The sequence below is a fragment of the Bradyrhizobium sp. 76 genome (genome assembly GCF_023073025.1).
Classification (GTDB): Bacteria; Pseudomonadota; Alphaproteobacteria; order Rhizobiales; family Xanthobacteraceae; genus Bradyrhizobium.
In genome coordinates this window covers 1-43,332 of record NZ_JADPIS010000080.1, presented here as the reverse complement: position 1 = coordinate 43,332, position 43,332 = coordinate 1, and the positions used below count along the sequence as shown (strand labels likewise).

44 protein-coding genes, 6 pseudogenes and 1 other annotated feature are annotated in these 43,332 nt (G+C 58.5%); of the genes and pseudogenes, 33 read left to right on the top strand and 17 right to left on the bottom strand.

Annotated features, from left to right (window positions below; genetic code table 11):
* Window positions 1–465 precede the first annotated feature (465 nt).
* Window positions 466–1,584, bottom strand: a complete 1,119-nt coding sequence (locus tag IVB48_RS16360) for an IS110 family transposase (RefSeq protein WP_247400872.1) — start codon at window positions 1,582–1,584, stop codon at window positions 466–468.
* A 103-nt stretch (window positions 1,585–1,687) separates the two neighbouring features.
* Here IVB48_RS16360 and IVB48_RS16355 point away from each other — a divergent pair.
* Window positions 1,688–2,317 (top strand): annotated as a pseudogene (locus IVB48_RS16355) (DDE-type integrase/transposase/recombinase); the annotation flags it as partial.
* A 264-nt stretch (window positions 2,318–2,581) separates the two neighbouring features.
* Here the strand turns inward: IVB48_RS16355 and IVB48_RS16350 are convergent.
* The 3 genes and pseudogenes from IVB48_RS16350 to IVB48_RS16340 form a co-directional block, all read right to left on the bottom strand.
* Window positions 2,582–3,610 (bottom strand): ATP-grasp domain-containing protein, encoded by a 1,029-nt coding sequence (locus IVB48_RS16350; RefSeq protein ID WP_247400869.1) that lies wholly within the window; start codon window positions 3,608–3,610, stop codon window positions 2,582–2,584.
* A 596-nt stretch (window positions 3,611–4,206) separates the two neighbouring features.
* Window positions 4,207–4,967 (bottom strand): annotated as a pseudogene (locus tag IVB48_RS16345) (IS5 family transposase).
* 64 nt (window positions 4,968–5,031) lie between these two features.
* Window positions 5,032–5,997, bottom strand: a pseudogene (locus tag IVB48_RS16340) (IS1182 family transposase); the annotation flags it as partial.
* A gap of 361 nt (window positions 5,998–6,358) precedes the next feature.
* Between IVB48_RS16340 and IVB48_RS16335 the strand changes: the two are divergent.
* The 3 genes and pseudogenes from IVB48_RS16335 to IVB48_RS16325 form a co-directional block, all read left to right on the top strand.
* The gene (locus tag IVB48_RS16335) at window positions 6,359–7,222 is read left to right on the top strand and encodes a hypothetical protein (RefSeq protein WP_247400867.1); all 864 of its coding nucleotides are present in this window, start codon (window positions 6,359–6,361) and stop codon (window positions 7,220–7,222) included.
* Window positions 7,223–8,122: 900 nt separating this feature from the next.
* Window positions 8,123–8,866: a LuxR family transcriptional regulator gene (locus IVB48_RS16330; protein WP_247298780.1), complete on the top strand. Its 744-nt coding sequence runs from the start codon at window positions 8,123–8,125 to the stop codon at window positions 8,864–8,866.
* A 21-nt stretch (window positions 8,867–8,887) separates the two neighbouring features.
* Window positions 8,888–9,508: pseudogene (locus IVB48_RS16325) on the top strand (nitrogen fixation protein FixA); the annotation flags it as partial.
* A 386-nt stretch (window positions 9,509–9,894) separates the two neighbouring features.
* Here the strand turns inward: IVB48_RS16325 and IVB48_RS16320 are convergent.
* Window positions 9,895–10,578, bottom strand: coding sequence for an HAD family hydrolase (locus tag IVB48_RS16320; RefSeq protein ID WP_247400865.1), 684 nt, complete (start codon window positions 10,576–10,578; stop codon window positions 9,895–9,897).
* A 126-nt stretch (window positions 10,579–10,704) separates the two neighbouring features.
* Window positions 10,705–11,106, bottom strand: coding sequence for a hypothetical protein (locus IVB48_RS16315; protein WP_247400863.1), 402 nt, complete (start codon window positions 11,104–11,106; stop codon window positions 10,705–10,707).
* Between the two features lie 1,614 nt (window positions 11,107–12,720).
* Between IVB48_RS16315 and IVB48_RS16310 the strand changes: the two genes are divergently transcribed.
* From IVB48_RS16310 to IVB48_RS16285, 7 genes and pseudogenes are all read left to right on the top strand, one after another.
* Entirely contained in the window at window positions 12,721–13,194 is a 474-nt protein-coding gene (locus tag IVB48_RS16310; protein WP_247400862.1) for a GTP cyclohydrolase I, read from the top strand.
* 444 nt (window positions 13,195–13,638) lie between these two features.
* Window positions 13,639–14,087 (top strand): annotated as a pseudogene (gene queF, locus IVB48_RS16305) (preQ(1) synthase); the annotation flags it as partial.
* Between the two features lie 86 nt (window positions 14,088–14,173).
* Complete coding sequence (locus tag IVB48_RS16300) at window positions 14,174–15,364, top strand: arylamine N-acetyltransferase (RefSeq protein WP_247400859.1); 1,191 nt, start codon at window positions 14,174–14,176, stop codon at window positions 15,362–15,364.
* Between the two features lie 750 nt (window positions 15,365–16,114).
* Window positions 16,115–16,324, top strand: coding sequence for an ArdC family protein (locus IVB48_RS16295; protein WP_247400857.1), 210 nt, complete (start codon window positions 16,115–16,117; stop codon window positions 16,322–16,324).
* On the top strand, window positions 16,257–16,550 hold the full coding sequence (locus tag IVB48_RS41390; protein WP_346658998.1) for a zincin-like metallopeptidase domain-containing protein: 294 nt from the start codon (window positions 16,257–16,259) through the stop codon (window positions 16,548–16,550). The genes IVB48_RS16295 and IVB48_RS41390 overlap by 68 nt, the downstream gene beginning before the upstream one ends.
* A 125-nt stretch (window positions 16,551–16,675) precedes the next feature.
* Window positions 16,676–16,858 carry a zincin-like metallopeptidase domain-containing protein gene (locus tag IVB48_RS41020; RefSeq protein ID WP_018455432.1) on the top strand — a complete coding sequence of 61 codons (183 nt, stop codon included), beginning with the start codon at window positions 16,676–16,678 and terminating at the stop codon, window positions 16,856–16,858.
* A gap of 184 nt (window positions 16,859–17,042) precedes the next feature.
* Entirely contained in the window at window positions 17,043–17,492 is a 450-nt protein-coding gene (locus tag IVB48_RS16285) for a DUF2937 family protein (RefSeq protein ID WP_247400854.1), read from the top strand.
* 74 nt (window positions 17,493–17,566) lie between these two features.
* Here IVB48_RS16285 and IVB48_RS16280 read toward each other — a convergent pair whose 3' ends face one another.
* The 3 genes from IVB48_RS16280 to IVB48_RS16270 all read right to left on the bottom strand — a co-directional run bounded on the left by IVB48_RS16280 (window position 17,567) and on the right by IVB48_RS16270 (window position 20,372).
* Window positions 17,567–18,607, bottom strand: coding sequence for a hypothetical protein (locus IVB48_RS16280; protein WP_247400852.1), 1,041 nt, complete (start codon window positions 18,605–18,607; stop codon window positions 17,567–17,569).
* A gap of 96 nt (window positions 18,608–18,703) precedes the next feature.
* A complete protein-coding gene (locus tag IVB48_RS16275; RefSeq protein ID WP_247400848.1) occupies window positions 18,704–19,408 on the bottom strand; it encodes a serine protease in 705 nt (234 codons plus the stop codon).
* Between the two features lie 397 nt (window positions 19,409–19,805).
* The gene (locus tag IVB48_RS16270) at window positions 19,806–20,372 is read right to left on the bottom strand and encodes a hypothetical protein (RefSeq protein WP_157642939.1); all 567 of its coding nucleotides are present in this window, start codon (window positions 20,370–20,372) and stop codon (window positions 19,806–19,808) included.
* A gap of 175 nt (window positions 20,373–20,547) precedes the next feature.
* On the opposite strand from IVB48_RS16270, the gene IVB48_RS16265 reads away from it, so the two are divergent.
* The 5 genes from IVB48_RS16265 to IVB48_RS41010 all read left to right on the top strand — a co-directional run bounded on the left by IVB48_RS16265 (window position 20,548) and on the right by IVB48_RS41010 (window position 24,762).
* Window positions 20,548–21,744 (top strand): Fic/DOC family N-terminal domain-containing protein, encoded by a 1,197-nt coding sequence (locus IVB48_RS16265; protein WP_247400846.1) that lies wholly within the window; start codon window positions 20,548–20,550, stop codon window positions 21,742–21,744.
* A gap of 163 nt (window positions 21,745–21,907) precedes the next feature.
* Window positions 21,908–22,492: a DUF6035 family protein gene (locus IVB48_RS16260; protein WP_247400844.1), complete on the top strand. Its 585-nt coding sequence runs from the start codon at window positions 21,908–21,910 to the stop codon at window positions 22,490–22,492.
* 123 nt (window positions 22,493–22,615) lie between these two features.
* Window positions 22,616–23,161 carry a hypothetical protein gene (locus tag IVB48_RS16255; protein ID WP_247400842.1) on the top strand — a complete coding sequence of 182 codons (546 nt, stop codon included), beginning with the start codon at window positions 22,616–22,618 and terminating at the stop codon, window positions 23,159–23,161.
* A 127-nt stretch (window positions 23,162–23,288) separates the two neighbouring features.
* Window positions 23,289–24,356 (top strand): RES family NAD+ phosphorylase, encoded by a 1,068-nt coding sequence (locus IVB48_RS41385; RefSeq protein ID WP_346658997.1) that lies wholly within the window; start codon window positions 23,289–23,291, stop codon window positions 24,354–24,356.
* On the top strand, window positions 24,346–24,762 hold the full coding sequence (locus IVB48_RS41010; RefSeq protein WP_346658996.1) for a hypothetical protein: 417 nt from the start codon (window positions 24,346–24,348) through the stop codon (window positions 24,760–24,762). Before IVB48_RS41385 ends, IVB48_RS41010 begins: the two co-directional genes overlap by 11 nt.
* A 180-nt stretch (window positions 24,763–24,942) precedes the next feature.
* Here IVB48_RS41010 and IVB48_RS16245 read toward each other — a convergent pair whose 3' ends face one another.
* On the bottom strand, window positions 24,943–25,323 hold the full coding sequence (locus tag IVB48_RS16245) for a hypothetical protein (protein ID WP_247400840.1): 381 nt from the start codon (window positions 25,321–25,323) through the stop codon (window positions 24,943–24,945).
* Between the two features lie 296 nt (window positions 25,324–25,619).
* Here IVB48_RS16245 and IVB48_RS16240 point away from each other — a divergent pair, with 296 nt between their 5' ends.
* The 4 genes from IVB48_RS16240 to IVB48_RS16225 all read left to right on the top strand — a co-directional run bounded on the left by IVB48_RS16240 (window position 25,620) and on the right by IVB48_RS16225 (window position 27,902).
* The gene (locus tag IVB48_RS16240) at window positions 25,620–25,883 is read left to right on the top strand and encodes a hypothetical protein (protein ID WP_247400838.1); all 264 of its coding nucleotides are present in this window, start codon (window positions 25,620–25,622) and stop codon (window positions 25,881–25,883) included.
* A 421-nt stretch (window positions 25,884–26,304) separates the two neighbouring features.
* Entirely contained in the window at window positions 26,305–26,658 is a 354-nt protein-coding gene (locus IVB48_RS16235) for a DUF6074 family protein (RefSeq protein WP_247400835.1), read from the top strand.
* Window positions 26,659–26,801: 143 nt separating this feature from the next.
* The gene (locus IVB48_RS16230) at window positions 26,802–27,299 is read left to right on the top strand and encodes a hypothetical protein (protein ID WP_247400832.1); all 498 of its coding nucleotides are present in this window, start codon (window positions 26,802–26,804) and stop codon (window positions 27,297–27,299) included.
* A 165-nt stretch (window positions 27,300–27,464) separates the two neighbouring features.
* Window positions 27,465–27,902 carry a hypothetical protein gene (locus tag IVB48_RS16225; RefSeq protein WP_247400829.1) on the top strand — a complete coding sequence of 146 codons (438 nt, stop codon included), beginning with the start codon at window positions 27,465–27,467 and terminating at the stop codon, window positions 27,900–27,902.
* A 562-nt stretch (window positions 27,903–28,464) separates the two neighbouring features.
* Here IVB48_RS16225 and IVB48_RS16220 read toward each other — a convergent pair.
* Window positions 28,465–28,719, bottom strand: a complete 255-nt coding sequence (locus IVB48_RS16220) for a hypothetical protein (protein ID WP_247400825.1) — start codon at window positions 28,717–28,719, stop codon at window positions 28,465–28,467.
* A gap of 53 nt (window positions 28,720–28,772) precedes the next feature.
* Window positions 28,773–29,441, bottom strand: a complete 669-nt coding sequence (locus tag IVB48_RS16215; protein WP_247400824.1) for a hypothetical protein — start codon at window positions 29,439–29,441, stop codon at window positions 28,773–28,775.
* Between the two features lie 573 nt (window positions 29,442–30,014).
* On the opposite strand from IVB48_RS16215, the gene IVB48_RS16210 reads away from it, so the two are divergent.
* Both IVB48_RS16210 and IVB48_RS16205 read left to right on the top strand, forming a co-directional pair.
* Window positions 30,015–30,236: a hypothetical protein gene (locus tag IVB48_RS16210; RefSeq protein WP_247339994.1), complete on the top strand. Its 222-nt coding sequence runs from the start codon at window positions 30,015–30,017 to the stop codon at window positions 30,234–30,236.
* Between the two features lie 19 nt (window positions 30,237–30,255).
* Entirely contained in the window at window positions 30,256–30,678 is a 423-nt protein-coding gene (locus tag IVB48_RS16205; protein ID WP_247400822.1) for a hypothetical protein, read from the top strand.
* An 816-nt stretch (window positions 30,679–31,494) separates the two neighbouring features.
* On the opposite strand, the gene IVB48_RS16200 is transcribed toward IVB48_RS16205, so the two are convergent.
* The 3 genes from IVB48_RS16200 to IVB48_RS16190 form a co-directional block, all read right to left on the bottom strand.
* Window positions 31,495–31,704 (bottom strand): hypothetical protein, encoded by a 210-nt coding sequence (locus IVB48_RS16200; RefSeq protein ID WP_247400820.1) that lies wholly within the window; start codon window positions 31,702–31,704, stop codon window positions 31,495–31,497.
* Between the two features lie 352 nt (window positions 31,705–32,056).
* Window positions 32,057–32,278 carry a hypothetical protein gene (locus tag IVB48_RS16195; protein ID WP_247400818.1) on the bottom strand — a complete coding sequence of 74 codons (222 nt, stop codon included), beginning with the start codon at window positions 32,276–32,278 and terminating at the stop codon, window positions 32,057–32,059.
* Between the two features lie 3 nt (window positions 32,279–32,281).
* On the bottom strand, window positions 32,282–32,515 hold the full coding sequence (locus IVB48_RS16190; RefSeq protein WP_247285875.1) for a hypothetical protein: 234 nt from the start codon (window positions 32,513–32,515) through the stop codon (window positions 32,282–32,284).
* A 1,147-nt stretch (window positions 32,516–33,662) separates the two neighbouring features.
* Between IVB48_RS16190 and IVB48_RS16185 the strand changes: the two genes are divergently transcribed.
* Window positions 33,663–33,926 (top strand): DUF2285 domain-containing protein, encoded by a 264-nt coding sequence (locus IVB48_RS16185; RefSeq protein WP_247400876.1) that lies wholly within the window; start codon window positions 33,663–33,665, stop codon window positions 33,924–33,926.
* A gap of 519 nt (window positions 33,927–34,445) precedes the next feature.
* Complete coding sequence (locus IVB48_RS16180) at window positions 34,446–34,628, top strand: hypothetical protein (RefSeq protein ID WP_247400816.1); 183 nt, start codon at window positions 34,446–34,448, stop codon at window positions 34,626–34,628.
* On the opposite strand, the gene IVB48_RS16175 is transcribed toward IVB48_RS16180, so the two are convergent.
* Entirely contained in the window at window positions 34,625–35,353 is a 729-nt protein-coding gene (locus IVB48_RS16175) for a hypothetical protein (protein WP_247400814.1), read from the bottom strand. The two genes, IVB48_RS16180 and IVB48_RS16175, sit on opposite strands and share 4 nt — an antisense overlap.
* A 294-nt stretch (window positions 35,354–35,647) precedes the next feature.
* Between IVB48_RS16175 and IVB48_RS41180 the strand changes: the two genes are divergently transcribed.
* The 5 genes from IVB48_RS41180 (at window position 35,648) to IVB48_RS41375 (ending at window position 37,414) form a co-directional block, all read left to right on the top strand.
* A complete protein-coding gene (locus IVB48_RS41180; protein ID WP_346659000.1) occupies window positions 35,648–35,917 on the top strand; it encodes an MFS transporter in 270 nt (89 codons plus the stop codon).
* Window positions 35,918–36,053: 136 nt separating this feature from the next.
* Window positions 36,054–36,335 (top strand): hypothetical protein, encoded by a 282-nt coding sequence (locus IVB48_RS16165; RefSeq protein ID WP_247400812.1) that lies wholly within the window; start codon window positions 36,054–36,056, stop codon window positions 36,333–36,335.
* 219 nt (window positions 36,336–36,554) lie between these two features.
* Complete coding sequence (locus tag IVB48_RS16160) at window positions 36,555–36,707, top strand: rubredoxin (RefSeq protein WP_247340050.1); 153 nt, start codon at window positions 36,555–36,557, stop codon at window positions 36,705–36,707.
* Window positions 36,708–36,887: 180 nt separating this feature from the next.
* Window positions 36,888–37,202, top strand: coding sequence for an FMN-binding negative transcriptional regulator (locus IVB48_RS41380; protein ID WP_346658999.1), 315 nt, complete (start codon window positions 36,888–36,890; stop codon window positions 37,200–37,202).
* Complete coding sequence (locus IVB48_RS41375; protein ID WP_346658995.1) at window positions 37,199–37,414, top strand: hypothetical protein; 216 nt, start codon at window positions 37,199–37,201, stop codon at window positions 37,412–37,414. The genes IVB48_RS41380 and IVB48_RS41375 overlap by 4 nt, the downstream gene beginning before the upstream one ends.
* Window positions 37,415–37,496: 82 nt before the next feature.
* On the opposite strand, the gene IVB48_RS16150 is transcribed toward IVB48_RS41375, so the two are convergent.
* Window positions 37,497–38,102 carry a transglycosylase domain-containing protein gene (locus tag IVB48_RS16150; RefSeq protein ID WP_247400808.1) on the bottom strand — a complete coding sequence of 202 codons (606 nt, stop codon included), beginning with the start codon at window positions 38,100–38,102 and terminating at the stop codon, window positions 37,497–37,499.
* 955 nt (window positions 38,103–39,057) lie between these two features.
* On the opposite strand from IVB48_RS16150, the pseudogene IVB48_RS16145 reads away from it, so the two are divergent.
* The 4 genes and pseudogenes from IVB48_RS16145 to IVB48_RS16130 form a co-directional block, all read left to right on the top strand.
* A pseudogene (locus tag IVB48_RS16145) lies at window positions 39,058–39,466 on the top strand (transposase); the annotation flags it as partial.
* Window positions 39,339–39,454, top strand: a sequence feature (AL1L pseudoknot). It overlaps the preceding pseudogene by 116 nt.
* Before the next feature lie 363 nt (window positions 39,467–39,829).
* Window positions 39,830–41,176 carry a cystathionine beta-lyase gene (metC, locus tag IVB48_RS16140; protein WP_346658994.1) on the top strand — a complete coding sequence of 449 codons (1,347 nt, stop codon included), beginning with the start codon at window positions 39,830–39,832 and terminating at the stop codon, window positions 41,174–41,176.
* 777 nt (window positions 41,177–41,953) lie between these two features.
* Window positions 41,954–42,703, top strand: coding sequence for a LuxR family transcriptional regulator (locus IVB48_RS16135; protein ID WP_247400805.1), 750 nt, complete (start codon window positions 41,954–41,956; stop codon window positions 42,701–42,703).
* A gap of 402 nt (window positions 42,704–43,105) precedes the next feature.
* A partial coding sequence (locus tag IVB48_RS16130) for a transposase (RefSeq protein WP_247400803.1) occupies window positions 43,106–43,332 on the top strand: 227 nt, incomplete at its 3' end.

Below are 43,332 nucleotides of genomic sequence, written 5' to 3'. Positions count from 1 at the left end.
AACACCGTTGCCGGCCTGGGCTTGTTCCGTGTCCTCATTGCTTCCTCCTTTCAAAAGCCAACTCAGTCTGACTGAGAGGACGGGGCGGGTCATCCCATTCTGATGTCCCCAGTCAAGCACACAACGCACGGTTTCCCATCTCCACGTGGACTCATCGTGAAGTTCTTGCGCCGATGGATCGTGCAGAGGAGAAGGCGGGACCCAAAGACGTCGGTGAACAGGCTCTGATGCGCGGGTTGGATACCGCATTTCCGTTTTTTCGTCTGGGGCTGTCCCTGGTCTAGCATCGGGCGTCGATCGGATGATCGGCCACATAATGGGTTTCGGGATTTCCCCTGCCGTGGTCCCACCTTCACCTCTGCACGATTGATGTCTGCGACTACCCTGATCCTGATTGCAACAAAGAGGGCTGTGGGCCGGTCGAGCGCACCTCACGACTCGAGCGGTCCACAGCCGCCAACGACGTTACGCCTGTCGAGGTGGCATGAGCTCGCGATTGATTGCCCAAATGAAGGCGGATAGCTCTCGGGCAATCGCCGTGACGATCACGGTTCGCCGCTTGCCCTTCCGCTCGAGTGAGCGGAAGCGTCCGCACAATCTGGTTTGCGCTTTCCACGCAATCTCTCGCGCGCGTCTCGGTGCGGCCTCCACCTTTGGCTGCTTGTCTCGGCTTACGCGCGGCGGATATCGATAGCTCCAGGCCGCCTCCACAAGAATACGTCGCGCCCGCCCATTACCGGCTTTGGTGATGCCGCCTCGCTTGACCTTGTCGCCAGTTGAGTTTTCCGTGGGCACCAGACCCAGATAGCTCATCAGCTCGCGCGGATTTTGAAAGCGGGAGAGATCACCGATCTCGACCAGCACCCCCACAGCCGCAATGAGATCAATCCCCCGCATCGCCTGCAGGGCCGCGACAACCTCGGCGAGCGACCACTCGGGTACTACCTCGCGGATGGCATCTTCCAAACGCTCCATCCGCTCACTTTCCTGGCGTATCCCCTCAAGTAGCTCTTCGAATGTGATGCGCTGCTCGCGATGCTCGAGCTTCTGCGACATCAGCCATCTCATGTGGGCGGGCCCCCACGTTGTCTTGCCCGGATAGATGCGTCCCAGCCGCAGCATCAATGACGAGATCTGTTGACGCTTGCCCTGGAGGTCCTTCTTCACTGCCTGACGGGCCCGCGAGAGATCGCGCATAGCCTCATGGCGCTCGTCCGGCACCCACACTGCGGTGAGCTCGCCCGCGCGCAACAGCTTGGCGAGGCTTACCGCATCGCGCCGGTTCGTCTTCACTCGATCGCCGGCCTTCTTCGGAACGAGCGAGGGGGCCACCACCAGGCAGTCATGGCCGAGGCTCTTGAGCAGTCTGTAGAGGCCATATCCTGTCGGCCCTGCTTCGTAGCAAAACGTCAGATGACAGCATTTCGCTGCAAGCTTTGCCACCAGCTTTCGGATCGCTGCCTCCGTGGCAGAAAACTCCCCGAGATATCGTACCTTGCCGCCACGGCCGCCATCGGCAATGGCGATTGCATTGCGCGATTTTGACGTATCGATCCCGACAAAGACCTCGGTATGATGACCCACGACTCGCCCTCCTTGTTTGAGGCTCTGCCCGGTCCATCCAGGCAACCCTCGTCGCAACATCGAGGGTGAGTCGCCTCATTTTGTGGAGGGGACATACAGTCTAATGGTGACGCCCGCGGGGAAAAGGAAAGCTGTCGCTCATCTGGTGGATGCCCACGGGATGAGCGAACGGCGGGCCTGTAAAACCATAGGCTGCTGCCGCATGACCATGACGATATCGGACGACCCCGGCTGACGATGTCAGTCTTCGCCAGCGCATGAGGGCGATTGCCCAGGGACGCCGCCGCTTCGGCTACCGCTGGCTGCATGTTCTGCTCAAGCGGGAGGGGTATCTGATCAACCAAAAGAAGCTCTTCCGGTTCTATCGGGAAGAGAAGCTGACGGTGCGCCGCCGTGGTGGGCGCAAGCCGGCGATCGGGACCAGGGCGCCGATGCTGGTTCCGATGACGCCGAACGACAGGTGGTCGCTCGACTTCGTTTCGGATCAGCTGACCGACGGTCGCCGCTTCCGCATCCTGACCGTCGTCGATGATTGTACCCGCGAGTGCCTGGCGCTGGTGCCCGATACCTTGCTCTTCGGCGCCGCGTGGTGCGGGAACTGGACCGACTGATGATCGAGCGTGGCAAGCCGAAGATGGTGGTCAGTGACAACGGCAGCGAACTCACCCGCAACGCCATTCTCGCATGGGCCGACCAGAGCCGTGTCGCATGGCACTACATCGCGCCGGGCAAAACGCCTTCACCGACTTGGCGACCTCAGAGGACGCTCACGCAGCCTGAGCGCAGTCAGCCATTCGCCAAAATGGCTTAACCAGGGGCTTCACCGGATGCGTACGGTCAGCCGCCCTTGTACGGGGATGGTCGCTTCGATTGCAGACGCCATTATTGTCCTCTCAACGTGTGACAGCCTCCGCTTTCCGCAACGATACGGTTTCTCGTCGACAGCGGATCGGTGCGACCTAAGACCTCAGGTTTACCGAATACGAACTTAACGGTTTCACCGTTGCAGCCCTCCGCGATTGGAGGCGTGTTCGGACCTGGGAATGCCGATTCCGAAATGCCGCGTGTGGGCGATATCGAGGATACGATTGACCAATCGCGAAAAAGTGTAGCCGGCGGCCGTCGCAGCCCGAAGGTAAGAGTGCGCATGATAGAGCGACGGGCTGAAGTTGATCTCGAGGACAAAGGGTTGGCCGGAGCGGTCGATCCGAAAGTCGACGCGGGCGTAGTCTCGGCCACGGCAAGCACGGAAGGTCGCAATCGAAAGATTCCGCAGCATCGTCGCAAGCTCACTCCCGATTTGCGCCGGGCAAACCTTGTGCGGCTCCGCGACCGCTCTATGGTACTTGTCTTCGAAAGTCATAAGACGTGTTTTGCGATTACCAAAGTCGTGCTCCACCGGAGGTAGCGCCTCCAGCTCTTCGTTTCCCAATAGAGCCACGCAGATCTCCCGCCCTTCGATGTATTCTTCCACGAGTGCATTCTCCGCATAGTGCGTGACGATCATTTCTACGGCTTGCCTCAACTGAGAAGGTTCTTGTACGAACTGCAATCCCAGGCTACTGGATTCGCAACATGGCTTCACTATCAGTGGGAATCGGAGGTCCCCGGTGCTCTCGGTGCCGCGACGCATGACCCGAAAATTCGGCGTGGGCACACCATCATCGCGGATGAGCTTCTTTGTGATTACTTTATCGAGCTCCAGCGCAGCCCCGAGCGGACCCGGTCCGGTGTATGGAACGCCGGCCGCCTCAAGCATGGCCGGAACCTCGCTGGCACGCCACTCGCCCTTAGTTCCGTACGCCTTGTTGAAGACCATTCCGGGCAGGCGGCCTTGCGCGTCGGGTGGCATGAATCGCTCGAGTGTAGCAAGCAATCCTTTATCGCCTTCGCACAGCAACGTCTCGTGACCGTTCTCTTGCAGTGCCTCCTCCACGTTTTTGATCATCGTGCGATGATGCCCCCGATAAGGCTGGCCGGATGCATTGATCTCGATCGGCTCGTTCCACACGACTGCTACTCGCATGAGCTACTCCTGGTGCATTGTTAACTTCACTGGCTCAGATTTGGTTGATCGAGGCCTCGGTCCAAGGGTGCGAGACCGCTATGGTCGCAAGATCCTTCGTTGTGCCAATAGAGGAGGCGGTAGCGAGGCGCGAAACGCATGTGTTTCGCGGCGCGCTTGCGAGTACCTGCGCTCCCACAATGGGAGCCTGCGAGAGCGCGCCTGCAACGCCTGTCACATTAATCTGGATCGTTCGAGCGTGCTTCATGTCAACACGTCGTCCGGAGAGTGGGAGAACGCTATGGTCATCACGGTGCCTTTTACCGTCTTCTAGCAATCGGCGTGCCAGACGCGAGCGAAGGGCTTGCTTGAAGAGGTGCAAAGACATTGCAGGCCGGGTCGGCGGAATAACTGCGTCTCAGAGTGTTGCGTTCACGACAGGGGGAGATAAATCGAACACCGCGCACCAAAACAATCCGAACGCGAACGGTGCCCCTCACGGGCAAACACGAAAATCTCATATTGCCGTCTTGCGATCTCATTATGCGCGCGTTCGGCAGGGGCATCAGCTAGTGTCCCGAGCTTCGGCGCACTCCAAATTGAGCTAGGGTTCAGACTCAATTGATCCAATAAGCGACGAGAGCGGCGAGGTGGACGGCGGCCAAGAAGTTTCTGGCAAGTTTGTCGTAGCGAGTAGCAACACGCCTGAAATCCTTGAGCCGGCAGAAACAGCGCTCGATAACATTGCGCCCTTTATAGAGGCGCTTGCTGAAGCTGTGGAGGGTTACCCGGTTGGATTTGTTTGGAATGACGGGTTTCGCGCCGCGATTGACGATTTCGGCGCGAAAGCCGTCGCCATCGTAGCCTTTGTCCCCAATGAGGGAAGACATGGGCGGCGCGAGCTTCAAAAGGGCCGGCCCTGCGGCAATGTCTGCGGCTTGTCCCGGAGTGAGATGAAATGCGCAAGGTTTGCAATCAGGGTCGCTCAGCGCGTGGATTTTCGTGGTCCGCCCACCGCGCGAGCGGCCGATCGCCTGTTCACACTCCCCCCTTTTCCGCCGCTCGCCGAGCGATGCGCTTTGATCGAGGTGGAGTCGATCGACAAAGCCACTCGGTCCTTGCCGCAGCGGGCGAGCGCTTCAAAGATCGCCTGCCAATGTCCGCGCTTAGCCCAGCGATTGAACCGATTGTAGATCGTCGTGTAAGGGCCATAGTCGGACGGGCAATCGCGCCAGCGTGCGCCGCACTGGAGCATGTGAATGATACCGCTGATAATGCGTCGATCGTCTTCGCGCGCCGGGCCGGTCTGGTTCGTTGGCAGATGCGGCTCTATCTGAGCCCACTGCTTGTCGTTGAGCCAGAACAGTCCTTTGCGCATCGAAGTCCCCCGTGCCGAATCAACTTGGCACGAGGGAATCAGAACTCGCTAATTAGGTACAGACCCTAGGCAACGTCACCGTGATGCCAGATTGCTCGCACGCCAGGATTTCTTCGCGCTTGAAGTAGCCGCGATCGGCGACAACATCGAGCGTGTCGGCCTCAAGAATGGCTTTGGCCTGCTGTGCTGTGTTTGCAAGTTGTGACCGGTCTGAGCCACTTGTTGTCACCTCGTGCGCGACGATCAGATGGTTTTCTGTATCGACCGCCGTCTGCACGTTGTAGCCGACGATGCCGGAACCACGGCCGCTCGTGGCCATCGAACGGCTGTCAGGATCCGTGAACGATATCTGCTGATCGGGCGACGCCAGAACCTGTTTTTCAATGGCTGCGAGTTTCGCCATTTCAACGGCCAGATTTTCGAGCCGTTCTTTGATCCGCGTCTTTTTTAATTCCAGCGTTTCCGACGACTCCTGCCGGTCGGCGATATCGAGCTGAGCGAGATAGCGCGCAACACTCTCTTCCAATTGCGTGCGCCGCCGCTCGACTTTGCCGCGCGTGAAGTTCTTATCGCGATTATTGACTGCTTTGAATTTGCTGCCGTCGATGGCGACGCTGGCTGCCGCGAGCAACCCAATCTTGCGGCACACCTCGACGAAGCGCGCGCAGACTTTTCTGATGCCGAGACCATTGTCCTTGCGGAAATCGGCAATCGTTTTGTGATCGGGCGCAAGCCGGGCGAGCAGCCACATCACTTCGACGTTGCGGCCAGCTTCACGCTCGAGCCGGCGGCTCGAATGCACACGGTTGAGATAACCATAAATGTAGAGCTTCAAGAGCGCGGCCGGATGATACGACGGCCTACCTGTGCCGGCAGGCTCAACGCCACCGAACCCAAGTTCAGCCAGATCGAGGGCCGCAACGAAGGCGTCGATCACGCGAACCGGATTGTCATCTAAAACCCAGTCATCCAGGCATTCCGGCAACAAAGTCGATTGCCCGCGATCAGCCCCTTGAACGAAGCGACTCATGCCCAGCCCCCGCCGATTCAGTGCGGGAATCATAGCAGACAAGGCGTTTTCACACAGCCAGGGTCAAAAGGGGCGGTCAAAGGCGTTGGGAGGTCAAGTCCGGTTTACCCGTCATAGCTGATGGGCCCAGCTTGGCTCATGCTCCTTCACATCCGAGCGAAGCTCCTGCGGCCGGCCACCAAATCGGCCAGAATTCCTTCAGTCGGCTCTCTGCTTTGACGCACGCCGGGAGGCCGCCGCGACCCCCAGTTCGCCCGCCGCGCAAGCAAAGGGAGCGGTTTGCAAAGAAAGCGATGGGATGCCGCAGCCTACACTACACGCGAACTATAAAACGTTGACCGTCCCCCATGAGCTTCTGTTGATGATCGCGAGTGTCAAACCGTTTGATGAGTTGCGTCTCGAAATTGCCCACCAAAACGAGGGGGAGACAGCATACTTGGTGTGGAGCAAGTGTGCTTTGCGAGCGCCGTCTGCCAGGCTGCTCGCAGAGAAGGACAGTCGGATGATTGCGCCGATTCGACGGAACTGGAATCCAAAAGACATTTTCGATGAGTTGACGCCGGCGATGTTCACGGCCGGACCTTCGACTGTGCGCGCACGTCGGGACAAGTTGTGGCCAGAGTTGTATACTGAATACGATGCAAGGCACTTAAAACAAGAAGTGTTCAACCGGAATCTGATCGCCACCAACGAAGCTGAGGCGTTTATTAGTGCCTGGGCCACGGATGAAGAGCGTCACACCGATAGTTTCATCCGGATCATGGAGCTTGTCGCTGGTGAATCCGAAAAAGATCTTCGAGACAGATTGGAGGCTCGATCGCATAGTTTTTCTGCAATCAATGAATACTTGAAGGACGAATTCTCTCTGATCGTTATGATCGCATTTGATGAGATGTGTACTTGCCGCGCCTATGCTGCGGATAGAGAGTTCTATGCCGGACTTGGCAGCAGCTTCCTTCGTTGCCTGAGAGAGGTGGTTGCCGACGAGGCAGTTCACTCGATGAACGCTGTTAATGTTCTCCGTGCCCGTTACTGCGAGCGCATTCCCGAAATCGGCGAGATTCTCGACAGCCTAATCCGCAGCGTGGGCGATGATCCGGACTATACAGGCACCTTCGTACTGGATTACTTCGGCGAGAATTACACGAAGCAGATGTTTGTCAACTGCCGCGCCGCTGTCCTGAGAAACGTCGGTAAGCCGCTAACAGCCGCAGTGACAGATTGAAGCGTCGCCGCGCAACTAGACAGACGAGCGCTCATCTCCCGTCAGTGCCTCAGAAGTGCATGTGTTGGTCGGCCAGAGCGGATTCGGCTCACAGAGGATTCAGACAGCCTGCATGCGCTGTCCTTGAACGTTTTCGCTCGTTTTCAGTTTATTGGCAAGCGACACGCAATAATGAGCGATTCAGCGGTGCCTTGCACAAAGGGCACCGGTCACACGTCAAGAGAAAAAGCCAATCAGGCAATCGTCACGAACAATTAAGCCAAATGACGCTGTCGGCTTTCCTCCTGTTGTCGCGAATTCTTCAACGCACGCGCTCGAGGCAGCTATCCCAATTCTCTCAAGTCATTGTCGTTAAACCCGATTTTTTGGAGCGGTGCAACTGGTACGACCCTTGCTGTTCTCATCCCTAGGTTCTCTCCCTTCCGGAGATGCGTATGCAAAGTGCCCTCTGCACCAAGCAGAATTTCCGACTGCCGGCATATCGGGGTATCCCCCCGACGAACATCGTCTTGCACCACGAGGGCCGGTCGCGCTCAACCCTTAAGAATTGTTCGCGTCGGAGGCGTGCGACTAAGCCACCCAGACGTCGCGAATTGTTCATGCAAGAAGCCAAACTTGCGCGGCGAGTCTGTTGGGCTGCTCATCGACCCGGCTCTCGTCGGTGCCGGCGCGGTGAAGATCAGTTGGGGGCTGACGATGCAGATCCGTAGATCGTGCACGACCTTGGCCCACTTCTTTTCATGCTCGCCGGCAAGCCGAACATCCGCGGTGACACAGGGCTCGTTGAGCTCGGGACCACGGAGCGGCTCGGCGACGGATTGGAACTTGCCTCCGCTTAAAACAAGCTCAATCGAGCGGCGCAATATCGACCTCTTGGGTCAGCCCGCTGAGGCGCCCAAAATGGATCTTTTCAGCTTCACCGAATGCGCGACGCGAACGCAATCCCTCCGATCGCTTTTCGAGCTTCTTGTGAGCTGTGCCAGCGACGAAGGCTTCAGCGAAGTCTCTTACGGAGCGCTCAATTTCGCGGAGCCACTTCGCCTACCGGAGTATCCGCCGCCCGCCGTGGCCGTTAAGTGGCCGCCCGAGTGGTGTGAACGATATTTTAAGCGAAAGTACCACAAAATCGATCCGGTGGTCCGGCGGACACCGACGCTTTCGCGGCCGTTTCTGTGGGATCAACTCGCCGAGCAATATCAACTACAGCCCGACGAAAGGCGCGTACTTGATGAGGCCAGAGAGGCCGGTCTCAAGCACGGCATGAGTGTACCATTGTTTGGGCCATTGGGTCGATTATCGGTCGTATCGTTTGCATCTCGGTTCGACGATGCCGATCCTCAACATTCCAAAGGCCATCTGAACGCACTAGCCTGGCACTTTCACACCGCTTGTGTGGAGATCACACGTCCGGCGGAAGATAACTGCAATATGAGAGTTGCGCTATCACAGCGGGAATTAGATTGTCTAGGGTGGGTGGCAGAGGGCAAATCGTCATGGGAAATCGGGAGGATATTACAAATCAGCGAGAATACGGTGAACTTTCATCTTAAGAACGCGATGCGAAAGCTGGGCGCGACCAGCCGAATCCAAGCCGTCATTGTGGCGATCCGCCTCAATCTTATTTTTGATGTCCATGCTGCGTGAGCATCTTGATGGACGACGATTGTACCCAAGGCGCTGACATTCGGCGCCGATCGAGCCGTTCTGCTCACTGACCGGCGCTTCGCTGGTTCTGATACTCTGGTGATAACTTACGCATTGGCAGCCGCCATCCAAAAAGTTCGTAAGGAGCATGGACCGCCGACTTCATCTTTACCGGCAAGCAAACCATCGACGGTGACACCGCCCAGGTGGGACCCGGGATTGCGAAGCGGCCTGGGATGCTACGGCTGACCTACGTCGGCAAGATCAGAGCACTAGACCTAACCGTGCGCACAATCCAAACGGAACGACGTGCCGAAGGCGGTGTCCAGGTTCTGCTTACCAGCGTGTATCAAATTACGATTCTCGAGGCCACCACCAGATTCGCCGCGGCGCGATGGCCGGATGCGCTACGAGCCGCCCGCGCGCCAATCGTGAAATGGAACGCACGGGACGCGGGTCTCGAGGACCTTTCCAAATGTGGTCTCGCCGACCGTGATCAAGTGAGTCTTCGCTCCCTCGGCGCGCGCTGACAAAGCGATGCTGGTGGAGGCTTCCGAGCAGCCGCCGCAAGCTTTGATCCACGCGATCTTCAAGCACCAGCCAAAGCTTAAAGCGGAAGTTGCCGCACCGGTCCGCGAGTAATCTGGGCAGCTTTGTGGGCGCTTTCAGCCATGCGCGTCGCTGCACAATCCGAGGCTCTAACCGCTCCTGGATAAGAACTCGACGGCAGGGCCGCGGCAAGCGCGCTCCCGACAAGAGGAAATTTCTCGGCGCGGGTCTTACGTCTTCAAGACCGCAGCCCGTCTGGAAGGACCTCGACGTAGGGAATGGGTGTTGAGTCGGACTGCGTCAGGTTGCAGATTGACAAACTCGAACGGCGAAGTCCCCTATCGGCCAATACTAATTAGGCGCGCACCTTCGTTTGGGCCTCGTCCGTCCAGAGCCGATGCTTCGGCCATCAGTGTGAAGGCTTCGCTGGAGAACAGGAAGACATGGACGGTAGAGGTTTTCAGTCATGCTCTGCGTCGTTATGAGTTCTGAAAAAGGCCACGCTCCTGCAGAATGGGCAGCAGCTTATGATGGTCCTCGATGAGATAATCCGGCTGCGCCGCTCGCAGACGCGTCTCGGAAACAAATCCGCCCGTAATGGCTACGCTGATCAGGCCAAGTTCGCGTGCGATATCCGTTTCGACCGGCATGTCCCCGATGATGAACGTTGAGCTGGGGTTCAGATTGTATGCTCGCATATACAGACGAAGCCGCTCTCCTTTGCTTGTGCCTTTATATTGAGTAGCGCGGCTTTCAAAAGCCAGAACCTCCGCGACACAATCGTCGATTCCATGTCTTCGTAATTGGGTAATAAGGGGATCGACTATATGGTTACTAACAATAATGCTGGGAACCTCTTGTTGACGTGCCGTTTCCAAAATGCAACGCGCGCCTTCGCGCAGTTCGGCTTTGCTCGCCAGCGGTTCGTAAGTATCGTGAAAAATAGCGCTGTCATGGTTATCGACCGTTTCGATTTCACTCTCCGACATTCCTAGATTGCGGTAAAAAACCGAAAGTGGAACATCGAAATGATCCCGAAAAGTTTGCATGTCGATGGCAGCTCGGCCGAAGCGGCCCAAAATGGTGTTCGTCGTTTGTAGCAAGACGTCGGCGTCGTCGAGGAGAGTGCCGTTCCAATCGAATACAAGAGCAGGTTTCATCATGGCCTCATGCTGCAGACGTTTTCGTTGAGGTGAGATCGGCGATCAATCTATTCGAAGTCTCGTCTGCGCGTTTTTGCCCGCCAAGGGGGCGGCATCTCGAACGTAAACGCAGAAAGACCGGTTCCCTCATGTCCCCGCGGCAGCAAGGAAAGCAGACTTCAAAGGGCACATCAGCGTTGACCAAAGCCCGTCCAAACAAACCGTCAAACGACGGCAGGAGGTTTTATGATTGTCAAAGGGCTGCAAGTCGGCGTCACTCTTCTCCCTGTGAGAGGGAGTGCGAACGTGTGCTATAGCTACATGCAGCCTGGAATGCGCGTCCTGCTCAGTGAAATCAACATCTGCTAGTCTGCCTGCTGGCCGGCATGACTTTGTATGTTGAAACCGTTCTTCATGCATAGATGCGGCAACGCCGAACCCCCCCTGTGCACGGTTTTCAAGCTTCGGCACCATGTGCTTGAGCTGATCGGAAACCGGCCCTTGTGAGCGGCTTAAAGGCAACAGAAATGCGCCTGCAGCACCGGACATGCTATGTCTCCTTGACCGACGATTATGGATGTCGCCCGTTGCATGTTGTTGTTTTCCCCCTGTCCGGTTGCAGATATCCGATGTCTGGAACCGACACCGAGCGGAGGTAATCCGTCGGCTCGCGCGAAGCACATGGTTTTGCGCCTCTGCAAGCAAGGCTCGTACCAAGTCCTCTTTCGCGGGCAGGAGGCTTCCCCGAGCTTGGCAAGCGAACTGTGTGATTCGAAACAACCGCCCTGATCCGGCTGCCGGACTTCCGAGAGCGCGGCCGCCAAAAGTCAACTTTGGTGGGCACGGTGCCTGACGGGGTCCATCCGGCGGTGCTCCGCCTAACAGCCGCAGCAAAGAGCGTTACGCGACTGTTGCCGCGGCGGGAATGTCTTGGTCCAATCCTCAAGCGGCCAGTCCTAACCCTACGCTGAAGAACGAAGACGTTCAGTGAACTGGAGCCCCACCGAGGGACCATCGGGCCTTGTTTGCTGATTGAATTCGTGCGCGCCTCCGATCTCCTTGATGTCACGGAGCGAACAGCGCTGTCCGCCGTTGTTGCGGCTTTCAAGGGGTAGACGCTCCGTGACGGCATCGACGCAAAGTGAAGGCTATTGAAGCGTCACATAAATGAGGGCGTTTGTGAACGAAGCTCGTGCGATTCGGCTAGGCTTCACTGAATGTACTTTCAGGCACATGGCGCAGACGCAAGCGAGGTCGGCAAGGGGACCGGCTCATGTTTTCACGCCGCTATGTCTGTTTTCAGCCGTGTCGTCTTGAAGAGGTTAATGTCCGGTCCCCGACATCACGGCGTAAAATGTTTCCGCGCGCGCTCGCAAAGCGCAATGGTGTTGTTCTCTTGCAGCAAGACGAGGAAGGCGGTTTTCGGCACGTTGATTGCAGCGGCGGTGAAGGACGCATTTCAAAAACAGCGGTCTCTCGCCGTCACCACTCAAGAGTTCAGATGAAAGCTATCTATTCCATCAAACAACTCCGTCATTCTTCGAACGTTGGAGGCGCTACGCAGCACAATGGATGGCATCGCTCGGCTGGCCATACTGCCGACACGGTGGAAGTCTCGAACTCATCCAGGATATCAAGGCCATGCGCCAGGTAATCGCAGATCGGGTGGCGACAAGCGGCCGTTCCTACGCCAGGGGCATCATGTGGACTACCGAAATGCAGAAGCGCCCGCAGATCAACTTGCTCGCGCGAGAGCGAGGCAAAGCGCCCGGCTAGGATGTTTGATGAGCTCAACGCAAGCAACTCGTAAACGCCTGCTCGACCCAGGCCTGCCCTTTGGAATAAACGCTAATGTCGCAGAATACTTGCGGCCCGGTGAGGGGGAGATAATACAAGCAGAAGTCGAGCAGCACTTGCAGTCTTGCTTGAGGCTTGGTTATCGACACTAGCCGCGACCACAACACGACTGCGACCGCAAAACGGATAGCCAAGATGTACGTGCGCCAGGTGTTCGTCGAGCGCTTTGAAGCTAGCCCTGCGGCTACGGAACTTGCCAAACGCGGGCTGCCTGGAACAGATCTACGCGCTTGGCCCCATCACCGTGAGATCGGCGTGCTCGCACCGCTTTGTTCCCGTCATTGGCATTTTCGTTAACGGTTTTCGATGCGCCTCCCGGACCTTTCCACACCGCAACCCACGCTCGTGATCCGCGAGCCGGGTTGCCCCGATCTCGCCGGCTTCACCGCCGGCGCGCGCCGCGCGCTTCTCTCGGCCTCGCTCGGCTCATTGCGGCCCGGCGGCTCGGGATGGTTCGGCCCCGACAAGCTCCACCGCATGTGGGTCGGGGTGCTGCCTGGTGTCGGTGATCGGTATCAGCAAAGTTGTGCGTGTGGCCAACTGGATCATGGCGCTCCCGCAATCCAAGAGGAAGCCGATATTATGTTGGCAGACGAGTTGGAGCGCCGCATTAATCCGAACGGATTGGCCGTCATCGTTACGGCGCGGCACCAGTGCGTGATCTGGCGAGGCGTTCGCGAGACGGAAACTACTATGGTGACCAGCATCATGCGCCGTGTTTCCGCGACAGCAAGATACTGCGTAGCGAATTTCTGGCGCTCATCAAGGACTAAACCGTGACCTATGTATCACTCAAGACATACGGCCGTGAAATCGGCCTATCTGCTGCGTTTTGCCAGCGGCGCCCGCCGTCGCACTGTCGCCTGTTGGGCCAAGATGTCGGCCGTCGACAAGCCTGCCGACGTCGACAAACTACTAACCCTCAACATCGGTGGGGCGACCAAGCCAGCAATATGGATGCAATCGTTGAGCCAAGAAGGCAGCGGAGCTGAGCACTCAGGAGGTGACTGCACGCGACTGAGCGCGTCATCATTCAAACACGAAGTTTCTCGGCGTGCGGTAACGGGGTTGGAAGGTTCTGCGGCTTCACCCTTGCGTCGATCGCGGTGGCTTCTCCGATGTCGTCGTCCACTCGAGAGCAGCGGGCAGTGGATCAGGAGGACTTCATCGGCGATGCCCGGCTCGACGGCCGCACTTCCGGCGGCATGCATCAAGGAGTTGCCCGTGCCTACCACCCGGAACTTTACACAGGTCGGCGCCCACGTCGAGACGCCAGGAAGCCCAGATAAGGCGGTCCTCGAAAACGCGCCGCTCAGGCGCGGCGACGGACCGCCCGCCATCGTGCGCTGCACCTGCCCGGAATTCACCTCGGTCTGCCCTTCGCCGGTCAGCCGAGTTTCATCGTAATCGACTACGCGCCCGACGAGGCACTGGTGGGCTCCAAATCACTGAAGCAGTTCAGGACTTCGTTCCGCAAACACGGCGCTTTGCATGATGAATGCACAGCGCTAGTCGGCCGACGCATTGCCGGGGCGATCAAACCACTGTGGCTGCGCGTCGGCAGTTACCGGCATCCGCGTGGCGGCATCCCGATCGACGTGTTTTGGCAGACCGGCGCGCCACCGGAGGGCGCCTGGTTGCCCGATACAGCCGTGGCGCCTTATCGCTGCCGTCGGCTGAGCAACCAAAAGAGCGACAGCCGCTCGTTAGTAGCGCAAGAGCTGCAGGTTCGTAACTACGATTCATCAAGGGTGATGTCATGTTGAACGCGGCAGAAACTGCTGGTGTAGCTGAGAGCGATTCCTCAGCTGGTAGCTGTCGCCGTTCTCTACTTAGTGATGGCGGATCGCGGGCGGCAGTGGATCTCGAAACGCGGAGCATTCGCGGCGAGGCGAGACGAAATGATTCGCAAGGCTGGAAGATCGCCGTTGCAAATCGCCGCGGACCGGGATTCCTACGGGCTGCTCCGGCCGTGCACAAATGGCCCGTTGGCTCGATACTGGCACTGAGGCTGTCGCCGGAAGTGCTGGGCTGTTTCATTTCTATAGGAGAGATGGCCACCTTCTACGCGTCGCCTGCGAAGTCATCGCGCTTCCGGCGGCTTAATCAAACGAATCCAGACATCAGAGGACGTGCCATGGCATTTAAAATTGCGACCTATCTCGATCGGATCGGCCTTGCTCAAGTCCCGACAACGGTTGATGGCCTTCTTGCGCTCCAGCAGGCTCAAATGCGAGCGATCCCCTATGAGAACATTGATGTTCTGCTGGGCGATATCCCCGATCTGACTGAGAATTCGATCTGGGCCAAACTTATCGATGCCCGGCGAGGCGGCTATTGCTTCGAATTGAACAAGTTGTTTGGCTTGGCGCTCGAAGAACTCGATTTCAAGGTCCGGCCAATTCTTTGCAGGGTGCGCATGGGGGCTTCGGCAGGTGGCCCACGCACACATCATGCATTGATCGTGACCATAGAGGGTTGCGACTGGCTTGCCGATGCCGGCTTTCCCGGTCCGGCACCTATTGCACCGCTACGAATCGATGCGAAGGAGCAGCAAATAGTTGGCGGGGACGTGTTTCGTCTGCGGGCCGACCCGGCCAGTAGAGAGCTCGTGCTTGAACGCAAGAACGAAGATGAATGGTTCGCTCTTTTCGGCATTGACCGAGCCGTCGCCCTGCCACCCGATTTCGAGGGCGCCAACTTCATCTGCGCACGCTGGGACCGTATGCCCTTTCCATCCGTCCTCATGATGAGTGTGCTGACATCGGAGGGACGTGCAACCTTGCTCAACAAGAAGCTCAGATTGACTCGCAGCCAATTTAAGGAAACACAAACACTGGAAACGAAGATCGAACTGCAGCAGGTCTTGGCCAATGTCTTCGGGCTCCGACTGACTCAGTGCACCGTTGATTCGTTATGGGAAAAGCTTGGGTCACGTGGACTTGTATAGGAAAGAAAGTGATCAAGCATTCCCAGCGCGACGATGGCCTGTGCGGTCTCTTCCAAATCCCAGGGCGGGATCGTCGACTCTGTTATTGGCGATGTCGTAGTGCTTCAGGGGACGATCGAGTTGCTCTGGAATGATCCCATCGATCCGTGGCTTCAAGGGTGCCGAGCGCCTGGCGCCTTTATGTCACAGCTGGCCGGAGGGTGCGGGCTGCGGCGATCCCTCTCGTCGGAGAGGTGGTCGAATATCCTCGGCATGGTCGAGGAAGGCGGTGGCGGCCAAGCTTCGTTTCCATGGCCTGACCCGCAAGCCCCTGGCCGAAATCTAAGAATACCACCAACTAACTGAAAATTCACAATTTTATAATTTACCAAACCGAGAATACCATTAGCTATACCAAGCCGATGTTTCACAATTTTGGTTCGAATCCGCTTCAGGTTGAACGTACGAGATCAGGAGCTATGCTCGTCAATTCCCTGTGAGTCTTGTGGGCTTACAGCAATAAGTGCTGTGACTAGCCGTGGATTCGAAGCGTATGGCACTTCGTCAGGCACCGCCGCCTTCGCTCGGCATCGAGACCGCCAATCACGGCGGGCTCGCAAGAGCGAAAGGCGATGCAATGTCCCCTCAATCAACCAGCGTCTCCACCCGGAAGGATGCTAATCCGAGATCACGTCCCAGCTTGTGGCCGCAATCGAAGCGAATCCCGACAGACCATAATTACCCTGGCGCAAATCATCCGGCGCTCTCTTCATGCCGGTCAATGTGCTGACCAAGAACGGCTATACCGGCATCAATATCGTGAGTCTCTGGGTCGCCGCCCAATTAAAGGGGTTCAGCTCGCCCGTGTGGGCCACTTACAAGGTCGGAGCTTGGCGCTCAGGTTCGCGCAGGCGTGAAATCGAGCCCTGTGATCTTCAACAAGGAATTCGACGCCGAGCCCGATCCCGACGTTGCGGATGACGACGGCAAACCGCGTGTCGCCCGCGCATCGCGGGTGTTCAACGCGGCGCAGGTCGAGGGTTACGCCCTGAACCCAGTGCCGGAGCCTCTCGGTCCGGTCGCCCGCATCGCAGGCGCCGATGCGTTCGTGAGAGGGACGGGCGCGCGCATCGAGCACGGCGGCGACCGGGCCTTTTACCGGCCCTCCACCGATCGTATCCAGATGCCTCCGGAGGAAATGTTCTGAGGCACCGAAACGCTGTCACGCAAGCGAAGGCTATTACGCACGCTTGTCCACGAGCTGACCCGGCGCGAAACACAGGCTCGATCGCACGTTCGGCAAACGCTTCGGCGGCCTACGCCGCCGAGGAATTGGTCGCTGAAATCGGCGCGGCGTTCCTGTGCGCGGAGCTTCAGATCACGCAGGAATGTGCGTGCCGATCACGCTCGTATCTCGCGCAGTGGCTGAAGCTGATGAAGGTCGGATTCCCGCGCGGTTTTCGCTGCCGCCGCCACGAGGAAAACATCGGCGCCTGCTCCTTCACCACTGGCTGAACCAGGCTGCGCGCCCCTCGTATTCACGGCGAAAGGCGTCGACACTAGTGAACAGTATTAGGATTTGCGCGGTGACGTTTTTTGGTTCGATGGCAGGCATGTCGGTACCCCGCGTGGTGTGTGATGCGTCGGCAGGCTAGGCCACCGGCAGTGAACGTTGGTCGCAAGCAGATGACGCAACCCTTTGCTGTTTGCGCAGATTCCTGAGCTCCTGCAACAGTATAGGCAGCGGCTCGGTGGCGCAGCCGACGAGCTGACAGTCATTGTGCGCAACTTCGACGAGGACTCCCGCCGCTCGGGTTATGACCGATCGGGCGCACTCGGTGTGATGGCGAAGAACCCAGAACGACTGGTGCGCGACCAGGCGCAGCGAATGACGGAATATGTTCGAAGGCTGGACCGGCTGAACGAGCAGCAATCGGCTTTGGCGAGTGGCGTCACGCCTGCGGCCATCCTGGCGGTAGCGGTTGACTACGACAAGCCGATCATGGCGCAAGCCTGGAGCGCCTATGCACCCGCGCTTCCGACGACCCTCACGGGCATTGTATTTGCGATCATCGGCTGGTGCTTGCCTTATGCTGCATTCTTGGTTCTCGGCGCTGTTGCCGGCTCACGAGGCAGAGTCGCTGCGTGATCCGACGAAACCGAGATTCATCGGCAGGGGGACAGCAAACCGAGCCGTCAAACTCCGCGCGGCGTTTCTATACCTCAACTCTTGTTCGCGGTCTTCACCGCGAGCGGCTGCTGGATGAAGCGCCATAGCGGCAACGCATCACTTTTGTGGTCGGATGATACCAGTGGCGCGAACCAGTTGGGCCGATGTTCAAGTTCAATTTGCACTGAATCCGGTTCTCCATTGGCCCGTTGCGAATAGTGGCGGGAAAACATCCGGCTCAGCGTGCCGATTATTTCAAATCTCTCAGTGTCCTCGTTGAGCCGTTCCTCGGGCAGCCAAGAAAACTCGATCGCCGACAATCTTCCGTCAGTGACAATGGCCTTGGTCTCCTGCTCGGCCCATTCCCCGAGATTCATGAATATCCACGCGATCTCCTGCTCGTCCGCACGCGTGAGGACACGATCCTCACTGAGCATCGTGACCTCTCGAACCGTAAAAGGCGCCATTCCGTCGGGGCCGATGGCGTTGGGCGTGTCGGCGGTTAGCCGAAGTGTGAGCGGCGGCGTTGTGCCGATTGTCATATCGCCGAGCCTGCCCAGCTCATTGAAGCAGACGGCATGTTTCATGTCGAGCTTGAGGTAGCCATTTTCATCCAGCAGATCGTGCGGGGATACGAGCGTCCAGATGCCCCATCTGGCCCAATAGACGGCCACCTTGAGCGCGGCCCGTGTTGCCCGCGCGTAGCTGTCGAGCGAGGACAGATAAGACGGTGTCATGATCTGACGTTCTTGCCGGACCGGATCTGCCTCGTAGACGTTCTTGACTTCGACCAGCCATTGCTCGTCGTCTTCCAGTACGATTCTGAAATCGGGCGCCCGATATCTGCCGACAGGATAGACGCGCCCGGTATCTTCGACCTTCATCAGCTTGTAATGACCAAGCGCCACCACCATGGCTTCGAACATTGCCGCGGTTCGTTGGCCCGCGATCAGAATGTCATCGGTCAATGCCTTGTCAAGCTGCGCGCCGATCGCCGCCAAAAATTCCTGGGCTGTCTGGGGCGCCGTGACCGAAATCTTTCGCTCGCGGCTGAAGCGGGCATAGAGATTGAGAAGATCAAATGGTTTGCTCATTTTGGCGTCGCTGCCTTGAATTTACGCGTGGGAAAGGTCGGGCCTACGACTTGGTGAAATCGGCAACCTGGTCGGCTTCCAAGTTAGCTGACCCGCCTAATCGGCCGAACTCATAAAATCATCTGAGCCAGCCCGCAGGGAGCCCAAGCGAACCGAATAGTCCGACGCCAGCGTCGCGCAGATTTCCTCTGCCCGTGCGCGGTCGTTGGTCATTGCCGCAACATGCCAAGGAGCGTTGCGCACCACCGCCCAACCGCGCACCCATCCCGGGTTCGATGGGTCGACGTGAGGGAGGTTGCGTTGAGGACCTGGGATCGGCGCAAACCAGAAGGCGTAGGATTGCGCACCGTCGCTTCCCGGCTCGTCGCTTGAGCTGACGAGGCCGATCACCTCTCCGTCCTGGTTGAACACGGGTCCTCCGCTCATACCGCCTGGCCAATGGCTGTCGACCGCAAATGTCGGCCAAGGACGATGTTCGCGGCCACTCGGCAGCACTGCCGTTACGCGGCCAATAGACCCATACATGCGCTCGGTCAGAACATCCGTGTCGATCTCGCGGTCCTGTATCGAACGCAGTTCGGGAAATCCCACCGCCATGACTTCATCGCCGATCTCGGGCCATTTTCCGGTCAGCCGCAGGGGCAGAAAATCGCGTACTTCGTGCAGGCGCGTGTTGTCCGCTTTGAACGACAGCGTCATGCAGTCGAGTGACATGCGGCTCGAGTCACGGTTGAGCAGCCAATCAAGGGCAATATCTTCTGGCGGGGTGCGAAAGGCGGTCGCTGACGCAATCACGACCATCCCGGTCGACCCCAATCGGGGCGCGCCGCCCCGGGTTGAGCAGACCTACAACCGTCGACCGCGGGCGCGAAGGCCCGAGCCATGCTTCAAGCACGTGCTGCGCGGTCAGATATCCTCCGAAGGCGTCGATCCGGAACGCCGTGCCGAGACCAGAGACGCGGTCTGTGTGGTTGTCGATTGCCAGTAAGGAGATAATCGGATGGCGAACCCCCGTCGGGCCTTGTATCTGAAACTGGCGGGGATCGTCTCCGGGTGCGGGGGTGACTGGAAAGGGCATCGTCCAGTCTAACACGGCAAGGCTAATCGCCCTAAGGCGCATTCAATGTAAAGGCTCATCCGAGTCACAAAAAAACCGGCGCCGCTGTTTTGAAACGGCGCCGGTTTCTTTGTCAAAGGTCTAGTGAGCGGCGGCACCTTGCTTGATCGCAGAGGCGAAGTCTTCGACAACACGAACAAATAGATCGGGATCACGCAGTGCGTTCTTGAGCTCCTCAGTCCAATCCGGATTCGACTCGGTCCACTTGATCAGCGCGGTCGCCTTGACGCCGCGATGCTTGATCAGGAAGTTGGAGATCTTTGCCGGCACCGCGCCCGCGACAAACGCGGCTCTAGCCGGTGCGGCGCGCGCCAGAAGAATGAAAGCCCGCGAGAAGCTCGCGAGATCATCCTCTTCCGCGAGTTTGGTGAGGAGGTCCAGTACAGGACCGGAAGGGGTCGTGTAGGCTGCCGAGCCCTGGGATGCGATCGCCTCGGCAATGCGGTGCAGTGTTTCTGGGGGCATGCTCTTAATTCCTTCGTCAAGGCCGGCGAGCGCTTTTGCTTTTGCCCTGCGATCGGCGGCGAGGTTTCTGATGTCGTTTGCGTCTTGTTCGGTGGGCACCCACACACGGACTTCCTGCCAGCCTTCAGCCAGGCGAACGTCGCGCTGGCGTCTTACTCGCCTGACTACCGTAGGATCGGCCACGAAATGTCTCCGTACTGTCGTTACCCGATATATACGTAACGACAGTACGGGCAAGGGGTTCCTTGATGGAACCTAAGAAACGTTATATAGGGCCCACCACCAGTCGCTTTATTGAAGTATATATAAACAACCTTTATTATGGCGTCGGACTTGGCTCTTCTGCGAAAGGTTTCTCTTGAACCGCGATAATCTCACTCACGCCGTTCGGGAACGATTGCAGCGGCTTCCGGCGCCCTATGCGGCGCATTACGGCGTGGTTCCGCTGCCCCCGCCTGAGGACGGGGTTGCCGCGGGGTCGGTCCTTGCCCGGCTCAGGGCGGCGGATGCAGCCTTGGTGCGCGTCGAGACGCTCGCGGCCGAACTAAAGGACCCGTATCTGATCAGCCGCATCTTGCCACGGCGGGAAGCTGTCAGCAGCTCGGCGATCGAAGGCACCAACAGCACGCTTGACGAATTGCTGTCCGGTGAAGAAAGCGAAGATTCCCAGCAGGGCGAGGCGGTAGTTCAGGTGCGTGACTACGCGCTCGCGCTCGATGACTTCCTGCCGCGGGCCAGACAAGAGAAACTGGAAATCTTCACAAGCGGTTTGGTGCAGGATCTGCATCACGCCGTCATGCGCGGCGACGCAGAATACAAGGACAAGCCCGGCGATCTTCGCCAGGTTGTGGTCTGGATCGGTGGCAGGGGCGATATTGCTTACTCGACCTACAATCCGACGCCGCCGTCTGACATTGCCGCGTGTCTTGAGGACACGATGAAGTACATGCGCTGCGAGGGCATGCAGGCGATGTACCAGAGCTTCATTGTGCGAATGGCGGTTGCGCATGCACATTTTGAGGCAGTCCACCCGTTTCGTGATGGCAATGGCCGCGTCGGCCGTCTCCTCCTGCCGTTGATGATGGCGGCGGAAGGCATGATGCCGATTTACCTGTCACCGTACATTGAAGCCCACAAGGCGGCTTATTATGAATCGCTCAAAGCGGCTCAGCAGCGCCTCGATTGGCATGAAGCGGTCGGATTCATGGCAGACGCAATTGTCGGCACCACGGATGAGCTGCTGAAGACGCGCGACGCTTTGTCTGCAATTGGCGATCTATGGCGAAAGCGGCGCAAATTTCGCCAGGGCTCAGCGAGCCTGCGAGCACTCGATGTTCTGCCGCACTATCCGGTGCTGACCGTCAAGCGTCTGGCCTCGCTTCTCAGCATTACGGTGCCTGCAGCCTCGCAAGCGGTAGAGCAACTGGTCGAGAATAAAATCTTGAACGAGCGTACCGGCTATGCGCGCAACCGCGTCTTCGCCGCCCCCGACGCGCTGTCGATCATTAACCGCCCGTTCGGCGAAGAACCCATTCTTCCCGGTGCGGACACCTGACGGCCGGTATGCCGGGGTGACAATCGGTGAAGCCGCGAATTGCGTCTTCGCCCCGCCGCCGGTCATGCCGTCGGCGGGACTTCCTTGAGACACAGGCGATTTTCCATAGCACGCGATCCCGCAAATGCTCAATGATCACGCCGGACGAAGGGAGATTCGGTAGATGGTCGAGGCGATTCTCCGAAGGACACTCAAAAGAGTGGTTGACCTTGCATCGATGCACAGCATCACGAGTGATGCGCTCATAGCGATGAGCAAGGACGATTATCAGGTTCTCCGTCGCGCGGCGACGCGCGCGCGGCTCGACAGGAAAGCGCGTTTCGTCTGCGCGAAATGCGGACATGCCGTCTATGCTCCGCGCGAAGGCCGGACCGGCCAGCCTTACTGGAAACACCACCCGGGTGCCCCACAGCTTTGTCCCTGGTGGACGGGGACGCCGGCCAGCGTCGATATCGTTAGCGCGCAGCAATTTGACGGAGCGCAGGAAAGCCCGCTGCATGCTAAAATCAAACATATCGTCGGTGAGTTATTGACCAACGATCCGCGCACGACCGCAGGAAGCGTCGTTGTCGATGAGTATCTCATCCTAGAGAATGGACGGCGGCGGCCGGACGTACGCGCGATCTATGATCGCATGCCACTCGTCGTGGAGGTTCAACTTGCAACCACGCAAATCCCCATCATCGTGCAACGCGAAGATTTCTATGAGAGCGCGTCCATTCGCCTGATTTGGCTCACCTGGAATTGAGCCACCCACGAGCGGCCGATTACTCAGTTCGTTTGAGGACATTTTCTACTCCCACGACAAGAACCTGTTCTCAATTGACGATGAAACGATAGCCCTCTCCAGACAGCGGGGCGAGAAGTAATCTTGCGCGCGTTCTGGCTGGATGAAGACGCATGGCGCTCGAAATTGGTCACGATTTCCGACCTCAATTGGATCGAGGGGGGGCGCGCAAACGCGGTCCCGTCGAGGCCGCCTTGGCATCATGACTTTCTGTCGCGCTGGCGCGGCGCGCTCGGCGAAAGAGGTACGAAATGGAAAGAGCGTGAGATCCTGTTTGGCGAACTCGTCGCCAAAGTGGCGATTCCGGGGAGCGACGTCAACGAGCTGCACGCGCTCGATGTGGATGCATTGATCAACTGCTTACTTTCCCTGGTCGACGGTCGGCCAGTCGGATCGCGGCAGCAGAATCTTGTCGAGGTGCTGAACTCCTTCCTCAATGTCGAGCGACGACAGCGCTATGTGCGCCTCATTCGGACCTTCGCCCGACTGACCAACAGGGACGCTCTCTTTGAAATCGAGAGTGTTCGCAACAAGATCGTCAAAGCTCGCACAGTGGTGCAAGACGATCGCCAAAGCGTGTCGGGAAAGATCGCGCTGGCCTTGTTCCCGGAGATATTCTCTTCAGCTTGACGCAATGCCAGCAGCGTATCTCAGCGCTTGACGTATTCTGTAGCGCAATCAAGTGAGTCGAGGATTGCGGACGGGGCCAGATTGCCTGTGGGGGCAGCGGCTTGGTAGGAGACGATGGCGCAACAAGGTGGAAAATATCGTGCATTCCGTAGATAGTGACGACCTCGAAGCGAAGCGCATATGCTACGCCTGCATTGGCGAGCAGTATCTAAGCGATGAAGTTCGCGCAAAGGGCAAACGCGCCAAGTGCAGCTATTGCGACAAGGCGCGTCGTACCTTCAGCCTTGACAAGATGGCCGCACGTGTGGCGACCGCGTTCGAGCAGCACTACTATCGAACGTCAGATCAACCAAACGACTACGAATATATGCTCCAGCGCGACAAGGAGCTGAGCTACGAATGGAATCGACATGGCGATGATGTCGTGTACGCCATTCAAAACGCCGCCGAAATCCCTGAAGACGCGGCCCAGGACGTCCAGTCAATCCTGGAGGAGGAACATAGCGATTTCGACAGCGCGGCCATGGGTGAAGAGACGGAGTTCGCGAGCGACAGTTACTATCAAGAGAAAAAGGTCAGCGATGATGCTTGGCGCGAGGAATGGTATCGGTTCGAGAATTCACTCAAGACCGAGGCGCGTTTCTTCAGTCGCACCGCAGCTACGCATCTGGCGGCCATCTTCGACGGGGTGGATGCTTTGCGGACGCGGCAGGGGCAGCCTCTGGTCGTAGATGCGGGGCCCGGAACGCCCTTCCATACACTCTCTCGTGCCCGGGTCTTCCAGTCCGAGGACAAACTCGAGGTGGCGATGTGTCGGCCCGACCTCCAGCTCGGGTCGCCGCCAGCGCTGGTGGCTGCGGCAGGTCGCATGAATGCGCGGGGCATTTCTGTGTTCTACGGCGCCAACGATCCCAAGGCCGCCATCGCCGAGGTGCGGCCTCCCGTTGGAAGCAAGGTTGCCGTGGCGCAATTCGAGATTATCCGAAAACTCCGGCTGCTCGATCTGACGGCGCTCAAGAATGTCCAGATGCGCGGAAGCATCTTTGACCTCGATTTTGCGCGCCGGCTGGAACGAGCGCAATTTCTGAAATCTCTGAGCAACCGTATCACCCAACCGGTCATGCCCGACTTTCGAGTATCTGGCAACGCAAGCCATCGCCGATTTTCTCGCAACGGAATCCTCGGTGCCCATTGATGGCATTATCTTCCCGTCGGTTCAGGTCGCGGGAGACGTGCTCAACGTCGTCCTATTCCACAAGGCTGCGCGCGTCGAGGCGATGGAAATTCCGAGCGGGACCGAGATCAGAGCCAGGACGGGGCAAAGTACCGCGGAGGGGTGGGAAGTCGATTACTCGGTATTCGAGGAGGTGCCGCCGCGGCCAAAGGTTGATGAAGAAAAGGAAAAATCGCCAGGATGGCCCGACTTCGATGCCATGCCGGCGTTGGCGGGAGAACGGGTCGATTCCGATCTGCGGGAGCCAAGCCTTCGCGTCATGCCGGACAGCGTCAGCGTACACCATGTGGAGGGCGTCGTCTTCAAGACAGACGAGTATCAGGTGCGTCGTTCCCGCTGGGAGAAGGACGATCGATCGCCGTTCTAAATTTACACCCGGTCACGAGAAGGTGTGTGATGGCGGCGGCGACTAATGGCGCTGACGCATGAGGCGCTTTCGCCGGCCACAAGCAGTGGCACGAAAATTCCTACGACGACCGCGAACGTATCGATGAGAACAGCGGCCCGAATTGGGATGCGCCAGCGCTTGCCTGCAAGGGAATAGCTTTCATTCTTCCTTTGGCGACCACGGATCAGGCAGGCTGACAATGTCGGCGAACCGCTTTCCGTCCCGAAACATCCACTTGTCGTCGTCCGCCTCAAATCGGTTGATCTCTCGTAGCTCGTCCGGAAGAGGGTGGTCCGCCCAAGGATGAACTGCGAGTACCGGCTGCCATTTCTCCTCTCTCAGCTTCGACAATCCTGTCTCAGGTAACAATAGAACTGCGCTCACATGCGTGTTCCGCGGACCGTTAGGCCCATGCCAAAATCCATTCTTTGCGCGAGTGATATGAGCCGAGCCACCGTTGAACTGCACGATCTCGTCGCCAAAGACGGCGTCTCCGTAACGCATCCGAGTAATCAGCTCGGCGCAGTCATCCGCCGGCATTCGACGCCGCGGTGAAACGAAAGCACCGTCAGTTGCATTCGCCTTCGTCTCTCTACGCTCGAAATCAACCGGTAAAGCGCCCGGAATGACCGCCGCAAATCACATCGCTGCGCGATTTCGCACCCGCCCATTCGATGTAGTCGTTTCATCAATAATCCGTCGGACCGGAATAAACCTCGCATCAACGACATAACTTCGGTGCTTTAGTATTGGATTTTGGGCACGTTGACGAACGCTCTGAGTGTCGCGAATGATTGCGCTCATGGACGAAACTGAAGCCTAGGAGAACTCTCCCAATGCGCCGCGAATTGCCGCCCCAGTTGTCGACCTCCCATCGTTCTCGCCCCGGCGACATGACGCTCCCGGACGTCGTCAAACTTTGCAACCTGTCCCTGAACGTGCCCGTCGACCGCTTTTGCGAAGTCGCTGGAATTGGGACAACCAGATTTTATGAGCTAGTGAAGGACGGCGTGATCCGCGTTCGAAAGAACGGACGCCACACGACTGCTCCTGTGGAAGATTTGTTCCAGCTTCTGCGCGGCGATCAAGCCGCCGCCTAACCTTCCACTTCGGCGCGCGCGGTTCCGTCCCGCGTCAGCGCCGGCGCCGACCCGGCGGACGTACCCGGGCGGCGCTAGCGGCGGCGCGCTGCGGTCTCTGAACCTTTCCCCAGCGCGCCGCTCTTCATCCAGCAGATCGGGAGTTGACCGATGAAGCGCCGACGCAAGGCAGTTCCTTCAGCGCACATTTACGCGTTCCCGTCGGCCCGCCACCGTCGGATCGTCGCTTTCATAGCCGCCGAAATGCGCAAGCGACCGTCGGCTGACGACGCTGAGAAATATTGATCGAGCACCTTGACATGGAGTGGGGCCGGCTCGCTGGGCTGGGCATCACCGATGCCGAAATCGAACAGCATTGCCACGCTTTCGGGAAGGCCGCTTGGCAGATCGTCTTCGCAGATCGTCGGACTTGGGGGGCAGCATGACTGAACGGGCCGTGTCGCGCGCCGTGCGCAGCGCCCGGCGCGAAGTGGCGCCGGCTCAGGAAGGCGATCCCCGGCTTCATGTCCGCATCGCCGAGCCGAAGGCGAAGGTCTTACTTTTGCCCGGCCGCTTCCGGGACGCCGCTTACATCAAGCGCCACGTCGAATTCGTTCTGACGCGACCTGCCGAGCAAGGCGAGCAGCATGTTCGGCGAAATCTAAACGCGATCCGTCGGACACTGGATGAAATAGGCGCTGATCATTTCACCATCGACGCGGAAGTCCGGCGCATCGAAGCAAAGGTCCGCGCCGAACTGTGGCGGCAGGTTCTGACGCCGGGCGGTGACCAATGAGCACCGCTGCCGCACGCCGGCTTACCGGGCCGCGGTGGCGCGCCTAGAGCAGGCCCGGGCGCCGGCCGCTGAACAGTGGCCCGAACCGCCGCCTTCGATCGTGATCACGTCCGCGGCCGACCGGCGGGCCTTCCAAGGTTGCTTTGAGCAAGCCGAAGGGTTCGAAGGGCAGCCGCTCTATCGCACGATTTGCCGATGCCAACGGGACGGTCCACCCCGACGCGGCCTGGCTCAACCTGCTCAAGCCCGATCGTCTCCGCATCGCACTCGCCGCGGTCCGGGGGGATACCGAACGTTGGGGAGGCAAGCGGGCTAGGCAACGACTGGAAGGGGACCTGACAGCGCGAATTGTTGCAGCGGAACGATACGGAGCCCAGTGCGCCAGAGCTATCGAAGTCTCCGGTGTCGAAGCCGCGAAGGACGCAGCACACATAGAAGCAAAGAAAATCCATTATTTGCTGTATAGAATTCGCCAGCACGCGCCGCTTACCGTCTCAGGAATGTTGATCTTGGCGCGCGGCATGATGCTGTTCGAGGAAGTGCAGAAGAGCAACTATTGCGGCGGCGAACAGGGGCGAGGTCTGCTTCTGGGCCGCGAGTTAGCAAGTGCGGTCCTTCGCGTCGCCGGAATTGCGGCATAACATCGTCGAATGGGGCGGCGGCTTCCGCCGCCGTCCTCCGGGCCATCTTTACGAAAAAGGTCAACCATGGGCGAGCGAAGGCGAAGACGAATGATGATGGCATACCATGAAGCGGCCCACGCAGTGCTGGCTCGCCGTCAAGGCCTAGCATGCGCGGAAATACGTATGTCAGGATCGGTCGGAGCCTTAACCGCTTCGGCGTCTTATGAGAGTGGAGAAGCAGTAGAAGCGAAGATTGCGGGGTACGAGATCGATGGCGCTGTAGCATTAGCAGGACCAGTCGCGAACGTTCGTTTCTCAGGGCGTCCCAGCTCGTTTTCTGACGGCGCCGAAAGCGACTTGCAGATTGCACAAGTGGCGGCCGGTTCTATTGCTCTACTGAAATCTGGCCAGTCGTTGCCCGGCGCTGGGAACGAGGAGCTTGAACTTCCCCGGGACGTCCTTCGGCAGGCGAACGACATACTGGCCGTCATCTTGCAGAATTGTGAAGCGTTGGTCGACGAGCACTGGGCCGAGATTGATCGTGTAGCGAAAGTCCTAATGCACCGCGATCTGATTACGGCCAGTGAACTTGACCAGCTTATAGCCAAAACACCCAGCTGAATTGCATGTACCAAGCTGACCGCTCTGAACGCATCAAGGCTTTGGTGAAGGTCGCTCTAGCGATCCTTCCGGAACGCTGCCGGTTTCATTATCCAAGCGCTCGACGGCCGGGCCCGCGTTTACGACTTCCGATACAACCATATGGCGCTGTCCTTGCGTCGGCAGATCGACAATCCAGCGCACACCAGAAAACTCGAAATTAGGTTCCACGGCGAGCGGGTGTTGTTTGCGGAGTGGACCGACGATGGCTTTACCAAACGGTCATATAGGTCGGGTGATTGGGAAGCGCGGCTACGTCGGTGCGAACGGATACCCGCGCTGGCCGGGCGGGTCAAAGCAGCGACATGAAGCCCGACCGACCATACTGGCCGGCGGCGCTGCGGCTGGGTCAAGCCGCGAGCTATTGCGGGCTGTCGGTCCACATGTTGAAGGCCGTCTGTCCGATCAAGCCGATCGAGTTCACGCAATCAAGCCGCGGCAATCTGTATCTGCGAGCTCGGGCCAAAACCATGCCTGCCCGAGGTCGCGTTCACTTCGATCTAGGTAATCGTCAGGCGACGTTCTATCCCGAAGTAGCGTCTGATATCGATGTCGTGGTTCGCTTGCTGTACTTGGTGGAGGTCATCAGCGCGAAGCCGACGACGGCCAAGATCGCGACCGCGGCAACCACGACGATCAGTTTCAGGAAGAACGTCCCGGCTATGTCGTTCGCCGGGGAGAACTGTTTACCGGCGGTCGGGGAAATCCAGCCGATGACGATGCGGATCGCTAGAAGGACGATCGCGCCGGCGAGAGCCAGGATCAAAATGATTGCCAATAGCAGCTCCCCTGCAACACTCCGGAGGCGGCCGGGTTTTGCACCGACGGACATTACACTCGTGATTGGCGCGAGGAATTCTCCCGCGGTGGTTTTCCCCGTTTAATGCGGCCTAGCGGCGCGCCGCGGTGGCGCTTTTCCGCGTCCCTGATCTGGCGCGCCTCGTGGAATTCTTGGCGGGAGATACCGACGTCGGCCGCTGTCGGCTTGCTAGCGTTCCGGGTGGTAACTCTAGGCAGATTATCTCCAAGACGCGCAACTTCACCCCGCGCTTGCGCTGCGTCGTATTCGTCGGCAAGCCGACGCTTTGCCTGCGCCTCGATATTAAGCGCATCGCCTTGCGCGCGGTAGGCGGCGCAGATCAGTTCGTCGTGGGCCTTCTTCGCCTTCGCGAGCCGCGCTTGAAGCTTCGCTGCAGTATAGGCAACGACAGCACGGCCGCGGGCGTCGAGTTCATCGACCGAGAATGCCTCAACCTGCGCAGCTGACATGGTCGGCGCCTTCCGTTGCTTGCCGTGGCGGCCGGTTCGTTTTTCAACTGGTAACTGCTTTCCAGTTGATCGACGGGCTATCGCTACGGTTGGGTGACTGACGCCGATTTCCGCCGCGATAGCGCGGTCAAACTTCTCCGGGTTAGCAGCGATTGCTTCGGCCGTGCGCTGCGCGGCAGAGAGATACGGCGCGCGGCGCAAGAACCCCGTTGAGCCGCCCTCACAGGCCATGATCGCCGCCCGCAAAGTTTGATGGAGCGACGGCGCTCAAAGAATGAGAGATGGCTGTTGGCTGCACTGCAACGCGTGATGGCGCGCTCGACTAGGATGCAAAAGGACAGGTCCGCGCTCCTATCGCTTGCCAAGGGGGCCTGATATTTTGTCGCGTGCCGAACTTTTTGGTCCATATTTTTCGAAGACGCTGCAAATTCGATCGTGCCCCGGTGGGAAGTTTTATTCATGCAAAGCGATTTAAGCTGCGCCGAGCGTAACGCGGCGAGTACCGCTGAGGTCGAAGAGTTCGCAGCCGAGCCCCTCGCGACCGGCAGACCCGTAGCTGCAAACGATAACATTGAGGACGGGCCGTGGCTGCTCGTTCCATTTCCTGACGATTGGTGCGCGACGTGTTGAAACATAGTCCAAGAACCTAGCCCCTTGGCGCGGGTAGCGTCGCGACGGTAGAATGTTCGTAGACGACCGCTGACTAACAAGAAGGCACAATGAAATTTGCCGAGACCAGGAACACTATTGATCGCAGCGAGGTTTGTTCTTCATCAGAGGCTAGGCGTTGCGGAGTTCTCTTCCATGGCTACCCAGATCGTAATGGACAGCACAGGCGACAGCAGACATTTTTTTGAGGAAGACGACCCCAAGGGGCTCGCCGAGGCCGAGCGGCGCTTCAAGATGTTTACCGGCCGGGGATTTACCGCTGCCACTCGGACCCCGGCCGGCGATCTCAAGCTGATACGGACATTTGATCCAACAGCGAAGGAAACGCTGTTCTATCCGCACTTAGTCGGCGGTTAGAACCGTCGTAGCACCGAAGATGTTTTTGTTCGGACGCAACGTCGCGCAGGGCGCGCGTTTGCGCGCCCTGCGCGCGCTCTATCGGAGCTTCAACGAGCAAAATGGCCCGGAAGCGCGTGCACGCCGTCTTTTGCGGGAATGGTTATCTCCAGAACAGCGCGCGCAATTTGATGTCAATGGCTTTTTTGAAGTCACTGGTTCTCTTACCGGCCGTCGATACCGAATTCATCAGTGCACCATGAGCAATGTTTTGGAGCTGGATGAAAAATTGGAGCCTAAGGTGGGATGGTGCTTCCTCCCCGAACGGGTGTTGGCAGTTGGCGATGTGATGCTCGCCCAGAAGATCGCACTCGAAACCGACGAAGCCGCGGTTCTCGCGATCGCCAAGTCGTTTTCTCCGAGACTGCCGTTTGTGCCCCGAGCAGTGCCGCGCGGTCACTAGAGCTGATCATGGGCGGGGCCGCCGCTTGTGGCGGCGACCCCTAGCCGCGAAGCCGCCGGTACGCGAGACGAGGACGACTTCGCGACTGCATCCAGCATCGGCGCCGCCGGCGGCAGGCGCAAGGACGTCTGTGCGTTAGTGTTACTTGGGCTGCTTGACGGCGCCTGATGGCTTCGCAGATGGGGACCGCGAGGCGATCGCTTCAACCTTTTGTAGCGTTCGTGCGAACTCAGACCGCAGATGTTGGACGTGCGCGACGTCCCTCGGCTCTGACAGAAACGCGATCTTCACGAGGAAGCGGTTCAACAGCGACGCTATTCCAAGATTTTCGGAATGTTGCGAACGCAGTACGGTGAGTTGCCGACGCATCTCGACGAGATCAAGCGGTTCGTGGTCCGGCTGCTTTTCCAAACGAAACCGCCTGCAATCAAACGAAGCGCCGCGTCGAATATGGTGGTGCGACGACTTCGCCTTGGGTGGAGCCAGACGGGCAATGTCCGGCGCTCAGAAGGTAACGCTTCGCAGCGATGCTGCAATCGAGTTGCAGAATTAAGCTTGATGCAGCGAGATCAGGTTAATTCTGGAACAGCCGTGCTGCCGATCTATAGCTCCCGTCCCGTCGCCGGGTGGCTGCGGTTCTTCACCTTGATCCAGTGCTTCTGCCGGCCGCCACGGTGAGGCCGATCGCGATGCTTGGATACCAGCCCCTCAAGACCCATGCGATAAGCGGCCCGGAATAGCTCAGGGCTGATCTCGCCGCGATCGGGAATGCAGCGTCTCAATCACGGGAGCCGTATTTCGTAAGCCGAGCTGGCCTTACTCCCAGCCGCGCCGGCCTATTGGTCCTTCTGCCGAATGCTCGCGGTGGAGGCGGGCCATCTCGCGATTGGGCCGCGTGATGAAGTCGCGCTCGACGCAAAAGCCGGCCGTAATTGAAGCGGTCAGTGCAAGGCCGCAGGCGAGGTAGCTATTCATGAAATCCCACAAAATGTTGCTGCCCGCGACTACAAGAAAAGTGAGTGCCATGACAGTATCGCGAAATGCCCGAACCATGTTGCCCTCAACTGATTGGCGAGGCTTCACTTAGCATTGCAACCATGACGATCAGCGGCGTCGATGGGGTATCCGGCGCTGTCTTTCTGCACGGAGTGCGCGCTCGCTGAACCAACCGGCCAGCAGGACCGCAAAAGCGGCAATCTCGCCGGCGGCCGCCCATCGGATCAGCGAAGCCCGGTCGTCTGCTGGCATCGCCGCGAGCGCATCAAGTTCGGCGCCCTTGTCCAGCGATGTACCGGCGAGGCGGTCTAGATCGGGGCCTGGCGCCTTGGCGAAGTCGGCGCAAGCGGCAGCCCGATAGGCATCGCCGACGGCGAACCGCCTACTGTTGTGGATCGTCGATGTCGAACGCGCCTAAACGGTAATCTTCGCCCACCGATTGCTCAGTCGTTGGCCCCACACTCAAAGTGAACGTCGCGTCGGGATAGCGCGTCCACACTTCGATGTCGTCTGACGTAACGGTTAGATAGCCGAAGAGGCATTTGTAACGGCCGGGCTCTGTCATGCGGCCGATCTTGTCCCAATTGATTTTGTTAACGCGCACGCCCTAGCTCCACTCGTTTTCGGGGAGCGAGCCGGGCGGCGGCTTGAGTTCTTCTAGGCCGGCTTCGATAGTTGTTATTTCGTCTTGGACGGCCTGAACAGCGTTCGCGGGATCGATGCCGCAGACAGCGTGTAGTTCGCCCAGCATCTTGCGCCGATGCGCGAGCAGGTCCGTCAAGGCTCGTCGGTCCCGCACCTTCACGTAGCCGCCGACGATCATTTCCATGGCTGTTGACACTGCGTTGCCTCCACTGCGCCTTTGAGTTATCGCGGCCGGCTAAGTTCCAACAGACCGGCTTCGGTCATACGATATTCGACGCCTTTGCCGGTTGAGCGTCGCTCCATCCATCCGTTTCGTAAAAGAGCGAGCGTCGTTCCGGGGCTGTCGGGAAGCTTTAACGAAGACACCCAATCGCGGTCACGAAGACGATCGAGAAATTGCCGGTGATAGTGCTTAAAAAGCGACCTGCGCTTTTCTTGCCGACGGATGTCTCGCAGTATCGTTTCAGGCGGGAGTTCGGTTTCCATGCGGTTTGTTGCCATCGCATGGTTTACGATCACTTAACGATCGGGAACAGCCGGCAATCTTTTCTGAATGGTTCATGGTTGTTGTTTTGCGGCATGGGAGGACGCATCTGCTTGGTTCGTGCCCACTGTCAGGCGAAGCTATGCTCGCCTGGTCCATCGAGGTTGAATTGCATCCGCTTGTAGCCGATAGCATCAAGTCGACCGATGACCAGCCCGACTGCCAGAAGGGCAGTCTTTGACCTTGCTCAAGGCGGTTTGAGACAAGGGCGCTTAGAACCCAACACGCAGCCGAACGGCGCCGCCATGACGTTGCTCAGGTTGTGGGCCCGGGTTCCTAGGAATACCGGGCCCGCCTTGTTTTACCGGCTCAGGTGGCGGCCGCGATCCGCCGAGAGATGCTCCACATTGGCATTGAACTTCCGTTACGGCGCGCAGGCGCCGCGGTCCCAGCTGGGCGCGTGTTTGGCGTCGGCGCCGGCCCATGCCAAGCCTGCATGTTGGGCTGGCCGGATCAATAACCAGTGTGCAACATGACCGGGCTGTCGAGTGCCGGCAGTCCTACGGCCCCGCGCTGCGGTAGGTGCGGACCCCGAAACGCGGGGGCGACTTGGCTATCCTGTCCAACTTCCCTAGCGGCTTGGAAGCGGCCGCGGGCTGCATGGACTGTCGCAGCGGCGCTGTCTCGGTACTCGCTCGGCGCGCTTCACAAGAACGCCGGATGACCGGCCCTACCGCGGGCCGAATTGGGAACGCGGGCGCGCATACCGATCACGTCAACCCGGATCGCGCGGGAAATAAATCAGCCACATTTCGCAGCGGCCTTAGTCCCGTGCCGGCGCCACCCGGGCGACACAAAGATCGAGAATGGTCCCGGCGCTGCAACCAACGATCGCAAGGAAGCACATGTTGAGCAGCACCGCATCACCTATCTCCGCATGCTTGATGCCGATGCGGAAGGCGCTGACTGGCGCGAGGTATCGCGGATCATCTTGCGCATTGACCCGGAACGTGAGCCAGCGCGCGCTCGGCGCGCGTTCGAAAGCCATCTTGAGCGCGCGAAATGGGGCGCTGACAGTGGGTACCGTCGGTTGCTGCGGCAAGGATGGCCTTCGGCTCGCTGAAAGGGCTAGGTCACGACAATGGCCGGCGGGCATCGCTGCCGCCGGCCATCGCTTTGCGCTACCTGTGGCTGGGGGGCTGATCGGCAGCGCTGATGGTAAGCCTGCCGAACCCCGATTAACAACCCGTTAACCAATTCGGGCAGGCTCTGGCTATTTCGCGGGCAACAACGCGGCGGTGTGCTGGGACCTGCGTTGAACCAGTTCAGTGCTTTCGCAGCGGTATTGCCACATCCACGACCACGCCTCCGCCGTCTCTGGTGAACGCCTGACACCCGACTGCTGCGTTAGGAAGAGCAACGGTAGCTTGTTCGCCGTCGTCGTTGAGTGCGGTTCTCTGGCATCGATGAGCCGCCGCCTGTAGTTTTTTCGGATCGACACCCGTGACCGCGCTTCCGGCCGTCGCGGCGAGGGCAAACCAATCATTTGACGGGAAGCCGCTCGCGTTCACAAACTTTGGATCGCTAATTAAAACCCTGTCCGGCTTCTTGAAAAAGACACTGCCGCCGGAGGCCGAGAGAAGTGATCGAAATGCGTGTTTCCCGCTCGATGATCCGAGCCGTTATCTCCCTGCATTCCGGCGGACCGCTCGCCGGCAATCGCGGCTGTGAGCCGGCATTCCGAGAAAATCATAGCCGTGAAGAGCACCGCATTTATGCCAACGAGAAGCCCGAGGCCCATGCCAAACAGACGGTGCACTTCTAATCTCTTGGGCTCACTAACTTTGTATCCGAAGCCGCGCCGACTATTCGCATCTTCTCTATCGGCGCCTCCGTTGTATCGGCAATCTCATACGTTTTATTGCTGCCGGAATATAGAAATACGACGGCTCCCGTCACGTCGGGCAGGTGCAAGAAGTAAGAGGCTTTTTCGACCGCGCTACGTCGAAGGAAGCGCCTCGGAAGGGACTTCCCTGAGGAGGAAACCTTCAGCTCAACGATTACCTTCTCCGTAGAGCTCACTCCCGTCGATCGCTCGACGACGATATCAGCCTCTCTATCAGAGAACAGTTGGCTCTGTTTGACCCTAAAACCTCGCCCGCCGCGCAGCGCACCGACGAGATATCCCGCAATAGTGCCTACCGTACGAAGATAATGCGGTCTCAATTGATCGCGAGAAACCAAAGGGTCTTCTGTATGTCCTTGAGCAAATCTGAGAAGGGCGCTCGTAACTAAGTCAAGCAGCGGTGTGCCCTGCCGGGTCGTCGGGGTGGCGGCAGGCGCTCGTGGGTCCGCCGCAGTGTCAAAAGCAAGTTTCCCGTCGATCTGATCGCAAAGAACGATGGCGAAGACCGTGACAGATACGATTGCCATCAGGCCTTCGTCCTCGTCGAAATCGAGAGTGTAGTCGTGCGTGGAAGGGGTTGCGCCATTCGGTCCGGTAACGCGTAAATTGATCCAACACTTTCTTTCGAAGTAGATCAGCCTCACCGAGGAACTCCTCGATTTTGCGGGGCGCGATACGCGACGGGTCCTTGCCAGCGAGCACTCGGTAAGCTTCCTTAACACTACCCTCAAAAGCTTGATTGCAGCGAAAGACAACATCGGTGAATAGTGTTTGGTCTGGCTCGGATTGTCCTCGCTTGTAGTGCTTGATGGCGGCATCAATATGCGCCATCACCGCCTTTAGGCCGATTTTATAGGGGCCTGCATGCAGATCTTTGATTTTCTGATCGAGAATTTTCTGAAGGTCCATCGAGACACTTCTTCTTACCAAGCGATGGCATCTTCGTTGCAATTCTGGTCGTGCTGGCGTGTCGGCTGACGCTCGGGGAGGAAGGTTTCCGTGCTTGGGGCTGGCGTATCCCGTTCTTGCTGTCTGCACTTCTCGTCGTGTTTTCGATCTATCTTCGTCTCAAGCTGAGCGAGTCGCCGGTTTTCGAGCAGATGCGCCAGTCCGGCAAGGTCTCGCGCGCGCCGGTTCGCGAAAGTTTCGGCACGAGACAAGGATTGGGTTATGCGCTGTATGCTCTCTTCGGCGCGACGCGGGTCTGAGATGCGTGTGGTACACCGGGCAATTCTACACGCTGTATTTCCTGCAGAGCGTTGTCAAGGTGGATTTCCTGACGGCGAATGTCTGCGTCGCCATTACCCTAGCCATCGGTACGCCCCTGGTGTCGTGAGCGGGGTCTTGTCAGACCGCATCGGACGTCGTCCGCTGATCGTCACCGGACTTCTGCTCGCCGCCGCGCTCTACATTCCCATCTACATGGGCGTTGCAAGCGCAACGGCTGCGCACAACTACGTGGCCGTCACCGCGCTAATCCTGGCGCAACTCGTCTTGGTAATGGTGCTGGTGTATGGGCGAATGCCGCGTTTCTCGTCGAGCTCTTTCCGGCGCGGCTGCGATATACCTCGCTGTCGCTTCCGTATCCCATCGGCACTGGCATACTCGGCGGCTTCGTTTCGCTGATCAGCCTCTCGCTCGTCAGCTACACCGGCAACATCTACCCCGGCCTGATCTATCCCATCGCGATCGCACCAGCAAAAATGCAGTTACAAGTTGGATAGGCCAGACTCGCCCTATCGACCTCATGAACCCTGCCCGACGAATATGGAAGCTGTCATGAGCAACGAAAGTGCTCACGTGAACACCGAGATCGCGTCCGACGCGCCTCTCTACAAGACCTCGATGTGTGCGTTGTGCGGGCTCATTTACAACGAGCGAGACGGATGGCCTGAAGAGGGCATTCCGCCCGGCGCCCGCTGGGAGGACGTGCCCGCAGATTGGATCTGCCCCGACTGTCGTGCTGGCAAAAGTGAATTCGAGATGACCGAGGTCTGAACCAAACCGTTGATGCTGCGCGACCCTATGGTGCACGGCGTCCCACAATACCAAAGGAGTTATCATGTACGTCCCTCCGCACTTCGTTGAGGCTCGCGCCGAGGTACTTCACCATCTCATTAAAAAAATCCGCTCGGCTTCCTCTTTACCAACGGGAAGAGTGGGCTTGACGCGAATCATATTCCCTTCGAGCTGCATGCGCACGAAGGTCAGCAGGGCGTGCTTCATTCGCATGTCGCTCGTGCGAACCCTATTTGTCAGGATCTCGCCACGGGCGACGAGGTTCTGATCGTTTTCCGCGCCGCGGATGCCTACATCGCGCCAAACTGGTATCCGAGCAAGGTCGAGTCCAAGAAGCTGGTCTCGTCCTGGAACTACATGGTTGCACATGTGTACGGACGTGTCACGATCCGCGATGATGAGCGTTATGTCCGCGGCATGGTCGCGCGCCTGACGCGCATTCATGAGGCGAAACAGCCGATCCTTGGAAGATGACCGACAGCCCCAACGACTACATCGACGCGATGCTCAAGATGATCGTCGGCGTCGAGATCGAGGTCACACGCCTCATAGGCAAGTCGAAGCTCAGCCAGAACAAAGAGGTCCGAGATATTGTCGGCGCCGGCTATGCCCTAAAGGCACAGGGGAACAATGTGATGGGCGAGGCAATGCTGGCCGCAGCCGTCAACACGGAGCAGGCTTCATAGCCAGTCAATCAGCTGTGCTACCCTCCACTCGTTGGCAGCAGTGGCAATCATCTTCCGCGAGATCACGCTCACCTCGATCTCTTCAATTCGGCGATGCGTCCTGATCCATGAAGATCAGGCGTGCCGGATGTTGCTTTGCCGCGAACAGCTGATCATTAGTGATGAGCCCGGTCTCGAGGAGGGTGTCCAGAACCAGGTTTGCACGCTCACGCGCATTCGGAAGAGCAACATGCGAAGATAGATCTAGTGGCGCATTTATCAGGCCGGCAAGCAAGGCTGCTTCGCCAAGTTCGATATCCTGAACCTGCTTCTGGAAATAAGTCTGCGCAGCTTTACTGACCCCGAAGATGCCGCCTCCGATCTGCACACGGTTCAGGTAGATCTTCAGGATTTCATCCTTGCTGAGCCGCCACTCGAGCCAAATTGCGAAAAGCGTCTCCTGAATCCTGACCTCCAAATTTGGTCGATCTGAGGGGAATAGAATTTTCGCAACCTGCTGGGTAATGGACGAGCGCACGGCCTCTGTGCCCGGGGCGGCATGCAATGAGAGCGCGATCGCGGTAAGGTCAATGCCGAAATGGCTATAGAAGCGGCGATCCCCGGTTGCCAATGTCGCCTTGACTAAGACGTCCGGAAGCTCCTTCACTGAAATCGAGCTGTAGGTCGCGCAAGCGCTGGTCAGACCCATGCGACATTCCGGCAGACAGAGTGTGGGATCGTCGCCGTGGCTCCAATCCTGATCACCTGTTTTCTGAAAAACGGGGTTTGCCACGATCATTAACAGTATGAGGCTGATGAGCCCGAATGTTAAGGCCTCGGAAAGGGGATCGATGATCGTACAGCGCAAGGATCGACGAACAAGCCTTGCACCGCGCATAAGCTCCGTTAGCATGCAGGCAATCGAAGAGACACGCGTGGCTCCAGCCATCATACGATCTGGGATTGGGATTCTTCTTCGCGGTATCATCTGACTCACTTGCGTTTCAAATTGTTTTGAACTTAGCGTGTCGAAACGCGTGCTGCCTGCGGCACGCCGCTCCGTTCGGACGTCCCCGCCAGACAAAGCATCTGTCGTAGTTCTGGAGCCGCGACACGCCGCAGCACAACGTAAGAACTCGCGCATCAGCTGCACCTTGCCGAGGGTGCCGGCAGCGAATTCTGCAGGTGAGAGGTGAGCCCGTGTGAATTTGTTTAGCCCTCGCGGGCTATTGTCGAGCGCTTCTGGTTCGCAAGATCTGCTTCTGGTTGCCAGCACGCGGGTTGCTCGAGCGAGTTGCGCGACGGCGGATGACTGCTGCAACTCTCTGCGGAGTGGGCCGTAGCCATATGCAGCCGCGCGCGCTCTCGTCGGATGCGAAAGCGCCGAGTACGGACGCCGTAGCCAGCCCCACCGGCGGCGACAATCGAAAGGACAATAAGAGCTGCCACCATCATCTCAAGCACGCCTCGCAGATCCTCAATGTCCCGCGCCTGCACCTTGAGGCCGGAATGTGTCTCGGGTTCGGAGAATCGAACCGGTAGTTAGTACAACTTGACGCTAGGTACGATTCAAGTGGTGTTAAGGTCCAGCTCTCGATTCAGTCAGGTATCGGTTTGAACCGCCCGGGTTTGTCGGACGCTCCAACTCCTGAGAGAATGGAGCCATGACGAGCAAGACGACGGACAAATTGTCACCCGAGGTCCGAACCCGAGCGGTTCGGATGGTTCTGGATCTCTCCGGCGAGCATCCTTCGCGCCGGGCGGCGGTGAGATCGGTTGCGGCAAAGATCGGCGGCACACCGCAAACGCTTCGTGACTGGGTCAAGAAGGCGAGATCGACAGCGGGCAGCGGACCGGCGTTCCGACTGAGATGGCCGAGAAGCTGAAGGCCCCGACGGGAGAACCGCGAGCTCCGGCAGGCTAACGAAATCCTACGGAACGCAAGCGCCTATTTTGCGATGGCGGAGCTCGACCGCGGGTCCAAGCCATGATCGCCTCTTGATGATCCATCGTGGGCGCATGGGGGTGAGCCGATCTGCAAGGTCCTGCCGATGCGCCCCCTCGACCTACCACGCCGATGCGGCCAAGCGGCGCGATCCAGCCAAGCGGCTGCAAAAACAACGCCAACGCGCGAGTTCATAACAAGTGCAATTGTCAACCCACATCAAGATCGTCCCGATTTAACCGATTTGGCGAGGAGCCCACATGCAGCGTCTTTTGTCCGACAAGAAAGTCGCCTGGTGCCGAGTCATTCGATCAGTCCTGGTTAATCCGCCTGCAGCCCGCACCCCGCGCGTCTGGCCCAACCTTTGCTGTAGTGATGGACCCACTGTAGATCTGCATGAAGCTGACCACCGACTTTCAGGAGCGCGGTCCGGCACGGTCTCGCTGTGCGGTTGACCGCGCTTTCGGTGCGGGAGGAGAGCTGCTCTAACGTTGGGATATGATGACGAAGAGGGCGTCGATGCAGAGTTCTCGAGTGGTCGCGCCGGAGACGAGTTGCACGTTGTGGGCATTCGCTGCGCATTAAGCGGCGCGATCCCAGATAGGAGAAGTATGGATCGGATCCCTTCGGGTAAAGGCTTGCCAGAGCCCAACACGAAATTGTCTCATCTCGGTCGCGCGCCGGCTGAACACGCCGGGATGGTCAATGTGCCTGTCTATCGAGGTTCCACGATCGTTTCGGAAAGCCTCGAAGAGTGGGATAGGCGCAAGCAGAATCCAGTGACGAACTACGGACGATTCGGCTCACCGCTGTCTCGCGCTCTCGAGGCTGCCATTTGTGAACTGGAAGGCGGGTATCGTTCGATCTTGTTCCCTTCGGGGCTCTCTGCGTGCTCCCACGCGCTTCTCGGGATCCTGAAGGCCGGGGATCATGTTTTGATCTGCGATAACGTCTATGAACCGGTCAGGATATTCGCGAACGAGGTTCTAACTAGATTTAAGGTCAAAGTGGAGTACTTCCATCCCACACAACCTTCGGATCTACTCGCGAAGATTGGAGCAAAAACGCGAGCTGTGTACCTGGAGTCCCCGGGGTCACTGACGTTTGAGGTACAGGATCTTCCCGCGCTGTGCGCGATCGCGCATCATTCGGGTGCGCTCGTGCTCATGGACAACACTTGGGCGACGCCGCTCTATTTCAAACCCTTTCTCCATGGCGTCGACATTTCGATCCATGCCGCGACCAAGTATATCGTTGGTCATTCCGACGCCCTTCTGGGCATTGCTACTGCTAACAAGAAAGCGTGGCCGCTCCTGCAGCCAAGCGCTCATCATTTCGGGGAGATCGCTGGGCCAGATGACATCTATTTAGCTCTTCGTGGACTGCGGACACTAGCCGTTCGCATGAGGCAGCATTGCGAAAATGGCATCAAGCTGGCTCAAAGCCTGGAAGACCACCCGGCAGTGGGCCGGGTTCTACACCCTGCGCTCCCAAACGATCCCGGCCACAATATTTGGAAGCGGGATTTCTTGGGTGCAAGTGGCCTGTTCGGCGTCGTTCTGAAGGCTATGCCCAAGGCCCAGCTTTCGGTTTTCTTCCAGAAACTGCGCCTTTTTGGAATCGGATTGTCGTGGGGTGGGTACGAAAGCCTTGTGCTGCCTGTCGATGATCCTCCACGAATGGAAGCTAAGGTTTCATTTGATGGACCGTTGATTCGTATTCACGCCGGCATCGAGAGGCCGAGTGATCTCATTGCGGACATGCATCAGGCGCTGCAAGCCGCCTGCGAACACTCCGTGAGCGACGCTGCTTACCAGGATGAGAGCAGAGACGGGTGATTTCAACGGCAGTATTGATGGTGCGGAGGAGGCCGATAAGAGCGACGCTTGGGGGCGCTATCGCAACCATCCGTACGGCCTCTTTCTGTCAATGTGCGTGAGCACAACGCCCATGTGTGCGGTCAGTTGGATCTCATTTAAGCCGCAGGCCATTGCCGTATTCGGATGATTCGCTTGCCCAAACATGTCCGGGTGCTTTTGAACACGAGCGCTTGGCAATAGGCGATCGCGCAACCGGGAATCTCCGGCGTTCCGTTCGGTACGGCACGACCGCAAACGGGTATCGCAGCGGATGCATGCCATTTCTGCGTCTAATTGCCTCTCTGCCCTATGACGCGGGCGCCGGGTCTACGCTAGCTCGGCTGGCCCCCGGAGCAGAGGCGCGGAGGCTGACCCAAGGCGTAAACGATCGTTCGCGTACTTGCCGATGCGACATGCATTCTTCAGCTAGCACCAACAAGGTTGTGTCTCTTGCGACGAATGTCCGAATTGTAGCAGTGAACGTGGCGCCCAGTTCTCCAGCACTCCTGGTTTGCGGCAGTGCTCCTGCCGCCTCAGCTGGGACGACATTTTCTGGACGCTTCAGGTCCGCCTCCTCCGGAAGAGGCGCATGCACAATGTTATCTATCGAGCAGCTACCCAATCTCAGCCAACTCGATTGCAGCTCATGACGAGAAGTATGACTGTCGCGTTCGGTCGAGCACTTCGAAGCAAGAGGAGGCTGAAAGTGGGCAGGGCCCTGCCCAAATCGATCCACTCAAAAGACGCAGCACCGGATTGCCTAAGTCGGTGGCGGGAGGCACCAAATGGACCTATTTTGCTTCATCGAATGCGCAAAACAGTCGATCTCCCGAGGTGTTGTTCGATCTGCTTGTGAGCTGCTCGAGCGAACAGGGCTTCAGTCAAGTCGCTTACGGGGCGCTGACGGACGCGGAGCCGACCCGCCGGCCAGAGTATCTGCCAGCCGCCGTGACAGTGAACTTTCCTTCCGCGTGGCGCGAGCGCTATGCTGAACGCCGATACAATGCCATCGATCCTGTGGTTCGGTACGACGATGCAGTCGGCGGCGTTTTTATGGGATCAACTCGCTCACAAGATCAATTGCAACCCGGCGAAGTGCGTGTGTTGAACGAGGCCAAAGAGGCGGGTCTGAAGCACGGCGTAACCGTACCACTGTTCGGACCATTTGGACGGCTATGCGTCGTATCCTTTGCATCCAGGTTCGACGATGTCGACCCTCAGTGTCGCCTCAGTCGTCTCAACGCATTGGCTTGGCAGTTTCATCATGCATTTACAGAAATCGCGCCCTCATCGGAGGGCAAATGCCATATGAAAGTGGCCCTATCCGAACGAGAAAAGGATTGCCTCCGCTGGGTGGAAGAGGGGAAATCATCCTGGGAAATCGGAGTCATCCTGAGAGTCAGCGAGAATACGGCGAACTTTCACCTGAAGAACGCGATGCGAAAGCTAGAGACGAACAGCCGTACCCATTGCCTCGCCAAGGCGATTCGCCCCGGTCTAATCTGACGTTTCGGCGCCGCTGCCCCGTACCGACCTATGTCGAAGTCACGAGCGAGCGATCTGACCAGCGTGGCAACACGACAGCGAGGACACGTTCAGCCCAAGGTGCAGAAGATGCTGTCGCCGCAAATAGCTGACAAGCCTGTCGTCTCGTCGTCTTCGGGGGCATAGATGCGTATCCCGCCGAGGGTTGGTCGAGTTTTCGAGGCGGGAGAGGTTCGCACGATCGCCTAAATCCGACGTGGACTGGCCATGACGGTAGACTATTCGGCGTATCGATGACGCGCGTGCGATCACAGTGATCTTCGCAAGCGTGCTTGGTTGTGGAGTAAGCGCTTAGCCGGAACCCTTGCTTCGGGATCGGTATAGCTGTGCGAAAGAAGCCTCCGGCTTGGACGGAGGTTTCGGATGGGATTGGACAGCAAAAAGGACGTCCATTTGGACGGCTCAACGAGGGGGTCGGTGGGCCGGCTGGAGGTTCTTGAAGGACCATCGGGGCGCCGCGTACGTTCGGAAGCTGAGAGAGCTCGGATCGCCGCCGAGAGTCTGTTACCCGGTGCCCAGGTGTCCGAGGTGGCGCGCAAGCACGGAGCGACGCGCTGGCAGATCTACGATTGGCGGCGGCGGTTTCGACA

Bases quoted from the DNA above. Each gene is read 5' to 3' on its own strand.
- IVB48_RS16160 (WP_247340050.1), top strand. From the start codon at position 36,555: ATGTGTGCGTTGTGCGGGCTCATTTACAACGAGCGAGACGGATGGCCT.
- IVB48_RS41375 (WP_346658995.1), top strand. From the start codon at position 37,199: ATGACCGACAGCCCCAACGACTACATCGACGCGATGCTCAAGATGATC.
- IVB48_RS16295 (WP_247400857.1), top strand. From the start codon at position 16,115: ATGCCGGTCAATGTGCTGACCAAGAACGGCTATACCGGCATCAATATC.
- IVB48_RS16300 (WP_247400859.1), top strand. From the start codon at position 14,174: ATGTTGAACGCGGCAGAAACTGCTGGTGTAGCTGAGAGCGATTCCTCA.
- IVB48_RS16150 (WP_247400808.1), bottom strand. From the start codon at position 38,102: ATGGGTCTGACCAGCGCTTGCGCGACCTACAGCTCGATTTCAGTGAAG.
- IVB48_RS16225 (WP_247400829.1), top strand. From the start codon at position 27,465: ATGTCAGGATCGGTCGGAGCCTTAACCGCTTCGGCGTCTTATGAGAGT.
- IVB48_RS16245 (WP_247400840.1), bottom strand. From the start codon at position 25,323: ATGCCGGCGGATGACTGCGCCGAGCTGATTACTCGGATGCGTTACGGA.
- IVB48_RS16210 (WP_247339994.1), top strand. From the start codon at position 30,015: ATGGCTACCCAGATCGTAATGGACAGCACAGGCGACAGCAGACATTTT.
- IVB48_RS16240 (WP_247400838.1), top strand. From the start codon at position 25,620: ATGCGCCGCGAATTGCCGCCCCAGTTGTCGACCTCCCATCGTTCTCGC.
- IVB48_RS16310 (WP_247400862.1), top strand. From the start codon at position 12,721: ATGCGCCTCCCGGACCTTTCCACACCGCAACCCACGCTCGTGATCCGC.
- IVB48_RS16320 (WP_247400865.1), bottom strand. From the start codon at position 10,578: ATGATGAAACCTGCTCTTGTATTCGATTGGAACGGCACTCTCCTCGAC.
- IVB48_RS16335 (WP_247400867.1), top strand. From the start codon at position 6,359: ATGATCGCGAGTGTCAAACCGTTTGATGAGTTGCGTCTCGAAATTGCC.
- IVB48_RS16330 (WP_247298780.1), top strand. From the start codon at position 8,123: ATGGATCTTTTCAGCTTCACCGAATGCGCGACGCGAACGCAATCCCTC.
- IVB48_RS16315 (WP_247400863.1), bottom strand. From the start codon at position 11,106: ATGTCCGGTGCTGCAGGCGCATTTCTGTTGCCTTTAAGCCGCTCACAA.
- IVB48_RS16260 (WP_247400844.1), top strand. From the start codon at position 21,908: ATGGTCGAGGCGATTCTCCGAAGGACACTCAAAAGAGTGGTTGACCTT.
- IVB48_RS16275 (WP_247400848.1), bottom strand. From the start codon at position 19,408: ATGGTCGTGATTGCGTCAGCGACCGCCTTTCGCACCCCGCCAGAAGAT.
- IVB48_RS16235 (WP_247400835.1), top strand. From the start codon at position 26,305: ATGACTGAACGGGCCGTGTCGCGCGCCGTGCGCAGCGCCCGGCGCGAA.
- IVB48_RS16215 (WP_247400824.1), bottom strand. From the start codon at position 29,441: ATGGCCTGTGAGGGCGGCTCAACGGGGTTCTTGCGCCGCGCGCCGTAT.
- IVB48_RS16200 (WP_247400820.1), bottom strand. From the start codon at position 31,704: ATGGCACTCACTTTTCTTGTAGTCGCGGGCAGCAACATTTTGTGGGAT.
- IVB48_RS16280 (WP_247400852.1), bottom strand. From the start codon at position 18,607: ATGAGCAAACCATTTGATCTTCTCAATCTCTATGCCCGCTTCAGCCGC.
- IVB48_RS16205 (WP_247400822.1), top strand. From the start codon at position 30,256: ATGTTTTTGTTCGGACGCAACGTCGCGCAGGGCGCGCGTTTGCGCGCC.
- IVB48_RS16350 (WP_247400869.1), bottom strand. From the start codon at position 3,610: ATGCGAGTAGCAGTCGTGTGGAACGAGCCGATCGAGATCAATGCATCC.